Below are 57671 nucleotides of genomic sequence, written 5' to 3' on the forward strand. Positions count from 1 at the left end.
AAGGGGCCGGCACGGCAAGATCAAAAGCGGTACTCGAGCTAACGCTCATTGTGTTGAGTGGTGAGAAGCGGATGCGGACGGCTTTTGCTTTTGCTTTTGCTTTTGTGGGAGTGGGCTTGCCCACGAAGGCGGCCTCCGAGCCGACCTGGTTTTGGCGGGTGTACATATTCTTTACTGCCGCGGTGGTCAGTTCCCTCTCCCTCCGGGCGGTCCGACGTTTCGGGAGGGCTAGGGTGAGGGGCTGCGTCCTCAAGTCCGCCAAAAATACATCTGCATGTGGCTGATAGCTGCGCCGGGCCGTTAAAAAATGGCATAGCAGTTTTCCGTTGAATTGGGGCTGTCATACCAAGATATCTGCGCTTAATTTGAGTCTCATCTTCAGCTTCCCGAGACCCGCGCCATGTCCCCGCGCCTGGATTACTACAGCGCCTCGCCCAAGGCGATGAAAGCGATGATTGCCATGGAGGCTTTGACCAGCAGCCTGAGCATCGAGCCGCCGTTGCTGCAACTGATCAAGATCCGTGCCTCGCAGCTCAACGGCTGCGCCTTCTGTACCGACATGCATTCGGTGGACGCCCGGCGGGCGGGGGAGAGTGATCGGCGGTTGTATTCGATTGTGGTCTGGCGTGACAGCGGTTTTTTCAATCCGCGCGAACGGGCGGCGCTGGCGTGGGCCGAGGCGGTGACGCTGCTGGCCGAGAGTCGGGTGCCGGATGATGTCTACCAGGACGCCCGGGCGCAATTCAGCGAGGGCGAATTGGTGGACCTGACCATGGCCGTCAGCACCATCAATAGCTGGAACCGCCTGGCGGTGAGTTTTCGTCAGACCGCGAGTGAGTGATGCCCGTCAGTTTGGCGGACGCTGTGGTTTGACCGAAGTGCCGAAGGTGTTGCCCATCCGTGTGCTGGTAGCCGCAGGCGTCGCCAGGCCTACCTGATTCGGTGGCCGTTTGTTCACCGGGACGTTCAGCGCTTCCTGATTCTTTTGTGCGGCTTTCGCCCCGTCGGGGTTGTTGCCCATTTGTTGGCTGAGGCAGTCGTAATTCGGTGCCTTGTAGCCACCCACCGTGACCTCGACGCAGCCCAGTGGCTGCTCCGCATGGGCAACGCTGAGCGCACTCAGCAACAGCCCGCCAAGCACCCTTGCGCAGATTGATTTCATGTCGGCCTCCTGGCCGGCCCGAAGGGGCCGCTCTGGGTCTGAGTCTAGTGCAACCCCGAGGGCGATCCCGTGATGGTTTTTTTGCAGTTGCCGTCACACCAGATTCATAAACAGACCTCAGGATGACGGTTTTCAGGGGTGCGTCAGCCGTGCAGCGAGGCAGTGCCAGGGACGGATTTCAACGTTCAGCGCTTGTGTGCCGGGTATGCCTGGGGCTGTTGCTTGGCCTGTTTTTGCACGACGTGTCGGCTGGACCGATGCCGGCATCGACGCGCATGACGCTGCACATTCCGGCTCAGGATCTGGCCCAGGCCCTGGATCAGTACAGTCGCGCCACCGGCGTGGCGGTGCTGGTCGACAGTCAGTTGAGTCGTGGCCGGCGCTCGTTGGCGGTGGACGGTGAGTTCACCGCCGCCGATGCCTTGCGCCGGTTGCTCGGCGGCAGTGGCTTGATGGCCCGGTATGCCCGGGACGACGCATTCACCCTGCAAGTGGCGCAGGTCGAAGAGGTCGCGCTGCCGACGGAAAGGCCGGTGCCCGGCAGTGCGGTGGTCAACCGCAACTATGCGACAGCGGTTCAGGCGGCGATCGAGCGCAACTTGTGCCGTTCGCCGCTGACCCGTCCGGGCACGTTTCGCGCGGTGTTGCAGGTGTGGATCGGCCGCGACGGCGTGGTGCAGCACAACCGGCTGGTCACTTCCACCGGCGACACGCGGCGCGACGCGGCGCTGGTAGAGAGCTTTCGCACACTCAGGATCGAACGGCCGACACCCGGCGCCTTGCGCCAACCGGTCACCTTGCTGTTGTTACCCGAATCGTCAGGAAAGCGCATGGAATGCACACAAAGGGAAGGAGTTTCCGGGGGATGAAAGACGCCGGGCAAAGTTCGATGGTCCAGTTGTTCCTGACGTCCTACGAGGACTTTCGGGTACGCCTGCGGCGCCGTCTCGGCTCCGAGGACCTGGCCAACGACGTGCTGCACGAAACCTATCTGCGGGTCGACCGCATGGAAGCGCCGCCCAATATTGCGCGGCCCAATGCCTACCTGTATCGCATGGCCCTGAACATCGCTGCCGACCGCCGTCAGGCCGATGCGCGGTTGCTCACCGGCGAGGAAGTGGAGGAGCTGCTGCAAATCGGCGACGAAGCCCTGGATCCGGCGCGGGTGGTGGGCGGGCAGAAGGAAATCCAGTCGCTGCTCAGCGCCCTGTACGAGTTGCCGGCGCGGCGGCGGCGGATCTTCATCGCCGCGCGTCTGGAGGAGGCGCCGCATCTGGAAATCTCCCAGCGCTTCGGCATTTCCACACGCATGGTCGAGAAGGAAATCAAGGCTGCCCTGGGGTATTGCGCAACGCGTTTGGAAAGAAAAGTGTTTCAGCGGTTCGGTCGCGGGGCCGGAAAACCGTCTTGAGAGAAGAGTCCCGATTAATCCGTTGAGAATTTGCGCGTTTGAACATCTTCCGTCTGACACCTGCCGAGCCGACGGCCGCCGAGCGCCTGCAAAGCGAAGCCCGCGACTGGCTGATCCTGTTGACCTCCGGCCGCGCCACGGTTGCCGATGCCCGGGCGTTGCGCCAGTGGTGCGCGCAAAGTCCCGACCACGCCCGCGCCTTTGAAGACTGCAAAGCCCTGTGGCATCAGCTGCGCCCGGCCGCCGAGGCCTTGCAGGCACCGCGCGGGTATGGTCGACGGGCGTTTCTCGGCGGCGCCATCGCGGCCTCGGCGGCGTTCTTTCTGGTGCGTGGCACGGTGCCGGGCGGCTTCTCCGGGCTGGGTGCCGATTACATCACCGAGGTCGGGCAGCAACGTCGGGTCGAGCCGGCCGACGGTGTCAGCCTGGAACTCAACACCCAGACGCGAATCAACCAGCGCGCCGTGGACGACGGCCTGCAAGGTTTCGAACTGCTCAGTGGCGAAGTCGAGGTGCAGACCGCGCGCCTGCCGCTGGCGATGCAGGCCGGCAGCGGCTGGCTGCGCGCGAGTCGGGCGCGATTCAACCTGCGCAACATCGACCAGCAGGTCTGCGTGACCTGCCTCGACGGCGCGGTGGACGTCGATGTCGAGGGCCGCAGTGTGCGCCTGGAGCCGGGCCAGCAACTGACCTACGACGGCCGCCAGATTGGCGCCGTGCAAAGTGTCGATACGGCGGCGGTGATGAACTGGCGCCAACAGGTGCTGGTATTCAACGGCGCGACCCTGAGCCAGATGATCGACGAGATCAACCGCTACCGGCCGGGCATGCTGTTGCTGCTCAACCGCGACCTGGGCCAGCGCCGGGTGCAGGCGCGCTTCAGCCTTGATCAACTGGCCGGCGTGGCGCTGCTGATTCGCGATGCCTATGGGGTCAAATGCACCGAGTTGCCGGGTGGGGTTGTGGTTCTCAGTTGAGGCTTTTGCTGGTCCAGGTGACCCCCCTGTGGGAGCAACTGTCTTGTCCATGCCATTCGGCCGCCTTCGTGGGCAAGCCCACTCCCACAGAAAAGCACCGAATTCCAATGTGGGAGCGGGCTTGCCTGCGAATGCGGTGGAACAGTCGGCTGATCTATCAACGGACACTTCGCCTTTGCGGGCGAGCCGCTACCCCTCATCGGAACGTCTGACACCGTGGCCTATTGCAGTTGCAACGGCCCCATGACCTGACGGTATTTCTCCAACCCCTGCGGCGTCTGCCGAGTCAGACGCACCTCCAGCCCCATCGGATCTTCCCGCCGATTGCCACTCAACTGCCGCCACCCCTTGTCCGCCTCCCAAACCCGCACCTGCAAATCACTGACCTCATTCAATACCGCCACCCCCGCGCCTGGCGCCGGCAACGGATAACGGCTGCGCGCCGGAGCAACCGCGCGGTACAACGTATCGCCCTTGAGCCACCAGCGCACCCGCTGCAGGGCGCCGGGCTGGTCGACGGCGCTACGAATGATGTCCAGACGAAACCCCCGGCTGTCGCTGCTGCGCACGGTGAGGGCGGGCGGGGCGCTGGGGGCTTCGTCGTCACTGGCTCTTTTCGGTTCGCTGAGTTCGATGCCGGCGCGCATCTCGACATCGCGCTGCAACTGATTCAGCGCCCGCAGCAGGCTGTCGCTCTGTTCGCTGCTGGCCTGCAAATGGCTGTCGGCCCGGGTCACGCTGTCCAGCCCCTTCCAGGCAATCAGGCTGACCACCGCCATCAGCAGCATCGCCACCATCACCTCGATCAGGGTGAAACCTTCTTGTTTGTTCATTGCACGCTGATCCGGCCTGAAGCATCGCGCAGCACACTCAACCGATTCAGTCCGTCAGACAGCGTCAACTGCAGCGGCGGGTTGATCCATTCGGCGTTGAGCAACACTTTCTGCTTCGGTTCCACCCGCACTTCAACCTTCGGGCTCTGCCAGGGGCGCGGGCGCAATTGCGGGTCCTGATTGAAATGGTCGAAGCCCTTGCCGCTATCGCTGCGCCGGCTGAAACGAAACCCCTTGGCATTGCTCAGCCAGGCAATCGACCGCCCATCGACCCGCGCTTCGGCCTGTGCGACTTGCAGCAGTTGTGCGACGCGCTCGGCATCCTTGCGCAGCAGTTGCAACGGGTCGGGTTTGATACTCAGGCTGATCGCCGCACTGGCGATGCCGACAATCACCAGCACCACCATCAACTCGATCAGGGTGAAGCCTTGCTGCCTGCACGGATTCATCGGTTACGCGCTCCTTTGCGTCGTGCCCTGAACTGAAAAACCATCCTGCCCGGCGAACATGTAAGGCGTGTGAAATAAAACCGTGAGAATTGCCGGGTAGTCTGGTTATCGGGACTAAAAGGAGATTCAGCCCATGTTGCTCATCCCACGGTTTTCCCCGCCGCAAATGATCCAGGGCCTCGGCCTGCTGGCAGCGCTGGCGGGCGTCGCGGTCTGGTCGTCACTGCTGCTGACGTCCGCCGAATCCCACACCCCGGCCGCCGCACCGCAACTGCTCGCAGCACGCAGCGACAGCCCGGCGTTGCAGTGGTTTTCCAACCAGACGGCTCCGGTGCAGATCAAGGTCAGCGGTGTGATGGCGGGGAGTCGTGGGGCGGTGGCGATACTCAGCCTCAACGACGGGCCGCCGCTGAGCTTTTTGCAGGGGGAGCGGGTGAGTCCTGGGGTGAAGTTGGTGGCGGTGGAGGGGGGCGGGGTGGTGATTGAGCAGGGTGGGGAGAGGGTGCGGTTGGAGGTGGAGAGGTTGGGGGAGGGGGTGGAGATGCCTAGGTTGGTGAGACCTTGATTGGTGAGCCTTAAGGAAACAATGTTGATGTTTCAGTTGGCGAGCGCCTTCTACATTGTCGGTTCAATCAGCACGGCACATGAAGAGAACGGCAGTGTAAAGAATGTTTGTGATTGTTTTCAGAGCAAAGCGGCCGCTTCGTTTCTACCTCCCCAAATGCGGGAGGCTAATTCTAAATTTATTTTGCTGACTTCTTCCTGATCTGCTTTTGTCTGCTAGACATACTGAAGGCAAGTTTCCGCTTTTTATTCATCGGTGTGGTTGTACTACGCCAAGGAGTAGGTGGGTGACGATCATTCAGGAAATCCACGCGTGGTCTGATGCACTGCCTGCGTGGCAGCAAGATGCAATTGCTCGCCTTTACCAAGATCGTATTCTCAGTGCTGCTGATCTTGACGACCTTTATGCGTTGGCCAAGGCCGAATCTGGAATCCCGGATCCTGAGGGTCGAAATCCCAAGAAGCTTGAAGACGCATTGATAGCTCAGCCGAACGATCCAGCACGGTTAGTGCAGGTGGCTGCGATCAAGCAACTTGTGAACGTAAATGCTTTAGCCAACGGGGGAAGTGTTCCCATTTCTTTGACTGGTTTAACCGTAATTTACGGGGAGAACGGCGCGGGAAAATCGGGTTACTCGAGGGTGTTCAAACATGCATGCCGCGCCAGGGACCGGCGCGAGCCAATTCTCCCAAACGCCAATCTGCACCCAAAGACTGCTGGTGTCGCCCAGGCAATTTTTGAAACCGTAATTGATGGTGTGACAACCGATCTTTCCTGGCAATACGGGGCCGTTGCTCCCGAGCCGCTTTCGGACATTGCCATCTTCGATACTCATTGCGCTCGTGCTTACATTGATAACCATGGTGACTTTGCTTATGCGCCATACGGGCTGGATATCTTGGAAGGGATGGCCGGCGTATGTAATAAGCTGAAGGCGCGTGCTACTCAGGAGAAGGCCGCGAATGCTCCGACGGACGCATCGTATGCCACTCTTACGAAAGATCAAACGCAGGTCGCCGCCGCATTACTCGGCATCCCGAGCACTACCCTCCCTCAGCAAATAGAGACTCTTGCCGCGTTCACTCAAGTTGAGCTAGATCGATTATCGCTTTTGACTCAAACCCTCGCCGAAGCAGATCCTAAGCAAAAAGCACAAGCGCTGCGCCAAAAGGTAACGCGTTTCTCCGGTTTAAAGGATCGCTTGGTGGCAGCGATTGCATTGGTTGACGAAAGAACGGTAGGCCAGCTTAGACAGCTTATTGAAATCTCGAAAACTGCAAAAGCTGCGGCAGAGTTGGCAGCGCAAGAGTTCAAACAAACCCCAGGTCAACTTATTGGCACTGGAGGTGAAGAATGGAAGGCGCTGTTTGACGCTGCCAGAGTTTTCGCACAAGTGAGTCATCCAGGCCATGAGTTTCCGGAGATACCTCAAGATTCTGCATGCCCTCTCTGCCAGAACCAGCTTGGTATAGAAGGTGTTGCGCACTTGATTCGCTTTGATACGTTCATTAAACAGGCTGCCGAAAAGGCTGCGAAGGAGGCTCGTGATACTGCAACTACAGCCTACAGGGCAGTTCAAAGGGCGACACTGGACGTAATGTTTCGTGATGGACTTGTGGAAGAATTAACCGAGCTTGACCCCGAGCTCGCTGCTGTCTGTTCGTCGATGCAAACATGCCTGAACAGCCGGCGGGCTTCGATTCTTCAAGCCGCTGCGGGTGAGCTCAAGTGGGAAGAGGTATTGGCACTATCGACTGACCCGTGCCCCGGTTTAACCGCTGTAATTGAAGGCTTACTGAATCAGTCCAAAGTGCTGGACGCAACGGCGGACGAAAAGATTCGTTCTCAGATGACGGCGGAGAAGCGAGAGCTTGATGCACGGATACGTCTGAGCGAGATCAAGGACGCTGTTTTGGAAGCGATTGCCAAGCATGAGGCAGGTCGTAAGCTCCAATTATGCATCGATGGTTTTGATACACGAGCCATTTCCAGAAAATCCACCGAACTTTCACGGACCACCGCTAGTCAGGAACTGGCGGACGCTCTCAACGACGAACTCAAACATCTTAAAGTGCATCAGCTTCAGATCGTGATGAAGCCTGAGTCCCCAGGTGGTAAGACGCAATTCAAGCTCGTTTTGCAATTACCAGGCGGAGGTACTCCTGCAGCCATTCTCAGTGAAGGGGAGCAGCGAGCTATCGCAATTGCATCCTTCCTTGCCGAGATCAAGCTCGGCAAAGGGCGTGGAGGAATAGTTTTGGATGATCCAGTGTCTTCGCTAGATCACCGACGTCGCTGGGAAGTTGCAGAGCGCTTAGCTTTAGAAGCGCTAAACCGACAGGTGATTATCTTCACTCACGACATCTACTTTCTTTGTATTTTGGAGCAAAAAGTCGAGGAACTAGGGGCTCAATTGACCAAGAACTATATTCGTCGCACCGCGGAAGGATATGGTGTGCACTCGCATGATCTGCCATTCGACGTCGTCGGTACCAAAGATCGGCTTGCAAGGCTTCGACAGGAGTTGGTGGGGGTTCGCAACGCGCAGAAGAGCGGAGATGAAGATGAACTTCGTCGCTTGACGTCTGCTTGCTACGGTCGTTTGCGCCTAGCTTGGGAGCGATGTGTTGAAGAGGTGCTCCTGAATGGGGCAGTCCAAAGATTTGGCGAGGGAGTGTCGACACAGCGCCTGAAATCGGTTGTCGTCACCGACGATGATTATCGGGAGGTAGAAAGCGGCATGTCCAAAAGCTCCAAGTTCGAGCATGACGCGGCAACTCCCGTAGGAAGGCTTCCAATACCAGACCCTGACGAATTGGGTGCGGATATTGAGAGGTTAGCGGTATGGCGGAGTGCTCTAGATAAGCGGTCGAGGGAAATAGCCAAAGTGAGAGGTTAAAAAAAGGAACTGAGTTGAAGGAGGCACATTGACTCGTATCGCTTGTCTGGGATGGGGCTCCTTAATTTGGGAGCCAAAAGGATTTCCAATTCAGGGGCAATGGTTCATGGATGGCCCTCTGATACCAGTTGAGTTCGCTCGGCAATCGCACAATGGGCGAATTACACTGGTGTTAATTGAATCTGAAAGTTTTGTTCACTCCCTGTGGGCTCTAATGCAATCAGAGGATCTCGCCTCCGCGATAGAGGCTTTGGCCTGCCGGGAAGGAATCCTGGGGAAAAATGTGGAAAGGCATGTGTGTAGATGGTCTGTGGGCCAGCCTTCGCCAAGACTGATTCCACATCTATCCGAATGGGCCGATGCACATGACATTGACCAAGTGATATGGACCGGTCTTCCCCCCAAGTTTAATGGTAAAGAAGTCACGCCTTCAGCCGAGCAGGTTGTTGAGTATCTAGAAAGGCTCACCGGTGAGCTGCGAGAGATAGCCGAACAATATGTTCGTCTTGCTCCGCGGCAGATCGATACGCAGTATCGACGCCTCATTGAGTCGTCGCTTCACTGGTACGCTGAGAGTAGTGATTAGAGAAATAAAAGGGAGCGGAAGTATTTATATAAGGTGAAAATAGGTCCGTTCCCAATTTGGTTGGTCGTAAATAGGGTGGATGTTTTTATATATGCATTCGTTATCTTTGAATGCACGCCTATTTTAATGTGAGCAGGATTTTACCGTGGAAGAAAATTCGTGAATTTCTATGCAAATAAGTTAAACGGAAGCTTTCTCAGAAATGTGCTTCCTGGAGAGAGTGTTCAGGTTGATTGGGTACGTGCGGCCATCGCTTATGGCAGTGATGGAACTACTCTCGTCGAAAACTGCATTGAGCACGGGCGTAGACTCGATATCTGGATGCGATATGACCATACGGTTCCGGTAGATCCTCGCCTTCTCAAAATTTTACTTCGAAGCAGTGGTAAAAATATTTTTTGCATGCTAATTCCCGATGTTCTTCACGCAAAGGTAATTTGGTGGAAGAACCATGGCGTATACATTGGTTCCGCAAACCTTACCGAAAGGGCTTGGGTATCTAATATTGAGTTTGGCGTATTTATTCCGGAACAGGATCTAGAATCCAACGGAGGCATAGCTGAGATAGAGGGGTTCTTCGAGTCACTAATATCCTGTGACGCAGCCCAGCAGTTGACGGAGGAAATAATCCAGGAACAAGAGAGGATTCTTAGGTCTAGAGAAAAGGATCTGCAAAAAATTGAGAAGGTTTCAGAACATATGAGGAGCATAAAGAAGTGGGATGGCCCTGCATTTACCAGCTCAGAAAAAGCGCTTGATGTTCGCCTGGAGTCTTTCATTAAAGAATGGCGCAATGGCCTTTCTGTTTTGAGAGATATTGCTGACAAAGCGCCGGACTATCGACCGAGGTGGCTCAATCAAGATGTGCCTCCAGCTTGGCAAGCTGATCAGTTTTTGCACGCTTTTTACTATAACAAAGTGGTTGATGGTGTTCGTCATCCGTTTGATGAGCACTATCAGAAGAATCGAAAAAATCCAGCCGCAAGTATGCTCGCTGCATTGAAATGGTGGTCTGAACTGGAAGAACCTCCATCCAGTGAAGACGAGAATTGTCATGTCCGAGCCCCGGTCATACGTCGCTATCTAGCGAAGGACAAGGTGAGCGCTCTTTCTCTTGACGAGTTCGCTAAAGTTCTACAAGCCAACCATTCAACCGTAGACCATGTGCGTCGTATGAGGCTTGAGGAGTTAGGTTTGAGGGGCGCGGAAAATATTACTGAGGCGCAGCGTGTTAATGCATTTGCCTCGCTGTTGTTTAACCAGCGCAATGAAAAAGGAGAAACAGTCTTAGATATCATAGCGTTTGTGCTGGATGGCGGTTCTCCGAATGAACTACCGGCAAGACTGTTTGAGGTTGTGCATAGTTCAGCAAGAAGATTCCCGCATTTTGGAAATAATCAAATTGCAGAGCTTGCAGGGTGGGCTCGCCCTGAACTATGCCCACCACGTAATGGCAGAACCAGTAAAGGGTTGAGGGCGCTAGGCTACGATGTTCGGGTCTATTAAACGGTTTCAATGCACGGCGATATGTTGACGCCGAACAATTCGTGTCGATGCTAGGGTCTTAACGGGCAACAGCTGGAACTCAAACTAGTTCGGATTACGCGAAAGTGGCTAGGTCCGAGCGATTGTTTCTTGCCGAAGCCTCGTAATGGCGTTGAAGCGTGCCGCAAAAAAGAGCGTTCATTTGGTCGAGGTCGTCAGCAACACCTGACAACCTCGTCCATTTTATTTCCGTCTATTGAGATGTGGACACCAAAAGGACAACAAAGCGGGCTGATTAATTTCCATAAAATAAATCAGCCCCTTTGTTTGCTCCTTTGAATGCACTAGCAAGGGGGCATGTCAAAGGGCACATTTTTTGGGCGGTTCGAATTTTATTCCCGTTGATTGTTTACTTGCCAGAATGTAGTTCTCATCACCTAACGATGCTTGGCGATAGCTAGAATCAATCTTGCATTCTGTGCCGGGATACATGTCGAACTCAAATATAGAGGCTCCAATAGTTGATTCTATTTGTTGATTGTATCGATTTAGCAAGAGAAGGAATGTTGTTGGTGCGAACCCTCCCATCGCCGAATAAAAAATTATCTGAAAAATTACCGTTGCAATAATGTAGCGACTTCCTTTGCCGTTAAGCTTAATCCCGAAAAACCACTTGGTGAGTCGTGGTGCTTTTGCCGCAAAGCTCGATCCGTAAATAAGAAGTGGAGCCATTACAACGGATATAGGGATGAAGATTGTTCCTGCGGCAATAAAAAGAAATGGAATCGCAAAGATTGCTAGAAAAGACAAAGTGTGCGGAAAAATTGTAGGCGGTACATGAGTCATTCCGCCGATTATTTTTCCCGAGATGCTGAAGGCGAGATTAGAGCCAATAGCAAATGCGATGGCAATAAGCCCTTTGCCAACCGTGGTTTCATAAAGAATTGCATAGATGCGATAAACGTCATGCGCCGCAACGGCTAGGCAATATATAAAAAATAATATAGCCATCGGTGCAAATAAATTTTTTGCGTCCAGCAGGTAAAGATAACCAAGTAAGGGGAGGCATAGGGTAACATTAAGGTAAAGTTGATGGCGGCGCTCAAGGTTTTCGTACCAACTTACTATGACTCCCCACAATTCAGTGAATTCATATTTTCCTGGGTGAAGGATTTGCATCACCCTAACTCCGACCCCGGCGGCTAGAAAAAGCACACTTGTTGTAAAATATACAAATCGCCAATTGTTCGGAATGATAAAGAGTAAAAAGCAAATGGTGGCACTAATTAATGTAATTCGCTTCATGAGGTCGCGAAAATTTGTTCCTCTACTAATCGGCTGCGAATCCCCATAGGTAGTGTTGCTCGTCAGGTTTTGATTTTTCATTATTACTGTGGTCCTGAATAAAAGTATGTGCTTGCGATGATATATGGCTACTGCGTTATCGGAGTAGCATGCAGGTAATTCAAAGTTATTTCGTCAAGTCAGCATTGGTTGCCCAGCGTGTGCTGAAATAGCGTTCGTACATCCACTCCAATCAGCTTTGCTATGTGAAATAGTGAGAAAAGGGGACTTGTTTATTTCCAGAAAATAATCGGTCCCCTTTGTTTCTACACACCCTTCATTAACTCGATTCGCCGCTGTCTAGTTCTGAAGGCGCATCCGGACATTCATCGGTCCATCGGGTGACCGTCATGTCTTTGAGTTGCTCACCAATAGTATCGACGCGCAAGCAGGCGCCTTTCTTTGAATAGAACAGGATGCAGCGCGAGGTATCAAAGGAGCAGGTATCGAGTTCCTCGAAATTGTGGACGGCCAGCTCCCGCTCGACACCACTGTATTCATAGCCATCGCTGGCGTGCATCCGGGTTGGCTTCCATCCTTGTTTGATCAATTTGGATCTGGCCGACACCAACGGCTCATCGACGGCGATGCCTGCTGGCCCGTGCTTGACGTTCGTCACTTGCGAGCCGCCGGCAAACGCCAAGCTTGTACCCGTGCAATACATTGCGAGGAGCAGGAGAGTCGGGGTCTTCATTGATCGTTCCACAAAAAGGAACAGATTTCTATTCCCTTTGATTTCTGGCTTCAATCCTTTTCAGGACATTTGAAGTTCCAGGAATAAATCTTCATGTCTTTGACTTCTTCGCCGACAGTTCCTACACCTAAACAATCTCCGTTCTTGATGTAGTTGAAGCTGCAGTAACGGACGCCCTCCGTGCAAGACTCGATTTCATTGAAGCCTTTTCTTTGGATAACGCTTTCAACCCCGAACTCACCTGAGTAGGTCGGATTCGGCTTCCAGCCATTTTTGATCAAAGCTTTTCGGGCTTTCGAAAATGGCATTCCTTCTTTGATAGGAAGGTCTGCTGCGCAAGAAAATAAACTGACGCAACATAAAAGGCTGATAGCTAATATTTTTAGTTTCATTTAACAGTACCGCCAAAGCCTTTATATATTTTTTCTACTTCGTCGTACTCAGTATAAGGTTGACCAGAAGGCTTTCCATTGATTGGTCGATTTGCCAAGCCCGGCCCCATAGGCAACGCTTCCCATTTTTTTGATGCTTTTCCAACTGCCGTTTTTAAGTCGCCGCCGATCAGCGGTTCGATAGCGCTCACGTTGCGCATGAGCTCAACGGCAATCAAATCCTGGGTTCCGGGGCTGAAGTCAGATAGCCCCATTGCTTTGATGGAGAGTTCCGACCATGTGGCTTTCGTGATTTGGTACCTTCCAGAAGCTGTCGTTGAACCACCATGACCTGGTCCTGGGTGAGTAGACTCATCACTGAATGTCCACTTCCCGGATTTCCAGCCGGCTGCCCAGCCATACCCGAATTTCGCGTGATAATCGCCACCCTCGACTTTTGCCAACGTATCCAGAAAGGCCTTCACATTTTTATTCTTTAAGAACTCCGCATTCTCGGCACGCCTCTTTTGTTGCTTTGCGTCTACGGATACAGCTTTAGGGCTGGAGTCTTTGACAGGTGTGACCGTTCTGGTGGCTACAGGTGACATTTTTCGGCCGTTTTTGCTAATGACTTCAGCCATGAGGAAAACTTCCGTTATTTACTTTGACATCCATGTTCAATCCTCCAAAAACAGTTGGATCGTTTCGGCAAGGTGCGAGCTGACTACGTGCGTATACCCCATTGAGTCGCTGACACCGTGCTCAATGCTGCCGTCAGCTCGCTGAATGGCGTAATCAAGATTAGCTAGCGGTTCCCCTGACTCGTCGTCAATAAGTCTGAACTTGTCGCTGAAATGCACTGGCATCGGCATCAGGCCGCTGAAGGGTGCTGATACGACGGTGTCGCCAATAATGACCGTGCCGGAGCCGCCCACAACCACGTTGCCGTGGCCACCGGTACTGCCTTGAGTCGCGGCATTCAGCCCATTGATAAAAACCGTCGAGCTGACCGCTCCGGTGATCGGGCTACCGCACGCGGATTTATCGGTCAGCCGAGCGGCGGGAAGGCCGTCGAATTTGACATTGGGAGAGCCGCTGACAATTGGATTTGTGCCGTGCCCCGGGAGCGGGCAACTGGTGGGGTCTGTGACTCGGGCTGCAGGTTTGCCACTCACGGGAAGTTCCTTTTCAAAGATTCAGATGTCCTTGGCCTGATTGGAATAGAAATCGACATTCCGGCCACTGAGAGAGTACGTAGGGCAAGCGTTTGGGGGAGCTAGAAAGTGCGTCCTCAAGGAGGACCGCGAAAAATCTACCGCCCATGTACATTTGCGTCGCACAGAATGCCTGAGGCAAAAATTGCGCTCAACATTTCTTACAATTCTTTAATTGACTGTTGGTGAGTTGCTTCTGTCGAGTCGCGCGCAATGCCTTTGCGCCCTGACTGGGTTTACGCTTTGTGCGCTGGAAATTGCCGGCATGGTGCGGATTCACTTAAGTGGAGAGGGGCCGCAGTACGGTCTCGATAAACACCAATGTGTAAAGGACATCTCCAGACACTCTCTCAGGCTACATATCCTTGCGCCGTTGCCTACAGCTACGCCAGAATCCGCCGGCTTGTGCGTTTTTGGGGTGGATTCTACTGTGGTCCGGTCGCTGACGAATCAGTGATCGGATTTGACCGTCCGCCCAACATCAAGGCGCACCAGCGTTCTGCACGTGTTCAGGCATTGTCTGAAATCATGTCGCGGTGGCTGTGCGTGGGACACCTTCGGGTGTGCCGGATTCCTTGATGTCCGGTCGGTCAACCCGCGTACAGCTGCCACCCTGTTTGTTTGACCGCGAACGGTGGCGGCTCCAGTCATCAAGGAGCTTCACCATGATCAAACCAACACCCAACCCGCCCGAAACCGACTCGGTTTCCCCCTACGAATCCATCGATTCCAGAAAACTCCACGAAGCCGCCGACCGCGCGCTCGACCATTACCTCTGTCCGCCCGGCTTCACGCCGCCCCCACGTAAAAATCGCGGGATGTATGCCGTGACCGCGGACAACAAAAACGAAGAACTGCTGATCGATGCCAGTGAAACACTCGCTTCCGCCCAAACCATTGCCCATAACGTCGCCAGTCTGATGCCGGCTTCGCAGCGTCGGGCGTTGTTGGGGATTGCGCAGTTGATCATGCTCGGGGAGTTGGCGGTGAATCGGGCGTTGGATAATTTGCAATTGCCGGGATGAGGCAGACCTCGGGATCGCCTGCTGATTAAACGGAGTGTCGATTCTGGCGCCTTCGCGAGCAAGCTCGCTCCCACGGGGTTTTATGTTGTTCACAGATAGTGTGTAGGACGCTGAAATCTGTGGGAGCAGGGCTGGCAGAGATGGCGATGGCACATGCGCTGTTTCTGATGCCTGGTCGTGAGTGGGGAAAAGGGGACTGATTCATTTCAATCGCTGATCACACTCCGTCCCATCGCAACGGGCCATTTTGCGTTGTGCCACGACCAAGAATATGCATCAGTGCATTGATTATATATGCATTAATGCATATTCTTGTTTCCAGCCGGATTTACAGGCCGGCCAGAAACGAATCTCTTCAGTCTAATCGCAACCCGTCCTCAACACCTCAGGTTGCAACCGAGCCCCGCCAGACGCGGAGCTTTTCCCACTCAAAAGGATTTATGCCCAATGACAGAAAACACCACAAACAGTGTCGCCCAGATTGATTGCATCACGGTCGACACCCTTGCTGATCTGCGCGCCGTTAGTTCGGCCACGTACAAGAAGGTTTCAACGCTTGGTTTTTATGCTCGCGGAGATGGAGGGCATGCCGAGTACGTTTTGGACACAACAGGCACGACGACCAACGAGGCGAGTCCCATGGTCATCGTCGCGAACGATGGTGGCCGTTGGAAGTTGATGCACGATGGTAATGTCACCGCCGAGCAGTGTGGCTTCAAGCGCGATGGCTCGGTGAATACCCAAAGTGTCTTGAATCTGGCGATCGCTGCAGTGACGGCTGCAGGCGCGAGAATCGTGTGGGGTTACGGCACTTACGTCTGCGAGTACATCGGGATCATTCCGAACATGTCCTGGGTTGGTAAAGGGCAGTTCTTTACCATTCTCAAGGCCAGGAATGGCCTGAATACGGATTTCATTTCTTCGAACTTCAACGTCAACACCAACAACGTTTCTATTGTCGGTATGCAACTCGACGGCAACCGCGCCAATAACACCAGCGGGAACACGTTTGCACTCAAAGGCGCCAAGCAGAATCTGCGGCAGGTCACCATCACGCAGTCTGCTTCCCATGGTCTGATCACTGATTTCGACATCATTGATGCTGAGCGCAAGCTGGGTTTTGAAAGTACGTACGAAGACATTCTGATTGACACTACGGGGCGTCATGGCTGGTTGTATAACGGTCCGACCGATTCCTCGATGACCAACGTTACATTGCTGGACTGCGGCGTTTCAGCGGATAACTCCTGGTTTGGGCTGTATGCAAGCAGGAATTTCAGAGCGGATAACCTGCATCCCTGGAACCGTTCTTCCACCAGTAATGTTCCAGCAGCATCTGTTTATATCGAAAGCTCGGCACCCGGTTGTACGGCTGTCAACTCACACTTTGAGGGGGGCCACTGCCCACTCGTCATTCGCAGCAATCAGAATTCATTCAGCGACTGCGATTACTACGCGCCCCGTGGCAGCTATTGCATCGATAACCAAGGGACGGCGAACAAGATCAGTGGTGTACTTGGTGCGACAGCGGCAGCGGTGAACCCCAATTACGCGGGTATTCGGATGGGGGGTGTAGGTAACATGATCGACCTTACGGACGGTGGATGTGTGAACGGTGCAATCGACTTCAATGGCAGTCAGGGCGGTAATCTTGTCCGAATCTCTGGCTATCGGAATTCGGGTGTTCCTTATGTCGGAACGCCTAATTTCGCGGATGTCGTGCTTCTGGTTATTCTCGGTGCGGGAGGCGGGGTACTAAAACACTAATCGGCTTGATTCATCCGTCCGAGGTTGTCAGCTATGTCTGGCGACCTCGGCCATTCAGTCTTGAGGCCGATTCAACAACGTCTCTAGCCGCGCCAACGCCGGCCCCTCCCGGCTCCGATCAAACACCTGCACTCCAACCCGGAGCAACCGCCCATTCTCCGCCGCCCCAATCACCTGCTCACACCGCAACAACAACCGCCCCTGATCACACTCCAGCACCTTCATCCCCATCGGCAATCGCCCCTCCAGCCGCAACTCCGCCATCCGACTCTGCGCCGCAATCAACGCAATCGAACGATCACGCAAAATCCCGCTGCTCTGTGTCATCAAACCCGCCACGCGTACAGCAGCGGACAGGGCCACGGCGATGATCGCCAGTGCCACCAGCACTTCAATCAGGGTAAATCCAGCTTCTCGGGAGGGCGCGCGCATCGGGTTCTCGGGGCTCGGGCAGCCCTTGAAGCTAACGCCCGCGCTTGACCGCTTGACGACCAAAACTCCCGAGGATTTTCAACATCCCTGACATATCTTCTTGCAACACTGCGCGTCGAATTGAATCAAGCCAGGAAATGACGAGATGGATATCGTGCAGTTCAAACAGCCTGTTCAACCGCCCCGGCTGCCGCGCGCGCAGCAGGGTTTTACGCTGATCGAAATCATGGTCGTGGTGGTGATTCTCGGGATTCTCGCGGCGATGGTGGTGCCCAAGGTGCTGGATCGGCCGGATCAGGCGCGGGCCACGGCGGCGAAGCAGGACATCGGCGGTTTGATGCAGGCGCTGAAGCTGTATCGCCTCGATCACGGTACGTATCCGACCATGAACCAGGGCCTGAAAGTGCTGGTGGAGAAACCGGCCGATGCGAAGAACACTAACTGGCGTTCGTACCTGGAACGCCTGCCGAACGATCCCTGGGGTCGTCCTTATCAATACCTCAACCCCGGCGCCAACGGCGAGATCGACATCTTTTCCCTCGGCGCCGACGGCCAGCCTGACGGCGACGGCGTGAATGCCGACATCGGTTCCTGGCAGTTGTAAGGCCGCCCATGAACAGCCGATCGGAACAGCAGGGGATGGCGATCATCAGCGCCTTGCTGATTGCCGCCGTGGTCGCGGTGATCGCAGCAGGGATGCTGACTCGCCAGAGCGTGTCCACCCGTGCGCTGGAAGCCGAGCAACTGCGTGTGCAGGGCCGATGGTTGCTGCTCGGCGGGCTGGAGCTCAGCCGTCAGTTGCTGTGGGACGCCCGCCAGCGCGACCCGTTGACCCGACTCGATCAGCCGTGGGCGCAGCGTCTGCAAGCCCAGGGTTTCGACGGGCGGCTGGAGGACGAGCAGGGCAAATTCAACCTGCGCAACCTGGTGGCCAACGAGCGGGTCGACGAGGCGCAGGTCGAGGCGTTTCAGCGTCTGTGTGAGCTGATCGGTGTCAGCAGCGCGTTGACCCAGCGCATCACGACGCGGGTGATCGCCTCCTATCCTCATCTGCTGAACGCGCCCGTGGCAGACAAAAATCTGACGAGCAGCAGTTTCGACAGCGGCCGCAGCACCTCGCCGGGGGCTTCGCGTAAACCGCAGCCGCCGAGCTTGCCGATGCTGCGCACCCTCGACGATCTGCGCAGTGTCGACGGGGTCAACGATGCGGTCATCGGTAAACTGGCCACCTACGTGACGGTGATCCCGGCCACCACCTGGCTCAATGGCAACACCGCCACGGCACCGGTACTGGCGGCGTATGTGCCGGGGCTGTCGCTGGAGCGCGCGCAGGCGCTGATTAACGAGCGCGACGCCGGGCGCTGGTTCATCAACCGGGGCGACTTCGTCAACCGCTTGCGCATGCCGCAACTGGACATGATCACGGTCAAGGTCGGCATCACCAGCGAGTGGTTCCGCCTGCGTGGCGAGGCCCGTCGCGAGCAGCGCCGGGTCAATCTCGATGCGTTGCTGCATCGCGGCGAAGACCGGTTGCCGCAAGTGATCTGGTCGCGGGTGGGTGTATGAGCCAGTTGCGCGTGAGCCTGCCGCCACTGGCGCAGTTGAGCCCGGAGAGCGAATTGAGCTGCGTCTGGCTGGATCGCCAGGGCCAGGTGACGCGCGAAGAACGCCTGCGCCTGAGCCAACTGCCGAAGCAGCCGCTGGTGTGTTTTCTCCATCCCGCCGACAGCCTGCTGGCCAGCATCGAGCTGCCACCCTTGCCGGCGAGCAAAACCACCGCCGCCGTGCAATGCGCGGCCCAGGCCTTGATGCTGGGTGACAGCAGCCAGATGCACATCGCCCATGGCCCGCGAGATGCGGCGGGGCAGGTGCGGATTGCCTGGCTCGCGCTGAAGGATCAGCAACAGCTGTTTCAGTTGTTGCAGCAACAGGGTCTGAGCGTGAAAGGCCTGTACCCGGCGGCCTATGGTTTGCCGGTGATGGCCGGTGGCGTCGGTTGCCGCCATGACGATCATCTGCTGTCGCGCGACAGCCTCGATGCGGCGCAGGTGCAGCCGCTGATCGACGAGGACTGGTCGCTGGAATCCGGCCTGCCGGTGAACTGGATCGGTGCAGCGACGCCGGAGGGTGTGCAGTCGGTATTGGCCGACAACCAGCGCTGCGCCGGGCCGCCACCGGGTTGGGGGCTGCACAACGGCATGCAATCCCACGGCAGCGAACATCGCGGCTGGGGCCGGGCACTGGGTTGCTGCGCGGTGGCGCTGGCGGTGTGGGTGATTGGCCTGAACCTGTACGCCGCCCGCGAGGCCGGTCAGGGCCAGCAACTGAAAGTGCAGATGAGCCAACGGGTCAAACAGGCCTTCCCCGAGTTGCCGGTGATCCTCAATCCGCTGCAACAGGCTCGCCAGCAATTGGCGGCGCGCAAAGAGGGGGCGGCGGACGATCCCGCGCAACTGTTCAAGCGACTGGTGTTGCAGGCCGGCAGCGGCATGCCGTTCATGGCTGGCAGCGTGGAGCGGCTGGTATTCGCCGAGGGCACGTTGCAACTGACACAACTGGCCGATGCGCGGCGGGTGGGCGGCGACAAATCCTGGCAAGACACCCTGGCCCAGGCCGGCATCAGTGCCAGCGCCGACGACGGCGGCTGGACCTTGCGTCCTTCCGGGGACGTCAGCGCCGCGACCACTGACGCCGATGCCGACGACAGCAGCGGAGCAGAAGATGAATAACCCGTCGTTGGCGATGTATCGCGCCCGTTGGCAACGTTTTTACAGTCAGGCGCGCACCCGTTGGCAGGCCCTGGCGCTGCGGGAAAAACGCATGGTCGGCGGCATGGCCGTGGTTGTCGTCAGCCTGCTGGTGTGGGTCGCGTTGATCGAGCCACCGCTGAAAAAGATTGCCTACTGGCAAGCCGAAACGCCAAAGCTGCGGGCGCAGACCGAAGCGCTGGAGGTGCTGCTGCGCGAGGTCAATGTCAGACCGGACGGGCAGCACCTCGAACAAGCGCTGCAACAGACGCTGCAGGCCAGCGGTCTCAGCGGGCATTTTCAGCTCAAGCTTGCGCAGCCGGGCACTTGGGAATTGAGCTTCGACGCGGCCCCGGCCGATGCCGTGCTCGATTGGCTGCTGAGCAATCCCGCGCAATTTTCGCTGCAAGTGGTCGAGGCCCGGTTGCAACGGGCCGACGCCACCACTGATGACACCGCCGGCACTCTGTCGGGCACCGTTCGCATGGATCAGGCGCTGGGCGCTAAGGAAGCTTCATGAAGGGGTCAGGATCCAAACGCATGGCGCTGCCGATGCTGTTGATGGCACTGAGCGCGTGCAGCAACACCACCGCGCCGAATCAACCGCCGTTGCTGGTCGACAGCGAACTCGGTCGGCCGTTGGGCAACACCCAGCGCAGCGGTGACGCGGTGCTGGACCGCGAGCGCGCGCAAGCGCAGGCCCGGCCGGCGCCCAAGCAATTGCACAACATCACCGAACGGGCGCGCAGTGGCGGGGCACGCGGCAGCGCGTTGCCGGCCAATCCACTGGGCGATCAACCGGTGACGCTGAACTTCGTCGACGCCGACATTCAAGCGGTGGTGCGCGCATTGTCCCGCTCCACCGGGCAGCAGTTTCTCGTCGATCCTCGGGTCAAGGGCAACCTGACTCTCGTGTCCGAAGGGCAGGTGCCGGCGCGTCAGGCCTACGACATGCTGCTGGCGGCGCTGCGCATGCAGGGCTTCAGCGTGGTTGATGTCGGCGGCGTCGCCCAGGTGGTGCCGGAGGCGGACGCCAAGTTGCTCGGCGGGCCGATCTACAGCGCCGACAAACCGGCCGGCAACGGCATGCTCACGCGCACCTTTCGTTTGCAATACGAGAACGCGGTCAACCTGATTCCGGTGTTGCGCCCCATCGTGTCGCCGAACAATCCGATCAACGCCTATCCGGGCAACAACACGATTGTCGTCACCGACTACGCCGAAAACCTCACGCGCGTCGCGCAACTGATTCAGGGCATCGACACGCCAAGCGCCATCGACACCGACGTGGTGCAGATCCAGAACGGCATCGCCGCCGACATCGCGCCAATGGTCGCCGACCTGCTCGACGCGCCGGGCAATGATCCGACGCAGAAAATCGCCGTGATCGGCGACCCGCGCTCCAACACCATCATCATTCGCGCCGGCAGCCCCGAGCGCACGGAGCTAGCGCGCAACCTGATCTACAAACTCGACAACGCCCAGAGCAACCCGAGCAACCTGCATGTGGTGTACCTGCGCAACGCCCAGGCGGCGAAACTGGCCCAGGCCCTGCGTGGGTTGCTGACCGGCGAGAGCGACAGCGGCACCAGCGACAATGCGCGTTCGGTGCTCAGTTCAATGGGCAGCACCAGCGGTTCCGGCGGTCAAAACGGTCAGAGCGGCACGCAAACCAGCGGCACGACGTCAACCGGTTCCAACGGCAACACCGGTGGCAGCTACGGCCAGACCGGCAACTCGACCAGCAGCAGCGGCAGCGCCCAAAGCAGCGAACAGAACGTTGCCTTCAGCGCTGGCGGGGTGACGATCCAGGCCGACGTCACCACCAACACCTTGCTGATTTCCGCGCCGGAACCCCTGTATCGCAGCCTGCGCGAAGTCATCGACCTGCTCGACCAGCGCCGCGCCCAGGTGGTGATCGAAAGCCTGATCGTCGAAGTCGGCGAGGACGACGCCAGCGAGTTCGGCGTGCAATGGCAGACCGGCAACCTCGGCGGCAACGGTGTGATCGGTGGGGCGAACCTCGGCGGGTCCGGGATCAATACCAATGGCAAGACCAGCATCGACGTGCTGCCGCAAGGCTTGAACCTCGGTTACGTCAACGGCACGGTGGACATCCCCGGCATCGGCAAGATCCTCGACCTGAAAGTGCTGGCCCGCGCCTTGAAGAGCAAGGGCGGCACCAACGTGCTGTCGACGCCGAACCTGCTGACCCTGGACAACGAAGCGGCGAGCATTTTTGTCGGCCAGACCATTCCGTTTGTCAGCGGCAGCTACGTCACCGGCGGCGGAGGCACCAGCAACAACCCGTTCCAGACCGTGACCCGCGAAGAGGTCGGCCTGAAGCTCAATGTGCGGCCGCAGATTTCCGAGGGTGGCACGGTCAAGCTCGACATTTATCAGGAAGTCAGCAGCATCGACGAACGCGCTTCCGCTGCCGCCACCTCGGCGGGGATCGTCACCAGCAAACGCGCGATCGATACCAGCATCCTGCTCGACGACGGCCAGATCATGGTGCTTGGTGGCTTGCTTCAGGACGGCTACAGCCAGAGCAACGACGCGGTGCCCTGGCTGTCGACCATCCCCGGCATCGGCGCGCTGTTTCGCAACGAACGCCGTTCGATCACCAAGACCAACCTGATGGTGTTCCTGCGCCCGTACATCATTCGCGACAGCGAAGCGGGGCGCAGCATCACCCTCAATCGCTACGACTTCATGCGCCGTGCCCAGGGCGGCCTGCAACCGGAACGCAGTTGGGCGATGCCGGACATGCAGGCGCCGCAACTGCCAAGCGCCGCGCAGGGTGTACCGGCACCGAACGCCGTTTCCGGCCCGCGCGCGACGATCAAAGCGGTGCCGCTCGAGCCAGGGCCACGGTTATGAGCAGCCTGCCGTACGCCTGGGCCAAGGCCCAACGCATCCTGCTGTGCGACGGGGTGCTGACGGTGTGCCCGACGACGCCGGGCTGGTCGATCAGCGAGGTGCGCCGGCAGTTCGGCCCGACGCAGCTTGCGCGGGTGCGGGATGACGAACTCGATGGCCTGCTCGCCAGTGCCTACGCCGACACCGGCAGCGCGGCGGCGGTGGTCGGGGCGGCGGAGAACGAAGTCGACCTCGATCGCCTGATGCAGGACATGCCGGAAATCACCGACCTGCTCGACACCCAGGACGGTGCGCCGGTGATTCGCATGATCAACGCCTTGCTCACCCAGGCCGCGCGTGACGAGGCCAGCGACATTCACATCGAGCCGTTCGAAACCCATTCGGTGGTGCGCTATCGGGTCGACGGCACCCTGCGTGACGTGGTGTCGCCGCGCAAGGCGTTGCACGGCGCGCTGGTGTCGCGGATCAAGATCATGGCCCAGCTCGATATCGCCGAAAAACGCCTGCCTCAGGACGGGCGTATCGCGTTGCGGGTGGCCGGGCGACCGATCGACATTCGGGTGTCGACGGTGCCCACCGGTCATGGCGAACGGGTGGTGATGCGTCTGCTCGACAAACAGGCCGGACGCCTGCAACTGGAAACCCTGGGCATGGACGCGCAAGTGTTGGCCAAACTTGACAACCTGATCCGCCAGCCCCACGGCATCGTGCTGGTCACCGGCCCCACCGGCAGCGGCAAGACCACCAGCCTCTACGCGGCGCTGGCACGACTCGACGCCAGCACCAGCAACATCCTCACCGTGGAAGACCCGGTGGAATACGACCTGCCGGGGATCAGCCAGATTCAGGTCAACGCCAAGATCGACATGACTTTCGCCCTGGCGCTGCGGGCGATTCTGCGTCAGGACCCGGACATCATCATGATCGGCGAAATCCGTGACCTGGAAACCGCACAAATCGCGGTGCAGGCGTCGCTGACCGGTCACCTGGTGCTAGCGACGCTGCACACCAACGACGCGGTGTCGGCGGTCAACCGCTTGATCGACATGGGCGTCGAACCGTTTCTGCTGGCCTCGTCGATGCTCGGCGTGTTGGCACAACGGCTGGTGCGACGGCTGTGCAATCAATGCAAACAGGAAGATCCGGCGACGCCGGGGACGTGGCGGCCGGTCGGTTGCGCGGCGTGCAATCACACCGGCTACAGCGGTCGTACCGGCATTCATGAGTTGTTCTGCATTGACGACGACATCCGCACCTTGATTCACAACGGGGCAGGGGAGCAGGCCTTGCGCGCGGCAGCGCAGCAGGCCGGGATGTTCAGCCTGCGCGAGGACGGTGAGCGCTGGATCCGCAGCGGCGCCACGGCCCCTGAAGAAATCCTGCGCGTGACACGGGACGCCTGATGAATCGCTATCGTTTTGAAGCCGCCGACGCCAGCGGCAAGATCGAAACCGGGCATCTGGAGGCGGACAGCCAGGGCGCGGCGTTCGGTGTGTTGCGCGGCCGTGGTCTGACGGCGTTGTCGGTGCAACAGGAAAGCAGCGTCGCCCACAGCGCCGGGGGTGGATTGTTCAGCGCCAGGCTCTCGGACAACGATCTGGCCTGGGCCACCCGGCAACTGGCAAGCCTGCTCGGCGCCAGCCTGCCACTGGAAGCCGCACTGAGCGCCACGGTCGAACAGGCGGAAAAAAAGCACATCGCCAACACCCTCAGCGCGGTGCGTGCCGATGTGCGCAGCGGCATGCGCCTGGCCGAAGCACTGGCGGCGCGGCCAAGAGACTTTCCCGAAATCTACCGCGCACTGATCGCGGCGGGGGAAGAGTCCGGCGATCTGGCGCAGGTGATGGAGCGGCTGGCGGACTACATCGAGGAGCGCAACAACCTGCGCGGCAAGATTCTCACCGCGTTTATCTACCCCGGCGTGGTCGGGCTGGTGTCGATCGGCATCGTGATTTTTTTGCTCAGCTACGTGGTACCGCAGGTGGTGAGCGCGTTTTCCCAGGCGCGCCAGGATCTGCCGGGGCTGACCCTGGCGATGCTTACCGCCAGTGATTTCATCCGCGCCTGGGGCTGGTTGTGTGCCGCGCTCATGGCCGGGGCGTTCTGGAGCTGGCGTCTGTATCTGCGCAATCCGGCGGCGCGGCTGAGCTGGCATCACCGGCTGCTGCGATTGCCATTGTTCGGGCGCTTCATTCTCGGTCTGAACACCGCGCGCTTCGCCTCGACCCTGGCGATTCTCGGCGGTGCCGGGGTGCCGTTGTTGCGTGCGCTGGAGGCGGCGCGCCAGACCCTGTCCAACGACCGTCTGAGCCTGAGCGTCAGTGAGGCCACCGCCAAGGTCCGCGAAGGGGTGAACCTGGCGGCGGCGCTGCGGGTGGAGAACGTGTTTCCACCGGTGCTGATTCACTTGATCGCCAGCGGCGAGAAAACCGGCGCACTGCCGCCGATGCTCGAACGCGCGGCGCAAACCCTGTCCCGCGACATCGAGCGGCGGGCGATGGGCATGACCGCGTTGCTCGAACCCTTGATGATTGTGGTGATGGGCGGGGTGGTGCTGGTGATCGTGATGGCGGTGCTGTTGCCGATCATCGAGATCAACCAGTTGGTGCAATAGTCACCTCGAAGTGTCCCTCGTGGGAGCCGGCCCGCCCGCGAAGAGGCCGGCCCCAACAATAAATTCCGCAATTTTTTTCACCCGCCCTGGCATCACCCGAGTGCCGTCCCGGCCATCCTCGGGTTCTCCTTTCTGTCATCTGCGACGGCCCGTCAACGGCTCCAGCCCGTTTCGCCGAAAAGCCCGGTCCAGACAGGCCCGAGCGGCCCCGAAACACCCGAGAAAATCCCCTTGAAATCAGCCCTCGGCTCCCGAGGTTTTTTCCTTTATCTGTCACCGGAAACTGCGAATTTCTCAGTGCGACTCAACCACGGACCCCGCTTGCGAAGGTCAGCGGTGAGTCCTCCCAGTGTCATGCAAGAAACCTGAAACCCTCAGTCCACAACCTGTGTTGAAAAGGAGATTCTTCATGTTCAAGCGCACTCTGATCGCCGCCTCACTGACCATCGCTGCTTTGTCTTGCGCCCAGGCCATGGCCGCTAACGTAACCGGTGGTGGCGCGACTCTGCCTGCCGCTCTGTACAAAGGCTCTGCCAACAGCATCCTGCCTGCCAACTTCAGCTACCTGGGCACCGGTAGCGGCACTGGCAAGTCCGCTTTCCTGACCAACAACTCGGCACTGTTCAACACCACCGGCACCGTTCACTTCGCCGGTAGCGACTCGATCCTCAGCGCCTCTGAAATCAGCACCTACAACGGCGCCTTCGGTGCTTCGTACGGCCCGCTGATCCAACTGCCATCGGTTGCCACTTCGGTTGCCATCCCTTACAAGAAGACCGGTCAAACCGCTCTGAACCTGACCAGCGCCCAACTGTGCGACGTGTTCTCGGGCACCGTCACCAAGTGGGGTCCGCTGCTGGGCACTTCTGACAACACCGACATCCGCGTCGTGTACCGCAACGTTTCCAGCGGCACCACCGAGATCCTCAGCCGTCACCTGGCGTCGATCTGCCCAACCAAGTTCACCGTCAACTCCACCTTCACCAACGCGCGTCTGCCAGCCGGTTCCGCGCTGCCATCCAACTGGGTAGGCGTGGCTGATACCTCCGCCGTTGCCTCGACCGTGAACGCGGTTGACGGTTCGATCGGTTATGTCGGTCCGGACGGTGTCAACGCTTCGAGCAACGCTGTGGTTGCCCGCGTCAACGGTGTTCAGCCGACCACCGCCAACGTGACCGCCGCGCTGTCGACCGCTCCACTGCCAACCGCGCCAGCCAACCCGGCTCAGTGGGCACCAGTGGTTGCCAACCCTTCGACCGGCTACCCGATCTCTGCCTACACCAACTTCATCTTCGGCCAGTGCTACAAGGATGCAACCGTGGCGGCTGACGTGAAGGCCTTCCTGACCCAGCACTACAGCGTGCCAGGCAACACCGTCGCTACCGTGGCTCACGGCTTCAGCGTGGTTCCGACCAACTGGAAAAATGCTGTAACCGCCAACTTCGTCACCAACTCCACCGGCAACAAGCTGGACATCAACAACGCCAGCGTCTGCAACACCATCGGCCGTCCATAAGCGTCACGATTCACCCCGCCGTACCGATGGCAGCCCCTTTTGGGGCTGCCATTTTTTTTGCCGCGACGCGCCGTTACACCGCCATCGTGAAGTTTGTGTGACATCCGTTCGGTCGCGCGCCTCGCCAACCGCCTATGTCGTAACAGCAGGTTGTTGCCGACCTGCGGCCAACAAAAGGATCTCGTAGTGATGCTCGCTCGCCCGTCCCGTCGTCGTACCCACGTCCAGTCCTTCCCGCGTGATGCCGTGGACCCGGCGCTGTGGCTGCTCAAGCCGCTGGCGCAGGCCGTGGCGTTGTGTCTGGTGGCGGGCAGTGCGCACGCGCAAACGGCGTTCAGCTCAAGCTGGTTCGCCGCCAAGGGGGCTGCGCAACAGGCGGCCGCCGCGCGGCCGAGCGTGGGCGGGTTGCCGGGCATGACGCCGCCGCTGGCGCAGCAGCAGAAAGCCAACCAGCAGTTGCAGCGCTCGATCCAGACCCTGAACAACACCGTGGCGGCGATTGCCGCGCAACAGGCCGCGCAAGCCGCCGGGCGGGCTGCTGCCTTGGGGACGGTGCAGTTTGTCCCGGACGGTCTGGGCGAGGGTGGTCTGAAGGTCGACAACAGCCTCACGCAAGGCTGGCAGAACGCCAAAGGCCCGCAGCAGACCCAGGCGGACGGCAAGACCAACGTGCGCATCGAGCAGACCGCCGACAAGGCGATTCTCAACTGGGAAACCTTCAACGTCGGACGCAACACCACCGTCGAATTTGCCCAGCAGGCCAATTGGGCGGTACTCAACCGGGTCAATGATCCAAGTGCCCGGCCAAGCCAGATCCAGGGCCAGATCAAGGGCGACGGCACGGTGATGCTGATCAACCGCAACGGCATCGTGTTCAGCGGCAGCAGCCAGGTCAACGTGCGCAATCTGGTGGCCGCGGCGGCGAACATCACCGATATCCAGTTCCGTGATCGCGGCCTGTACTTCGACAGCACCGGCAGCCAGCCGACCTTCACCGACGCCGCCGGTCAGGTGCTGGTAGAGCGCGGTGCCTCGATTGAAACCCGAAAACCCGCGACGTCCACCGATGCCGGCGGCTATGCCTTGCTGCTCGGCAGCGAAGTACAGAACGACGGCAGCATCAGCACCGCCAAGGGGCAGACAGTGCTCGGTGCCGGTGATCGTTTCTATATCCGCAAAGGCTCGGGCACCGAGGGGAACGGCTTCTCCACGACCTTCGGCAGCGAAGTCGTTCCCGGCTTCAAGGCCGACAGCAACGCCGGCAAGGTCAGCAACAACGGCTTGATTCAGGCCGCCACCGGCGATATCACCCTGACCGGTCATGACGTCCAGCAAAACGGCGTGCTGCTGGCCAGCACCTCGGTTGCGACGCGCGGCACGATTCACCTGCTCAACCCGGCCAGCGACACCAGCGGCAGCGTCACCCTGGGCCAGGGCAGCGCCACCGCGATCATGCTCGACAGCAGTGACCTGACGGCACTCGACAGCCAGCACAAGGCCGCGCTGACTGGCGTCGACGCCAACAACCGGATTCGCGGCGACCAGTCGCGTATCGACATCCAGAGCGGCGGCAGCGTCGAGTTCCAGAACGGCTCGATCACCCTTGCCACCGGCGGCCAGGTCGCGGTGGCGGCGGGGCTGCGCAGTCTGGTGCGCGACGGCGCGATGATCGATGTGTCCGGCGCCATCGGCGTGAAAGTCGCGATGGAATCCAACAACATCAAGATCAACGTGCAGGGCAACGAGCAGCGCGATGCGTCGGTCAACCGCGAAGGCGCGGCGCTCAACAGCAATGACGTGTGGGTCGATGTGCGCGAACTGGTGTATGTGCCGGCGGGCACCAACGGCTATGCGACTGATCGTTGGTACACCGCCGGTGGCTTGCTCGAAGTGGGCGGTTACCTCGGCACCCAAGGCCACAGCGTCGGTGAATGGATGGCCCAGGGCGGCACGGTCAGTTTCGCCGGCAACGATGTGGTCAGCGAGAAAGGCTCGCTGATCAACCTGTCGGGCGGCACCCTCGATGTGCAGAGCGGCGAGATTCGCCAGAGCTGGTTGCGTGGCGCCGACGGGCGTCTGTACGAAGTGTCGAAGGCCCCGGGGGACATTCTCTACAGCGGTTTGTACAAGGGTTATGAGGACACCAGCCAGCGCTGGGGCCAGACCGAGTATTACTACAGCCCGCTGATTGCCCCGACCAAACGCCAGGAAGCGGGTTACACCGTGGGCCGCGATGCCGGGCAATTGGTAATTGCGACCGGCAACGCGGTACTCGACGGCCAGTTGCTGGGCGAGGTGTATCAGGGTGAGCGCCAGACCCGCACGCCGCGCGCCGGACTGGATGGTTATGAGCAAAGCCAGACCGCGCTGGCGCGGCGTGGGCAACTGATCGTCGGCCGTTACGACCCGGCTTACGTCGCCTCTGCCGGTGGCTTGCTGTACAGCCTCAATCCGTTGCTCGATCGCGTGCAGATTGGCGGCGAGCGTCCGCTTGCCGAGGACGATCTGCAACTGACCGGCGCAGTGTCCGACGCGCGCAAGGGCAAGCTGTTTCTCGACACCGATCAACTCAATGGTTTCCGCCTCGGCGCGCTGAAGGTCGCGGCCAAAGACCGGATCGAAGTCAACGAGGCCGTCAGCGTGGACACTGGCGGCGACATCACCCTGTACGGGCCGGATGTGCAGGTCGATGCCAACCTGACGGCACGCGGCGGCAGTCTGCACTTGGGTAACGTGCTCAATCAGTTGCTGACCAGCACCCGCACCGACACCCAGATCACCGCGCAACCCGGCAAACCGACGCAGGTGGCGGTGGGCGAGGGTGTGCAGCTCGATACCCGTGGTGTCTGGAGCAATCTGGGCACCGATCCGGACGACGGCGCCAGCCTGGCTTATCTGAACGGTGGGTTGATCTCGATCCGCAGCAGCGCTGACATCGACATCGGGGCGGGCAGCCTGCTGGATGTTTCATCCGGCGGCGCGGTGCTGGCCAACGGCAAGACGCGCGGTGGCAAGGGCGGTGACGTGACGCTGGAGTCCAGCGCCAACACGGTCGCCGGCACTGCGAAACTGAAGTTTGACGGCGACGTGCGCGGTTACGGCGTAACGGGTGGTGGCACCCTGACGGTTCAGGCCGGCAAGGTGCTGATCGGCCAGACCGACGAGGCACTGACCGACGCCACTCTGCAATTGGCGCCGAGCCTGTTCGACAAGGGGTTCTCCGCCTATAACCTGATCGGCCTGAACGGCTTGACCGTCAGCGACAACACCCGAATCGATGTGAGCATGCCGGTCTATCGCTTCGGCGAATCGGCAGCGGGCCAGGCCAGTGGGGTGGACCCACGCTCCGCTCTGGAACTGTGGACGCCGGCGCTGTATCAGGAAGATCCGCTCAAGGGCGTGCTGACCCGCCGGGGTGGCGCGAGTCTCTCGTTGCAGGCCGGGGCGAGCCGGATTGATCTGGTCGATGCCGCCAACAGCACGCTGACCATCGGTCGCCAGACGCGGATCAGCGTCGATCCGGGGCAGCGCATCAACCTGCGCGGCGGCGGCCAGATCACCGTCGACGGCGAACTCAATGCCTGGGGCGGGACCATCGATATCCGCCAGCAGCAGTTCGGTGCGGTCGATCCGGCGACGTTCGCACAGAACTTCGATCCCAAGGCCCATGACCGTTCGATCTGGATTGGCGAGCAGGCCGTGCTGGATGTCGCCGGACGCGCGGCAACCGCCACCGATGCCCTGGGGCGCACCTACGGACAGGTCGACAAGGGTGGCAGCATCGTCATCGGCGGCGAGATCAATTCGAAGCTGGCCACGGCGACGGCGGCCGACGCTTACGTCATCGTCCGCCCCGGCGCGCGGCTGGAAGCCAGCGGCACCGAAGCGATGCTGGATATCGCCGGCCAAGGTCCGACCCGTATCGCCACGGATGGCGGGCGGATCAGTTTGAGTGCCTACAATGGCCTGTTCATCGACGGCCATTTGCACGCAGCAGCGGGTGGCGCCGGAGCGGCTGGCGGGCAGTTGGACATCGCCCTGGAAACACCGCTGTATCGCCTGCCTGAAGCACTCAACGAGGTGCGCCTGCCCAGGGAAATCATCATCGGGCAGCAGGCCGAACAATCGCTGCTGCCGACGGATCTGCAACCGGGGGAGTCCAGCCCGGAACTGCAATACGGGCGCGCGCGCCTGAGCGCCGATCGCTTGATGTCCGGCGGTTTCGACAACCTGAGTCTGTTGAGCAACGGATTGCTGTCGTTCGACGGCGATGTCGATCTGCACATGAACCAGAACCTCAACCTGTACGCCGGGGCGATTTCGCTGGCGGAAGGTTCGGCGGACACCGCGCGGATCAACTTGTCGGCGCCTTACATCCGGCTGTCCGGGGTGGGCAATTACTTTGCGATTCCCGGCTCGTTGCGCCCACGGGTAATTAACAGCCCGACCACGCGCCTGTCGTCTGCGCAGCTCACTGCCACGGCTGATCTGCTGGATGTGGTCAACAGTCTGTCGTTCGGCGCCAAAGGCAGCATTGCCCAGTTGAATGCGCCGGACTCGCAGGTCAGTCGGCGTGGATTCGATCTGGTGTCGCTCGACAGTCGCGGCGACCTGCGCTTTCTGGCGCCGACCGACAAGCAGGTGAAATCCCAGTTGTGGGCCGCCGGTGACCTGAACCTCACCGCCGCGCAGATTTATCCGGCCAGCGATACCGCTGCCGAAGTACGCGTCGGCTATCAGGGCGGCACCGACGACCCGGTGCATACGCTGCGCGTCGGTCGGCACGGGTCGGCGCCTGCCGCGTTGCCGTACTCAGTGTTCGGCAGCCTGTCGCTGATCGCCGGCAATATCGAGCAGGGCGGGGTGATTCGGGCGCCGTTGGGTGCCATCAGCCTGGGCGATGAAATCTTCACCAAGACCCGTGAGCTGAGCTTGCTGCCGGGCAGCGTCACCTCGGTCAGCGCTGCCGGGCTGGTCATGCCGTATGGCGGCACCACGGACGGTATCGACTACCGCTATAACGGTGAGTCGGTGGTGCTGCACGGCATTGCCGGCGGCCCGGCAGGCGTCACCCTCAAGTCGCAATACGTCGACGTGCAAAGCGGCGCGCTGATCGATTTGTCCGGCGGCGGCGACTTGCGCGGTGCGGGCTTCGTGTCCGGGCGCGGCGGTTCGACCGATGCCCGTTTCAACCCGTTGGTGCGCAATGCCAGCGACGGCACTTTCAGCCTGCCGGGGCTGGCCAGTAACCCGGTCTATGCCATCGTTCCCGGCAATCAGAGCGCCTATGCACCGATGCTCGGCGAGAGCGGTGCCGTGGACCCGCGTATTGGCCAGCAGATCACCATTGGCGCCGGCGTGCCGGGGCTGGCGGCGGGGACCTACACACTGCTGCCGTCGACATTCGCCTTGCTCCCCGGCGCGTTCCGCGTGGAGATCAATGGGCAGACCCCGCAAAGCCTGGCCGGCAATGCGTTGCAGATGCGCAATGGTTCGTGGAGCAGCGCCGGGCTGTTGTCGGTCGCCAATACCGGTCTGCGGGACAGCGTCGCCAATCAGCTGATCGTGACGCCGGCCGATGTCTTGCGCCGTTATTCGCAATACAACGAAACCAGCTTCACCCAGTTCATCAAGAGCGATGCGACTCGCCGTGGCGTGCCGAGGGCGCTGGCGCCGATGGACGGGAAAACCCTGAACCTGGAATTGCTCCAGGGCGGAGAACATGACGTTGCCGTGAATTTCAACGGTCAGGTTCTGTTCAACCCGACCGAGGGCGGCGTGAAGGGCGGGGCGGTGGTTCGCGGCGGGGCTTTCAGCTTCGAGATTCTTGGCGGCGGGCATACCCGCACGCCAGGTTTCAGCGGTGTTTCGTTGTATGCCGATACGCTCAACAACCTCGGCGCCGGCCGTCTGACCATCGGCGCCCGGCCAACGGTAGACTACGCGTCGGCCGGCAATATCATTTCGTTTCTCGGCAGCACCTCCGACATCACGTTGCGCGAAGGCGCGGTACTGTCGGCGCCGGAAGTGCTGTTGCGCACCAACACGGCGGAAGGCGGCATCACCGTGGAAGCCGGCGCCGGGATCAACACTCTTGGGCGCGGCGCGGTGCCGTACGATTCCTCGACCGGTTACATCTACCAGACCGGCGCCGCCAGCCTGCTGTTGCTGTCCAACGGCTGGACCAATGTCCTGGCCCCGGAAGCCAGCAGCGGAAGTTCGGCCTCCGGCAGTCTCACCATCGGTACGTGCCAGGCGACGGCCTGCGATCAGCCGACGGTGCTGTATTCCGCCGGCAGCATCACCGCCGCTACGGACAAACAATTCGATCTGGATGACGCGGTGCGTTTCGGCACGCGGCATCTGACCCTGGCCGTGGGCGCGGTCAATGCCGGCAGCGCCGAGGCGCTGGCAGCGGCGGCGGGTCGTGTGCCGTCGGGTCTGACCCTCAGCCAGAACGTGCTCGATCGCCTGCTTCAGGGCGATACCCAGTTCGGTGCCCCGGCGCTGGAAACCCTGAGCCTGACTGCGCGGGATTCGTTCAACTTCTTCGGCAACATCACCCTCGATACGCTGGACCGACAGACCGGCCAGAGCCTGTTGCAGAATCTGGTGCTGACGACCCCGGCGATTTACGGGCAGGGCGAAGCCGACGACGTGGCGACCATCCGCACTGCCAACCTGATCTGGAACGGCGCCACGCAGAAACCTGCCAGCGTCATCAGCGGCGGCGCCGGCAGCGGTCGCGGCACCCTGGACATCCAGGCCCGCCGCATCGAGTTCGGCTACGGCCCGAACCCGCAGGCGAGCGGGCTGGATCAGAACGATCGTCTGGCGTTGGGTTTCAGCAACGTCAACCTCACGGCCAGCGAACGCATCACGGCCAACCACAAGGGCAGCCTCGCGGTGTATCAGGAGCAGGGCGTCTATGACCCGGTCAAGGGCTACGTCTACAGCGGCGGCAACCTCAATCTGCACACGCCGTTGCTGACCGGTGAAGCGGCGTCGGTCAACACCCTCAAGGCCGGCAACAGCCTGACCCTGAGCGGTGCCGGGACGGCCCCGGTGGCCAATGCGCTGGGCGCGGAACTCAATCTTGAGGCCCGCGATGTCGTGCTCGACAGCCGCATCGCCCTGGCCAGCGGCAAACTGCAGGTCAAGGCTGAGGATGACCTGACTCTGAGCGGCAACGCGCAACTGGATCTGGCCGGGCGCACCTTGCCGTTCAACGACGTGAACAAGTACAGCTGGGGTGGCGACGTCGCGCTATACAGCCACAACGGCAATATCCGTCAGGCCAGCGGGTCGCGGATCGATCTGTCGGCGCAGAACAATCAGGCCGGCAATCTGAGTGCGGTGGCGCTGGCGACGGATGCCGGCACGGTCGATCTGCAAGGTGCAATCCTCGGCGCCAGCAGCGGCTATTACGACGCCGGTGGCACGCTGGTGCCGTACAAGGCCGGTGGCGTGGAGATTCGTGCCCAACGCCTGGGCGGCGATCTGAACGAGCAATTTGCTGCGCTCAACCAGCGCCTGAACGCGGGCCAGGTGTTCGGCAGCCGCCGCTTCCAGCTCAAGCAGGGCGATCTGCTGATCGGCGACGGCCTCAAGGCCGGTGAGATCAATGTGTCGGTGGACAATGGCAGCCTCACGGTCGGTGGGTTGATCGATGCTAGTGGCGAGCGGGTCGGCAGCATTCGCCTCTCGGGGAAAAACGCTCTGACCCTTACCGGCAACGCCGTACTCGATGCCCATGGCCGCGTGCTGCGGGTCGACAGCTACGGCAAGATCATCGATGCGCCGAACCGCGCCGTGGTCGAACTCAATGCCGCTGACGGCCCGCTGACTCTGGCCTCCGGCGCCCGCATCGACCTGCGCCACGGCACCGATGCAGCCCTCGGTAAACTGCCGGGGCAGAACGACGGCACCGCACGTGGCACGCTGGAACTGAACGCACCGCGTCTGGGCACCGATGACATCGCCATCGATGCCAGCGGCGCGCTGAGCATTCAGGGTGCGCGCTCCATCGGCCTCAACGGCGTACGTCGCTACACCGATGCCCGCGATGGCGTTGATCCGGCGGCCAGTGGCCGGCCGTATCAGGTGATCGATCAGGCACTGTTCGACCGGATTGACGCAGACAACGGCGCATTCATCGATGCGGCGCTGAATAACAGCGATCTGCTGCAACGCAAACTCGCCGGCCTCAATAACGCCACCTACGCCGATGCGTTCCATCTGCGTCCGGGCGTGGAGATTGCCAGCCAGACGGCTGACGGCGATCTGGTGGTGGAGGGCGATATCGATCTGTCCCGTTACCGCTACGCCAGCCTCAACCCGCATACGCAGAAGACCGCGATTTATGGCTCCGGCGAGTCCGCCAGCCTGGTGATGCGTGCCGGCGGCAACCTCGACATCTACGGCAGCCTCAACGACGGTTTCGCGCCGCCGCCGGAGACTGTCGATGATGCCGGCTGGAAACTGTTGCCGGGCGTGCAGCCATTCGGTGGCGACCTGATCGTGCCGGGCACGGGCGTGACCCTCGCCGAGGGTACGCAGTTTCCGGCGGGCACCACGTTGAACTATGACTTGCCGATTCAGGCGACGACCTTCGCCAGCGGCACCTTGCTGCCGACGGAGGGCGTGCTGGCCGGCGACTACACGCTGGCGGCCGGCACTGTGTTGTCCGGCGCCGTCCACGATGCGGCGGGCGATCTGTTGTACGCCGCCGGGACCTTGCTCCAGGACAGCGTGACCCTGCCGGCCGGCAGTCGCCTGGGCGCCGGTATCCGCTTGAACAACGCCACCGCCCTGCAAGCCATGCTCTGGCCCAAAGGCGTGCCGCTGCCGGGTGCGGTGGGTGCGGACAACAAGGTCGGCGGGGTCAAGTTGAGCGGTGCGCTGGCGTTGCTGCGCGGCTCGCTGATTCCGTCCCTGACCGACGTGGTACTGGCCGATGGCACGCAGTTCATCGAACTGCGCGGCTACACCAACACCACCCAGCAAGGTCGCAACTGGGCCATCGCGAGCATGCTGCCGGCGGGCAGCTCTTCGTGGTCACTGCGTCTGGTGGGCGGCGCCGATCTCGAGGCCGCCGACAGTCGTGCCCTGAAGCCGCTGACGGCCGACGGCAACCTGCGCCTGGCGGACACCCATTACGGCTTGAAAGTGGTGGAGAAAAAACTCGACACCGTCTGGGCCGAAGGCAATCCGCTCGGCTATCCGGCGGGCGAAGTGGTGAAAGACGAGGACATGTTCTATTGCGACGTCCTGCCCGGTGCCTGCATCGCGCCCGCCAAATTCCTTTGGGCCGAGGGCAACATCCTGGGCATGACGCCGGGCACGCCGATCATCGACGACGACCTGTTCTGGTGCGATATCGACCCGAACTCCTGCACGCCGAACAAGGGCGGGATCACCGTCACCACCCACTCGCAAATGTTCAGCGTGCTGCGTACCGGCACCGGCGATCTGGATCTGCTGGCCGCCGGCAACCTGAGCATGGACTCGCCGTTTGGCGTGTACACCGCCGGGACTCAGTCCCGCGATGTCGATCCGCAATACAACCTGCCACGGGGGCGGCTGTCGGACGACGGTTCGGTGCTGGGCAGTCAGGGTGGCGATTACGAAAAATGGGTCAACGGTGGCAGCGACAGTCTCTACCAAGCCTGGTATCCGGAGTTGGGCGGCAACCTGACGATCAATGCCGGCGGCTCGGTGTCCGGGGATCTCGTGGGACGTCGGGGCGTCAACTCACAAGCCGCGTTGCGCGAGCAGGTGGCCAGCGTGTCGGTGGGCAACTGGCTCTGGCGTCAGGGCAGCGGCAACGCGGATGTGCCCACCGCCTGGTGGATCAACTTCGGCAGCTACGCGACCCAGCCGTTGCCGGATCAAAGCGTCGACACCGGGCCGTATCTGGTCGGCTTCACCGGGTTCGGCGCCCTCGGTGGCGGCAACGTCAGCCTGCGCGCGGGGGGCGATGGCGGGATGCTCAGGCCGTTGGGCGACAGCGGTGTGAATCCGCGCAGTCAGGGGCTGATCGTCGCGGTGGGCAGCACCGGTCGGGTGGGCAGCGACGGCAGTCTGCAATTGACCGGCGGTGGCGATCTGGATGTGCGCATCGGCGGCACCTTGAATCCGTCGCTCGAAGCGCGCTCGGGTAAAACCGGCGTAGCCGCGCCGCGTCATGATCTGCAAGGCGCCCTGATCAACCTGCGGGGCGCGGCGCAATTGACGGGGGGCGCGCTCGGCGCGATCAACCTGCAATACGGCGCCTATTCCGCTTATCAGGACCCGCGCGAAGTGCGCGCCTTCGACCCGTTCACTGCGACCATCGGCAATGCCGGCGGTGGGCTGGTGCTGATTCCCGGGGATTCGGGCATGCGCCTGAGTACCCGGGGGGATCTGGTGCTGGGAGGGACGGCGGATCCGGGACGGGTACGTTTGCAGAACTCCACGCCGTTCACCGACGCGGACGGCGTCGAGCACACGGGTGGCGGCGTGAGCAGCTTCTCGCTGTGGACCGATCACACGGCCATCGACCTGTTTTCCGCTGGCGGCAATCTCACGCCGAGTACGCAGATGGCCGAGGTTACCGAGGGCGGCACCCTGACCACCGGGACCAACACGTCACCGACCGACGGCCGCTTCGTGTATCCGTCGATCCTGCGCGCGGTCGCGGCGCAAGGCTCGATCTATGCCGGGCCGTCCGCCGCCTACAACATCTCCAGCGTCTATCCGCTCCTGAGTTATTCGCTGTTGCTGGCTCCTTCGCATGCCGGGCAACTGGAGTTGCTGGCGGACAATTCGATCTATGCCGGCGGCTACGGGATCAACCAGTCCGGCGCGAGCCTGTCGGCCATTGCCACGCCGTTTGCTCCGGCCTTCGACGGCTACGCCAGCAGCAGCGCCAACCAGCCGCTCGTGAGCAATTACGGCAGTGATGGCAATCGGGCAAACCGCAACATTCGTTACCCGTTGTTCGCCTTCGGTGCCGACAGCTATTCCGGGTCGAGCGGTGTGCAGGCACCGGCGCGTTTCTATGCCTTGAGCGGCGACCTGATCGGTATCCGCAGCGGCGAGACGTTGAGTTTCGATCCGTCGAAACGCACCTGGTACGAAGCCGCAGGCCCGGTGTGGATGCTCGCCGGACGTGACATCGTGGCGTCCGGCAGCTACCTGGGCCAGACCGTTGCCGGGGCGAGCGACATGGGCGACGGCGTCGACAGCGTCACCTCCACAGGCAACCTGTTCATCCACAACGACCCGCGTGATGTGTCGCGGGTTTCGGCGGGGCGCGACATTCTCTACAGCAGCTTCGACATCGCCGGCCCCGGCGTGCTGGACATCAACGCCGGGCGCAACATCCTGATGGAAGATCGCGCCAGCATCATCAGCCTCGGGCCTCTGGTGGCGGGGGACAAAACTCCGGGTGCGAGCATCGTGCTGCAGGCCGGCGCAGGCTCCCAAGGGCCGGATTATTCGCGGTTCATCGCGCGCTATCTGAACCCGCAAAACCTCGCCAGTCCGGACACCGCCCTCAGCGGTCAGCCGGGCAAAGTGGTCAAGACCTACCTTGGCGAATTGCAGAGCTGGCTGACCCTCGGCTACGGCTTCAGCGGCAACGAAGAACAGGCCAAAGCCTTCTTCGCCGAGTTGCCGGGCGCCGAGCAGGCGGTCTTCGCGCGGCAGGTGTACTTCGCCGAACTGCGTGCCGGCGGCCTCGAATACACCGACGCCGACGGCCCGCGCAAAGGCAGTTACCTGCGAGGCCGCAACGCCATTGCGGCGTTGTTCCCGAGCGTCGATGTGGCCGGCAACCCGATCCGCTACGACGGCGACATCACCCTCTATGGCGGTGCCGGGGTCAAGACCCTGTTCGGCGGCGACATCCAGATGCTCACGCCGGGCGGCGGCCAGGTGTTCGGCATCGAAGGCGCGGCGCCGCCGTCCACGGCGGGGATCATCACCCAGGGTTCGGGCAACATTCAGCTCTATTCCCAGGGCAGCATCCTGCTGGGCCAGAGCCGGATCATGACCACCTTCGGCGGCTCGATTCTCGGCTGGTCCGCCGAGGGCGACATCAACGCCGGTCGCGGCTCGAAAACCACCGTGGTCTACACCCCGCCCAAGCGCGTGTACGACACCTGGGGCAACGTGACCCTGTCGCCCTCGGTGCCGAGCACCGGTGCCGGTATCGCCACTCTGAACCCGATTGCCGAAGTGGCGCCGGGCGACATCGACCTGATCGCGCCGCTGGGGACCATCGACGCAGGCGAGGCGGGGATTCGTGTCTCCGGCAACGTCAACATCGCTGCGCTGACGGTGGTCAACGCCGCCAACATTGCGGTGCAAGGCAAGGCCACCGGCGTTCCGGTGGTAGCAGCGGTCAACACCGGCGCCATTACCTCGGCCAGCTCCGCCGCATCCACCGCCACGCAAGCGGCAGAAGACGTCGCGCGTCAGCAACAGGCCGCCTCACGACAAAACCAGGCCTCGGTCTTCACCGTGCAAGTCATCAGCTTCGGCAACGAACAGCTGGCCCCCAACCGCGACGGCGCCAGCCGCGCACCCGCGCCGGGTTACAACCCGAACAGCCCGGTGCAGGTGCTGGGAGCAGGGGCGCTGGATGACCAGGCCAAACAGCAGCTGACGGAGGAGGAGCGCGGACAGCTGACGTTGTAAGGACTCTCGTGGCAGTACGCTTCGGGCGGCCGGTTGGCCGCCCTTTTTTTCGTGTTTTCTGTGGGGGGAGACACAAACTTCGGGGTACGAGCCCCGAAGTGGCACTGGTACTTTCTGGCTAATAGGTGGCTTGTCAGATATCCCGAAGCTCGACTGACTGAGCGCTTAGCGCAGCGAGCATTCTGTTATGGCGCACCTCGAAGCTTTCACGATGAGGGATCACGTCGATTTTATCCAGCCTCAGCTTTTCACGCTGCTCCGGGTGCTGTTGGGCAAGTGCCCTGCGCAAACTATCGAACAGGGTCATGTCGTATTCTTCGTAGAAGTGCTGCTCAGTGATGAATGTAGAGTCGTGAAGGAAAACCTCCCGTTTCTGGCTGGACATTTCGGCGAGTACCGAAGGGGTCATGAACCACTCGTTGCTACTGACCATGAGGGATTCGACCAGATCGATGGCCGCGTAGTCGCAGGAAAAATTTTCCATCAGCCTGTCCAGCAGACTCTGCTGCATTGCCTTTGGAACGACGCCCATTACAAGCGTGGCGTGTTGGTAAGGGATGACAGCGAAGTAGAAGTCGTGTCGAGCTCCGTTTGCTACACACGGAATAATGCAGTTGATAGCTACGGGTATTCTGAAGCCCAAGCGCCTGAAGGGAATGTAGTGGCTCAGTTGTTCGGTGGTAAATACGCTGTGGCCTTCCAGCGACAGATCTTCGTTGAGCGCCAGTTTTTTCAGCAGCTGACCTGGAAGCTCCATCAACTGGGTCGATCGTCGAAGATCTGCATCAGCAATTTTTGCGTGTTCGGCAATGAAAAGCGCACGGCCGTCTTCAGATTGCAGCCATGGGTGCTCGTCGGTATCAATCTCCGCCAGAATGCTGTCGACATCCGTTGCCTTGAAGTCCGAATGGCTAAGAGCAGCGATCCTGGACTCATCGGCACACTCGGAAATCACGGTTCTATAGGTTTGCAGGAGCAAACCTCGTGCATCCGATATCTCGTTGTTGTCCAGCGTCGAGAACAAAGCATCATGTTCTTCGCAGAAACCATTGAAAGCCGTAGCATCGTGGATACCGATTCTGCCGAACTGTAATGTCTTGATATCCTTCTTCCGGCGCGACTCGATGGTCGACAGGTGTCCCTCTTCGGCGATTGTTGCGAGAGAGATAGACTCCGAAATGGCATGAGAGAAAATGCTTTTTTTCGTGCAACCGGGGTACAGACAGTCCCACTTTCCGTTGCGTCTCAGAATCGCCTTCACTTCTCGCTCATGACGATTGTCACGGTCTATCCGCGTCTTTGAATGATCGCTTTCATTTGTCATGGTCATCCTGCATGCCCTCCTTTCGGCAGGGGGGCACGTTACCGGCTTTTGCTCATCTTTTAAAAGTGACGGAATACGGTGACATGTAGTTGTGTAATCCGAGCCCGGTGGTCCGTTAGGTTGTTAAGGACTTGCCTATGGCCTGTCAGAGGATCACATCAATCGGCTGGCTATGTCGGCACTACATGGTCATGGCCCAGGTCTTTATCCACCCCATTCATCCTCTCAATCACCAACCCAATAAACGCCGACACCGCCAGCGGCAACTGGCGTCGGCTCGGGTACAGCACATTCAGACCAAACCCCTTCGGCTGGTATTGCGCCAGCACCGGCACGAGGGTGCCGGCGTTTATCTGATGGTTGGCCATCACCGGTGGCAGCAGGGCGATGCCCAGGCCGGCGACGGCGGCTTTGCGCAGGGCCTGGGCGGTGTTGCCGCTGAAGCGGCCGGCGACTTGCACTTCTTCCTCGCCATTGGGGCCGACCAGGTGCCAGGTGGCGTGGCCGCCGGGCTGGGCGGAGATTAGGCAGTCGTGGTTCGCCAGGTCTTGTAGCGTTTGCGGGGCGCCGCGTCTTGCGATGTAGGCGGGGCTGGCGACCAGTCCGACGCTGCGGGGATCGAAGATCTTGCGGCCGATATAGCCGGAGTCGCGCAAGGGGCCGCCGCGAAAGGCGACGTCGATCTGCTCGGCGATCAGGTCGGCCTTGGCGTCGCTGAGCACGAAATCGAGGCGCACCCGTGGATGCGCCGCGAGAAATTCGGCTACCCATTCCATCTGAAAGAAATCGAAAAAATCGGCGGGGGCCGCCACTCGCACCCGTCCGCTGGGCTCGTCGCTGCCGGTCACCAGGGCCTGCCCGGCTTCAAGCAGACCATCCACAGCTCCCACGCAACGATCATGAAAGGCCTGGCCGGCGCTGGTGAGCGTGAGCTTGCGGGTCGAGCGTTGCAGCAGGCGTGTTTGCAGGTGCGCTTCGAGCTGCTGGATGCGCCGGCTCACGGTATTGGGCGGCATGCCCAGCCGCCGTGCGGCTTCGGCAAAGCTGCCGCAGCGCACGACCTGGACAAACATGGCGATGTCATTGAGATCGAGCATGGTGATTCCTGACGCTGATGGATGAGTGCAATCCAATTGTATCGGCTAATCAAGTAATCGGCCTGGCTCTATTGTTCGAGCCATTCATCCATTCTTGCGAGCAACCACCATGACTTTGCACCCGCAATCCCGTTCCGAGCGTGACCCCGAGACTCACCGCGCAATCAGCTACCGCACGACCGGCAGCGGACATGGCGCGATCGTCCGGTTGATGAGTCCTTCCGACCTGGGGCATCTGATCAAGCCGTTTGTGTTCCTCGATCTGTTCGAAGGCGAGAGTTCGTTCATCAAAGGCATGCCCATGCACCCCCATTCCGGGATTGCCACGGTCACCGTGATCACTGAGGGCAATCTGCGTTTCGAGGATGCGGACTCGGGCACGGGCATGATCGATTACGGCGGCGTCGAGTGGATGCGCGCGGGTGGCGGGGTGTGGCACGGCAAGGAAATGTCGCCTGGTACGTCGAAGCGCATCCAGGGCTTTCAACTGTGGATTGCGCTGCCGCCTGCGCTGGAAAACGCCAGTGTCGACAGCCAATACCTGGAGTCGGGCGCGATGCCTGAAGCGGGGCCGGCGCGGGTGATTCTCGGTGCCTATCAAGGTGTGCAAAGCCCGGTTCGCGCGCCGGACGGCATGAACTATCTACTGGTCACGCTACGAGCCGGTGAGTCCTGGACCTATGTGCCGCCCAAAGACCATGAGTCGCTGTGGCTGAGCGTCAGCCGTGGAACCTTGGCCGCTCCCGGTCTTGTCGACGCCGGAGAAATGGCCATCTTCGAACCGGGCAACGACGCCGTGACCCTGACAGCCCTGCAACAGGACGCGGTCTTCGTCATCGGCTCGGCCACTCCGCATCCCTATGAGTTGGCGTTGGGCAACTACTCGGTTCACACCAACCCGCAAGCCCTGCGTGCCGGCGAGGAAAAAATCGCCGAGATCGGTGTCCGGTTGCGCGAGTACCTGCGACAGCCCAACGACTCGGCCAGCGTGCCGGTTTTCAGATAAGCCGGGCGTCAGGCCCAACCGGTCATTCAGGAGTTGAAATGGTAGAGCATCGAATCAAGGCCGATCTCGGCGGTGGCGACTTTGGCTGGCTCAAGGCCCGGCATCACTTCAAGGTCACCCCGGACGGCAATCCCGCGCACCGTCCGTTCGGCGCGCCGGTGGTCTGGAATGACGACGAGATCGCCCCCGGCATCGGGTTCCCGATGCACGGGTATCAAAACATGCAGATCGTCAGTTACGTGCTGGCCAGCGGCATGCCCGGCGATGAAAGCGCCTTGCCCATTCGCGCCGATGCCCGTGTGCCGGGGGCGACACTCAAGGGCGGTCAGCGCTTGAGCAGCGATTGTTCGGGCACGCGTCACGCCGATCTGGTGCCGACCCTTGGTACAGTGAATGTCAACGACGAACGGGTTGAGGCCGGGGACGGTATCGCCATGACCACAGAAGCCTTGCAGGTGGTTGAAGCGCTCGACGACACCGAAGTGGTCATGGTCGAGGTATTTTGAGCATGAACACGATCATCATGACCGGCGGGACGTTTGGTCTGGGCGAAGCGGCTGCGCAGCGTCTGGGCGCAGCCTCTGGCACTCGCCTCATCGTGGGCGGACGGGAAACCGCCGTGCCACTGGATCTGGCGAGCCAGAGCAGCGTCCGGCAGTTCGCCGGGCAAGTACTCGACACCTTGGGCAAGACCAGGATCAACGCGCTGGTCCTCAACGCCGGACTCAGTTTCCCGACCACGGCGCGCACCGTGGACGGTCATGAAACGACTTTCGCGGTCAATCACCTGGGGCACTACCTGTTGTTGCGGTTGCTGGCGCCATCACTGGCGCGCAATGCCATTGTGCTGCTGACCACCAGCAACACCCACGATCCACGGTTCAGCCCGGTTGCGCCGTTTGCGTTTGTCGATGCGCACCAACTGGCGCAGCAGGACCTTGGGCGGGGTGCGGGTGGCGAGGTCGAGTTCGAAGCTGGATTTCGCGCCTACGCCACTTCCAAACTGTGCAATCTGCTGACGGCCCGAGCCTTCGCGGCGTCGCCCGTGGTCAGGTCCCGGCGCTTGCGGGTGATCGCCTACAACCCGGGTTATACCCCCGGCACTGGCTTGGGACGCAATTTGCCGAACGGAACGCTTCCGGGGCCGGCCATGGCGTTGAGTCCTTATTTCGCTGAAAGCATGCGCGTGCAGGCCGGCGAGGTGCTGGCCGATCTTGCATCGGGGCGCGTCGCGCCGCCGAGGGGGCGTCTGTATGCGTCGTTGGTCAGAGGTGAGCTGACATGGCCGCAGCCCTCCGACCTCGCGCGCCGTGACGACGTTGCACAGCAATTGTGGCGTGACAGCGCGGTGCTGACGGCGATGGCGTGAGCGGTGTCCGATGGGCTATCGGTGGCGGCGTCAGGGCAGGGCGGGAGAGCCGGATCGATCGACTCTCGCGTTGACTCGGGATCAGCTTTCGGTGGCGGTGACGGCCTCATCGCTGGCTTCGGCTGCCAGCTTCAAGCGATCCGCCTTGCAGATGTACTTGGGCTTTTTCGGCGCCAGTTTGGCGCTGGCCTTTTTGGCCTTGGCCTTGAACAGCTGCTGTAATTTTTTCTGACGATTCATGCGGGTTTACTCGACTTGCAGGTTCTTGAATGGCGCCAGCTTAATCCATTGCGCGAGCGCCTCGCCAGGCAATGGCGCCGAGAAGAAGTTGCCTTGGCCGATCTCGTAGCCCTGGGCCTTGAGAATGTCACGCTGATGCGCCGATTCAATCCCCTCGGCCACCACCTGCAAGGAAAGCCCCTTGCCGATACCGATCACTGATTCGCTCAAGGCGCGGCATGAGTTGTCATGTTTCAGGTCGTCGACGAAACTCTTGTCCAGCTTCAACTCGCTGATGGGCAGACGCCGCAGATAGCCGAGGCTGGAGTAACCGGTGCCAAAGTCATCGATGGCCAATCGCACGCCCAGGATGTGCAGGTCGCGAATGGTTTTTTCGGTGGCCAGACTGTTGGAAAGCAATACGCCTTCGGTCACTTCCACGCACAAGTCGGCGGGTTGCAAAGCGCAGCGTTGCAATTGTTGATCGATCAGCCCCGCCAGATTCAGATTGTGAAAGTTGATCGGCGACAGATTGATCGACATCGACGGCACGCTCAAACCTTGTCGACGCCACTCGGCGAGCTGCTCGCAGGCCTCGCGCAACACCCATTGGCTCAGGTCGTTGATGAGCCCGCATTCTTCGGCAAGCGGAATGAATTGCAGTGGGGAAATAGCGCCCAGCGTCGCGTGCGACCATCGGGCCAACGCCTCGACACCGACCAGCCGCCCACTCGCCAGATGGATCTGCGGCTGATAATGGAGTTTCAGGTCATTGCCGGTGAGGGCTTCACGCAGCGCCGTTTCCAGCATCAATCGTCCTTGCGCGATCCTGTTCATCTCTTCGAGAAAGAAAGAAAAACTGCCACGCTCGGTGCGCTTGGCCTGGTACATGGCGATGTCGGCCCGGTGCAACAGGCTTTCCATGTCTTGACCATCACCCGGAAACAGACTGATCCCGATGCTCGCCGAAACCACGACCGAGGTGCCCGCGATCGTCGTCGGGCTGCTCAGGATGCTCCGCAGACGCTCCAGAAAAACCGTGACATGTGTCGCGTTCATCCGTGGCAGGACCAGCACGAATTCATCACCGGACAACCGCCCGACAAAGTCAGACTCACGCAGCACGCTGCGCAAGCGTTGCGCCATGACCCGCAGCAACTCGTCCCCCGATGCGTGACCGAGGGCATCGTTGACTTGCTTGAAGCGGTCGAGATCGACAAACAGCACGGCGAGTTCGGCGTTCTCCCGTGCCATTTCGAGAATGCAGCGCTGTGCCTGGGACATCAGGAAGTTGCGATTGGGCAGGCCGGTCAAGGCATCGTAGAAAGCCATTCTGCGAATCGATTGCCGGGCTTCTTCCCGTTCCAGCGCCAACATGCACAAGTGCGTGCCCGCCGCCACCAGATGGGTGTGCAGCGGATCGGGGCCGCGACATTCCCGGAAGTACAGCGCGAACGTCGCCACGATCCGTCCGGAGCCGTTGCGCACGGGGATCGACCAGCAGGCGCGCAGGCCCGACTCTTTCGCCAGCGCCTTGTAATCGGCCCATAGCGGGTCGTTGTTGATGTCCGTCACCAGCACCGGTTCGCCCCGGTAGGCGGCGGTTCCGCACGACCCGGCGACGGGGCCGATCGATAAGCCCTCGATGGCCCTGGAGTAATGCGACGGCAGACTCGGACTGGCCAACGGGTGCAGAACGCCTTCCATGTCCACGCCCAGGATCGACACGATCACCTCGGGAGCGATGCGCTCGATTTCCTGGCACATCAGCGTCAGCACGCTCTCCAGCGACTCTTCTTTGAGCAGCGCGCTGATGACCTTTTCCTGCAGCACCTCATGCAGCTTTGACTGGGTGATGTCGGTCAACACGATCACGATGTTGTCGATCTGCCCCTGGGCGTCGAACACCGGCGTCGAGGACACGTGGACCCATAGTCGCTGACCGTTGCGCTTGCTGATCAGCGCGCTGTCTTCGTGGGGCTGACCGCAGAGAATCTTTTCCAGCCTCGGCTCCGCAGGTGCCTGGGCGTGGATATCCGAGACGAAGAACATCAGCGGTGATTGCCCGATCACGTCCTCGCGGGAATAACCGAGCAACCGGATGAGCCCGTCATTGACATAGATCAGCCGTGCATGGGCATCGACGATGCAGGTGGCGGAACTGGTGACATTGACCGACATGGACAGCAAGCGGTGTTCGATGTCTTTGAGGCGCAGTTGCGTGACGTCCTTGAGGAAGGCCGCGTACAGGATTCGCTCGCCGAGGGCGATTTTCGAGATGGACATCGTGCCCCAGCGTTCTTCGCCGTTCTTGCGCACGATCTGGATGTCGCGGCTGACCCCGACAATCTTGTTGATCCCGGTCTCGCGGTTGGCGCGGACATAGTCATCGTGATGGGGGCGCAAGGGATACGGAACCAGGGTGCTGACGTTGCTGCCCAACACTTCCAGACGCGGGCAGCCCCAAAACCGTTCGGCAGCGGTATTGAAGAACACCACACGGTTTTGATCATCGATGATCACCACGGCGTCGATGGCCTGTTCCAGGGTCTGTACGAAGAAGTCTTCGGCCTCGTCGCCGCTCGTCAGTCCGACTTTTGCATTCATTGCTGCCAGTTTCCATGCAACCACCGCGCTTTATCCGTAAAGGCCTGTGGGACACCCTGAAACCCTCTAGACCGGAGGGGGAACGCGTACATTTGACGTTGAAAAAACGCGAGTTCAATTGCCCGATTCAAAAGCTGAGAATAGCCGTGTTGTGGCGAACTTACGAAAAACGCGGCGCAGGTCGCGACTTACTCTCCGCATTACCTCCATGATAATCATTGCGATGAATAATCATCCTTCCCGCGGCAGGCTCTTTGGTATGCCATAAACAGCAACTTGAATCGGAATGACTGATTGTCAGACACGTTTTTGTAAGCATCTAAGAGGAAAGGAATTTAGTTGGCTTTTCTGACCGTTTGACCAATAACGACTGCAAAAAAAACAGGTCGATGCGCAGATTTAACCATTTCAATCCAACATGGCTTTCTTATAGAATTCGCCGCCTTGATGGCTCCTCGCCATTAGCGTCTTCCGAAACGACAACTCTGCCATACCGCGCGGTGACTTTCTATCCGGTACAGCCCTGCGCATTAAAACCCTCTAGTACGAGCCTGGACCGCTGGCCAGAAACTTTCGGCCGGGCTGATTCTTTTACAAAATTTCCCTGGCTGTCCAAGACAGAGGAGGATTATTTGCTTCGCAAGCTCGCAGTGCCTCGTGGTTTGAGGACGGTCCTGGCTACCGCTCTGGTATTTCAATGTGCAACTTTAATCCTTAGTTTCTGGCTGGTGACCAGCAACCAATCGAGTATCGGAACCCTGTCCAATGTCGCCGTCGACCAAGTCGATGCGGTGGCGGAAACCGTTCAACACTTGATGGAGGCGCGGCTGTCCCTGTCGCGTGCCAACACCCGTATCGTACTGTTCAATTCCGTTCCACAGGAGATGGTGCAGCACGCGCGTATGGAGTTGACCCTGGCGAATGAATCGTTCGACCGTTTTCTCACTCGCACCCGAGTTGATGAAGAAAACCATATTCGCGTCCAGGCACTAAAAGATGTCTATTCGCGTTATGTGAATGTACTGAATCAATTGCTCAAATACACCGGGGCTGGCGATGTGCAATGGGCACTTGCGCAACCGGTACAGGATATTCAAGAGGAATTTTTACTGGAGCAAAAGAACTTCATAAAGTATGGCAATAGCGTCAGCAAGACTTCACTTCAGTCGATGGGTGACCGATTTGAAATATATATGGCTGCCGCCGCGATGATTCTTTTTCTGGTGTTGGCGACGACCTTTTTCTTTTTGTACATCATCAAGAAAGTAGAAAAGAGCCGGCTGCTTAAAATTGCAGTTAATAGAACCGATAGCGCCATTGTCGTAACCAACTCGAGTGGCATCATTACGTATGTCAACGAAGGTTTTGTGCGCATGTTGGGTTATGAGGCATCCGATCTGGTAGGGAAGAAACCGGACGAGGTATTTTATGGTCGGCATACGGATCAGGATGCGATCTTTTCCTTTAGAAACAGCATCCAGAGCGGCGTCAGTCACACCACTGAGTTGCTGGTCTACAACAAGTCAAAGAATCCTTTATGGGTGCGTGTGGTTGCCAACCCGGTGTTGGACCCTGAGGGCGTTCAACAGGACGTCGTGGCGATCGTGACAGACATCACCGAAGCCAAGATGAACGACGAGTTGCAGTTCAAGGTGCTGAGCGCCATGGCCCGAGAAGAGTCGCTTCCCGATGTCATGAAGCTGATTTGTCTGGAAATCGGCCGTATCGCCCCCGAAATCGGTGTTTCGATCAGGCAGTTCGATGAGCGTGGCTGCCTTCCGCTGGTCGCGGAGTTCAACTTGCCGGAAGGGTTGATTCAGTCATTGGAAAACCTTGCCGAGCGCTCCATCCTGAAAAAAATGGATGCGCAACAAAGCATCATGTTGAACTTCACTGATCCCGCATCGTACACGGGCGATTGTGTCGATCATGAACTCTCGCAATCACTCGGTTTTACCGCTGGCTGGATCAATACCATTCGCTCCAACAACGGACGCATCCTGGGCACGTTGACCCTTTATTATCGCGAGAGTCACCTTCCGGCAGCCCAACAGTACCGGTTGCTGGAAACCAGCCTGAAACTGTGTGCGCTCGCCCTGGAGCGCGATAGTTTCATCAACGATATTGAACGGCTGGCCTATTACGACAGCCTGACGATGTTGCCCAATCGGCGCATGCTGATGATGAAAGCCAATGCGATGATTGCCAATGCTCAACGCGCGCAATCTTCCATGGCGGTGTTGTTCATCGACATTAATAAATTCAAGCAGATCAATGACTCGCTCGGGCATGCCGCCGGGGATTTGCTGCTGTCGGAAATCGCCAGGAGACTTCAGGGGTCGGTACGGGGCAATGATTTTGTCAGCCGTCTTTCCGGGGACGAGTTCGTGATTATTCTTTCGCCTTCCAATGCTGAACAGTCGATTGCCTTTTCAGAAAGAATGATGAGCAAGTTGGCGGAACCGATGATGTTGAACGATGTAAAAGTCGTGCCTTCCGCCAGTATCGGCATCGGTATTTATCCCGACCACGGCAGCGACATTCAGTCGTTGCTGTTGCATGCCGACCAGGCGATGTACAAGGCCAAGTCGGCCGGTCGTCAGGTCATTGAAGTCTTCGATCCGGTGGTTACTCCTCCGGTCGAGGACGAGCTGACGTTGAGCCTGGCAGTCAAGGATGTGCTGGCGTCGGATCAACTGGCGATGCATTACCAGCCCCAGATCATGCTCGACGACTACCGGTTGTTTGGCGTCGAGGCGTTGGTGCGCTGGTGTCATCCGCAACTTGGAGACATTCCGCCGAGCCGCTTCATACCCTTGATGCGCGATGAAGGCATGATGCCCGAGCTTAATCGCTGGGTACTCACCGAAGCCTGTCGGCAGATGGTCCAATGGCGCGACGCCGGGCTTGTGGTCCCGCACATGTCGGTCAATATCTTTCCGGTGGCCTTTCGCGACAGAGCCATTGTCGAGTTCATCCAGACGTTACTGGCCAGACATGAATTATCGCCTTCCTGTCTGACGCTGGAGGTCACCGAAGACTTCATCCTGGACGCGACCGACACGGTGATATCGGTCATCACCGAGGTCCGGCAACTGGGTGTCAGTCTGTCCATTGACGATTTCGGCACCGGTTACTCCAGCCTGAGCTACCTGCTGCGCCTGCCCGTCAACGCGATCAAGCTGGACAAGAGTTTCATCGACGATATCGAAAAAAGTGCGAGCGCCCGCACGCTCGTTCAGTCGATTGCCGGGATCTGTCATAGCCTGCAATTGAACATCGTTGCCGAAGGGGTCGAAACCGAGGGGCAACTGGAGATCCTTCGAAACCTGGGCTATCACGTCGCGCAGGGTTATTGCTTCTCTCGTCCGCTGGAGCCGGAGGATCTTGCGCTGTGGGTGCATGAGCGTTCGCATTCATACCTCTCCCGGCAATAGTCTTTGTCCAGCCGGCCGATTTTTCCCCTGTCGGCTGATCCCTAACATCGTCTCCAGGCCGCCAGCAATCACGCTCCAGCGGCCTTCAACGAGACGGTGAACATCATGACCTTGAAGAAAACGGCGCTGCTTTTGATCCTCGGCACCTTCGGCGCACATGCTTATGCAGCGGACAGCGCAGAAGCCAACGCCACCCCGATCGAAACCTATGATTACGCGACCAGACTGGATATCGAACACGTCATCTCCATCACCGAACCCGCCAACGAATGCGCGCCGGTTCCGGTACAGATGACCTACGAAGACTCCTACGGCGAACGCCACGTTCTGCAGTATCAAGTGATGGGCACCGGCTGCTCCAGTTGAGTCCGGTGCAGACGATGGAGGGTCGACACTCCATGTCTGCGGCACTCAGTTTTTAGCGCTGACGATGGCCTGATTCGCCGCAAGCATTTGCGGAATCGATTGCTTGAGAAACTCCACCCACGTCTTGATTTTCGCATCGACGAACCTGCGCGACGGATAGATCGCGAACAGGTTCAACTCCTCCAGCCGATACTCCGGCAATATCCGCACCAGCGTTCCCGCCCGTAATCCCTCCACGGCCGATGCTATCGGCTGGATACCGATTCCTATGCCTTTCCTGATCGCAATGCTCATGCCGTCGGCGGTGTTGATGTGCAGGGGCGACACGGGAATAGTGATGGTTTCCATGCCGTCGGGTCCTTCGAACGTCCAGTTCTCCACGGGCATGACCGTGTTGACGATCCGCAGGCACTCGTGTTCGCACAGCGCGGCGGGGGAGTCGGGTGTGCCGTGTTTTTCCAGATAGGCCGGCGCCGCGCAGAGGATGCTGTAGGTGATGCCGAGCCGTTGCGCGACGAAGCCGGAATCCGGCAGGTCGCGGGCCAGCACGATGGACATGTCGTAGCCTTCCTCGAGCAGATCCGGGACGCGATTGGTCAGGGTCAGGTCGAACATCACCGTAGGGTGAATCTCGCGGTAGCGCGCGATGGCGTCGATCACGTAATGGTTGCCGATGGCGGACATGGTGTGGATCTTCAGCCGGCCAACGGGCAGGGTCTGGGCGGCCCCGGCTTCTTCATCGGCCTCGCGCACGTCATCAAGGATTTTTTCGCAGCGTTGCAGGTAGCGCACACCGGCTTCGGTGAGGGCCAGGCGGCGGGTCGTGCGGTTGATCAGGCGGGTGTGCAAGCGGGCTTCGAGGCTGGAGACAGTTTTGGAGACGTTGGTTGTGGTGGTGTCGAGCAGTTCGGCGGCGGCGGTGAAACTGCCGGTCTGGGCGACTGCACTGAAGAACCGCATGCTCTGGAAGACGTCCATGGTTTTGGCCTTGTTGGGGTGCAGGGATTATAGGTGCGCGGCCCGGAAAAACAGCCCTCTCCCGGAGAGAGAAGGCTGCGACCTGAATCACGCGCAAAACTTCAAGCCGAACGCGCTGGAATAAACCCCGGAACCCCAGTCTCCACTACCGAATTGAAGCGAATCCGCGTCGTGATCTCGTCCTTGATCTCATGCATGGCCCGATGCGGCAGGGTGCTGATGTCGACGTTTTCCTGAATATGGCTCGGCGTCGCCGAGGTCGTCAGAAACGCCGTGCCGCGCTGCACCGCCCAGGCCAGCAACACCTGCGCCGGCGTTTTCTGCACGCGTTGGGCGATGCCGGTAATCACCGGCTCCTGCAGCACATTCGGCACCATGCCATGCCCCAACGGAGCAAACGCAAGAACGATAATCCCGTGCTCTTTGCAGAACGCCAGCAGTTCCCATTCCGGCAGGTACGGGTGCGACTCGATTTGCACCACCGCCGGTTTGATCCGCGCGGCGGCAACGATTGCCTTGAGGGCGTCGAGGGTGATGTCCGATAGACCGATGGATTTGCAACGGCCTTCATCGACCAGGCTTTCCATGGCGCGCCACGTCTCCAGCAGCGTCACGCCGCCGTCGTAGATGACGTGCCCGTAAATGTCCCGTGGGTCCTGATCGTCCCCGGCCTGGAAGGCGAACGGGGTGTGGATCAGGTAGCAATCGATGTAGTCGACCTGCAGCCGCTGACAGCTCGCTTCGAACGCCGCTCTGACCCGCTCGGGACGGTGGTTGGTGTTCCACAGTTTGGTGGTGATGAACACCTCTTCGCGGCGGATGCGGCCTGCGTCGAAGACTTGCTGGAAGGCCACGCCAATCTGCTCTTCGTTGCGGTAGCGCTCGGCACAATCGAAGTGGCGAAAACCGGCCTCCAGCGCACATTTGACCGCCTCGGTGGTGGTACTCAGATCGCGGAACAACGTGCCGAAACCCACCGCCGGCATCGCGCCCGCACCATTGTTCAGCGGCAATCGTGTGTCGCGCAGTTCATCGCGAATGACTTCGTAGCTCATGACGTTTCTCCGTCGTTAAAGCGGTTGTTGATCGGTGGATGTCGAGGCCTCGCGGGCGGCCATTTTCTGCTCGAAGGCGCCGACAGAATTGCCGCCCAGCGCCACGAACAGGCGCACAGTGTCGAGGTAGCGCGCCGTCTTGACCTGGATCTGCCCGAGCAGCGCCTGCTCATAGGCGCGCTCGGCTTCCAGCACCTGAAGGATGCTGTTCTCGCCTTGGGCATAGGCCTGCTGGTTCAAGCGCAAGCTGGTTTCAGCGGCACGCAGGGCGTCGTCCTGGGCGAGGTTCTGCTCGGCGCCGTGGTTGATCGCCTGCAAGGTGTCCGCGACCTGCCCGAACGACTGAATCAGCGTTTGCTGGTAGCGGGCGAGGGAGGCGTTGTAGCCATCGACCGCCGCCTGGCGTTCAGCCTTGAGCGTGCCGCCGTTGAAGATCGGTGCGGTCAGCCCGGCAGCGAATCCCCAGAGCGCGGCGCCGCCATTGCCGGACGCGGCTTGCGCCAGCGAAGCGGACAGCTCGACATGCGGGTACAGATTGGCGGTCGCGACGCCGACCGCGGCGCTGGCGATGTGCAGTTCCGATTCGGCTTGCAGCACGTCCGGGCGGGTGTGGGCCATCTCCGAGGGCAGGCTGACCGCGATGTTCGACGGCAGGTTGAACTCGTCGAGGCTGAAGTCCGGTGCGATCCAGTCAGCCGGGCCTTTGCCGGCCAGGATCGACAGCGCATGCCGGGCCGCATCCCGCTGCTGGGCGAGGGGCGGCAGCAGCGTGCGATCCTGGGCGAGGCGGGTTTCGGCCAATGACACATCGATCTGGGTAGTCGTGCCGTGCTGCCGGGCCATCCGCACCAGGTCGAGGTTCTTCGTGTCGTTCGCCAGCAAGGTTTCCACGGCCTTGATCTGCGCGTTGGCAGAGGCGAGCAGCAAGGCCTGACTGGCAACGTCGCCGGTCAGCGTCAGGTACGCGGCCTCGTAGCGATGGGTTTGCAGTTCGGTCAGTGCCTGTTGCTCTTCGACCAGGCGTTTGTTGCCGCCGAACACGTCCAGGTCGAACGCGACCCTTGGGCCAATGGCGTAGAAGTTGTTGGCGGTTGGCTGCGGCCCGTTATGCGTGCGCTGGCGCCCGGCCTGCGCGCCGAAATCCACCTGCGGGTACAACGCACCTTCCGCCGCTGCGACGGAGGAGGCGGCCTGGCGGATGGTCGCGTCGGCGGCCACCAGTTCGAGGTTGCCGTCGATGGCGCGGCGCACCACCTGATCGAGTTTCGGCGAACGGAACGCTGACCACCAGTCACCGTTCAGCCGTTTGCCGAGGTCGATGTGCTGATTGCCGGGCGTGGTTTCGGTCGCGAGTTGCTGCTCGGCCTGCCGGTCGTAATGCTGCGACTTGCTGGCGATATCGGGGCGCTGGAAATCGGGGCCGACGGTGCAGGCGGACAACAACACCAGTGCCGCCAACAGGGTGATTTTCGTCGGCAACGCTGACCGACTGATAAAGCGCGTAGAAGATTTCATGTTCCGGACTCCACGAAAATTAGTTGGTCGCAACGGGTTTGCGCAGCAACAGCACCAGCGGGCTCACCACGAGCATCGCCACCAGCAAAATCTTGAACTGGCCCATCACCGCGATGAACGCCGCCTGGTGGGTGACCAGATGGTTGAGCCCCTCAAGCGCCGACAGCGAGGTTGGCAGCGCCTGGTGATAGGGCGTCAGGTTGCTGACCAGCGCCGAGTGCATCGCCTGGGTGTTGTTGAAGAAAAAGATCTGCACCACCGCCACGCCGAGCGTGCTGCCGTAGACGCGGATCAGGTTGAAAATGCCGGTGGCTTCGGGCCGCAGCTTCGGATCGAGCGTGCTGAACGCGACCTTGCTCAGGGCCGGCATCAAGATGCCCAGGCCAACCCCCTGAATGAATCCGGTGACCGCCACCGGCGTCCAGTCCATCAGCGGCGAGTAACCGAGCATCAACCAGTTGGCGTACGCCACCAGCGCCACGCCGAGGGCCACGAACAGCCGTGGATCGATCCACGCCGGTGCCCGACCCATCAGCAGGAACGCGCCCACCAGACCGACGCCGCGCGGAGCGGTCATGAAGCCGGTGGTGTCCGGCGGATAACCGAGGATTTCATCGAGCATCGGTGAGGTCAGGGCCATGGTCGACAGCAGCACGAAACCGAAGGCAAAGAAGATCGCGGTCGAGCACAGGAAGTTGCGGTCGGCGAACAACCCCTTGTTGATGAAGTGTGCCTTGCGGGTCAGCACATGGACGCTGAACAGGTACAACCCCAGTCCGCAGGCCAGCGCTTCGATCCAGATTTCCGGCGAGTCGAACCAGTCCATGCGCGCGCCCCGGTCGAGGAGCATTTGCAGGCCGATCATGCCCAGGGTGAAGCTGCCGAAACCGAAGAAGTCGAACGACGGGCGCGGATCGGCTTTTTTCTCGGCGAGCAGCAGGCTGACCACCATGAAGATGTACGCGGTCAGCGGCAGGCTGAGGTAGAACATCGGCCGCCAGTCGAAATACTCGCAGATCCAGCCGCCGAGACTCGGGCCGCTGACGATGCCCAACAGCACCAGCGCGGTCCATTTCGGGCCGAAGGCCGGGCGACGCTCGGCGGGCAGCGTTTCCATGGCAATCGCCATCGACAGCGGCGCCAGAATGCCGGCCGCCAGGCCTTGCAGGACACGCGCACCGATAAACTCCAGCGGCGTCGCGGCCAGGGTGCCGAGCCACAGACCGAGGGCGAACAGGGCGAGCGCGCTCTGGTAGACACGCTTCAGGCCAAAGCGTCCGGCCAACCATTGCGCCACCGGCGTGGTGATCGCGCTGGCAGCCAGGTAGGCGGTGAAAATCCACCCGGCCTGGTCGTCGGTCATCGACAGGCTGCCTTGAATCAGGCGCAACGCAGCGTTCGGCAACGGCAGATTGGCCGACTGCATGTATGTGGCGAGCAGGGCGACCAGGCGCAACGAGCGCGCATCGGCCGCCGTGGCGGTGTGGGTGTTCATCACGAGTCACCGGCGGTCAGCAACGACTTGAGCGGATGCCACCAGGGCGTGCGATGCCCGGTGTCGATGGTGACCGTGGCGCTGGTGCCGGAGAACAACTGCACCGTTGGATCGAGTTCGTCCAGCTCGAGCCGCACCGGAACCCGCTGCACCACTTTTACCCAGTTGCCGGTGGCGTTTTCCGGCGGCAGCAGGGCGAAGTCGGAACCGGCGCCGGGGCTCATGCTGGTCACGTGCGCCTTGAACCGGCGATCCGGGTAGGTGTCGATGGCGATGGTCGCGGTCTGTCCGGGGCGCATGTGGGTGAGTTGGGTTTCGCGGAAGTTGGCTTCGACCCAGATGTCCCGCTCGGAGATCAGCGCAAAGGCGGGCGCGCCGTTGTTGACGTAGTTGCCAACCTGCAAATCATCGACTTTGGCGACGATGCCGTCGTCCGGCGCCCTGACCGTCGCGTAGGACAGGTAGAGCCTGGCTTCGTCGAGCTGCGCCCTGGCCTCGCGCACGGTTGGATGATTGTCGATCGCGATGTCCGGATCGCCATTCAACGCAACGACGGTGCTGGCGATCTGTTGTTCGATCGCGGCAATGTGCTGCCGCGAGACTTTGAGGTCGGTTTCCGCACGCTCGTAAATCGCCTTCGAAACGAACTCGGTGGCGACCAGCGCTTTCTTGCGCGCGAACTCTTTCTGGTCGTAATCCGCCGACGCTTTCGCCGATTGCAGCTCGGCCTGTTGCTGGCGGTAGCTGGCCTTGAGGCCATCGATTCGCAAGCGGGCATTGCCCAGTTGCGCTTCGGCGCGGTCGACGGCGATCTGCAACGGGGCAGGGTCGATGCGGAACAGGATCTGACCCTTGCGCACCGGCTGGTTGTCCTCGACGGCGATCTCGACCACTTGTCCGGAAATCCGCGCGTTGATAGAGGCCTTGGCCACCCGGGCGTAGGCGTTGTCGGTGGAAACGAACGGCTCGTTGGCCAGGTAATGGCTGTAGCCGACGGCGGCAAAAATCGCCGGGACGCCGGCCATCAGCAGCGGTCGCAGTTTCTGCCTGAGGGGCTTTTTCGGTGGGGCGTCGGCCAGGGTCGGGCCTGGGTGTGGGTTGGCTTTTGTCGCTGAGAGATCGAAGGGCTGGGTCATGATCGAATCCACCTGTAACCGGGAAATCGGGCCGACCTGTGCAAGCGGCCCGGACGTCATTCATTGCGGTGAAAAAACAAGCCGAGTGCGGTGGTGGAGGATTGCTCCGCTGCCGCTGTTTCGTCGTCGCCAGACCCGGTTCGAGCTCCGCTACAACAAACCTGCCTATCAAGGAATTTTTGGTTCCTTAATTTTGTGCGATGGTGTAAGAATATGAGCGACCCCACGTTCCTGCAAGGATTAAATGCGAGATGGCACAAAATAAACCGACAGAAGGAAAAGGCCGCGGCCGCCCGCGTGCCTACGATCCGCAGACCGCGTTGCAACAGGCGCTCGGGGTGTTCTGGAATACCGGCTACTCCGCCGCTTCGCTGGACAGCATCGCCAGCGCGGCCGGGATGAACCGTCC

At 60.3% G+C, this 57671-nt stretch carries 44 protein-coding genes (1 of these 44 running past the window's edge); 26 read left to right on the forward strand and 18 right to left on the reverse strand.

Translation table 11 applies throughout. The features are described from left to right. Nucleotides 1–400: 400 nt before the first annotated feature. A complete protein-coding gene (locus N8H74_RS25905) occupies nt 401–841 on the forward strand; it encodes a carboxymuconolactone decarboxylase family protein (protein ID WP_217834817.1) in 441 nt (146 codons plus the stop codon). 6 nt (nt 842–847) lie between these two features. On the opposite strand, the gene N8H74_RS25910 is transcribed toward N8H74_RS25905, so the two are convergent. After that, complete coding sequence (locus N8H74_RS25910) at nt 848–1162, reverse strand: hypothetical protein (protein WP_262151350.1); 315 nt, start codon at nt 1160–1162, stop codon at nt 848–850. 149 nt (nt 1163–1311) lie between these two features. On the opposite strand from N8H74_RS25910, the gene N8H74_RS25915 reads away from it, so the two are divergent. From N8H74_RS25915 to N8H74_RS25925, 3 genes are read left to right on the forward strand one after another with little or no spacing between them, the layout of a single operon-like run. After that, complete coding sequence (locus tag N8H74_RS25915) at nt 1312–2031, forward strand: secretin and TonB N-terminal domain-containing protein (protein ID WP_347710407.1); 720 nt, start codon at nt 1312–1314, stop codon at nt 2029–2031. Further along, nucleotides 2028–2573, forward strand: a complete 546-nt coding sequence (locus N8H74_RS25920; protein WP_217834814.1) for an RNA polymerase sigma factor — start codon at nt 2028–2030, stop codon at nt 2571–2573. Before N8H74_RS25915 ends, N8H74_RS25920 begins: the two co-directional genes overlap by 4 nt. Before the next feature lie 38 nt (nt 2574–2611). Then, entirely contained in the window at nt 2612–3550 is a 939-nt protein-coding gene (locus tag N8H74_RS25925) for a DUF4880 domain-containing protein (protein WP_262151354.1), read from the forward strand. A 221-nt stretch (nt 3551–3771) separates the two neighbouring features. Here the strand turns inward: N8H74_RS25925 and N8H74_RS25930 are convergent, their stop codons facing one another. Beyond that, nucleotides 3772–4383 carry a prepilin-type N-terminal cleavage/methylation domain-containing protein gene (locus tag N8H74_RS25930; protein ID WP_262151356.1) on the reverse strand — a complete coding sequence of 204 codons (612 nt, stop codon included), beginning with the start codon at nt 4381–4383 and terminating at the stop codon, nt 3772–3774. Then, entirely contained in the window at nt 4380–4832 is a 453-nt protein-coding gene (gspH, locus tag N8H74_RS25935) for a type II secretion system minor pseudopilin GspH (RefSeq protein WP_262151358.1), read from the reverse strand. Before gspH ends, N8H74_RS25930 begins: the two co-directional genes overlap by 4 nt. A 133-nt stretch (nt 4833–4965) precedes the next feature. Between gspH and N8H74_RS25940 the strand changes: the two genes are divergently transcribed. The 4 genes from N8H74_RS25940 (at nt 4966) to N8H74_RS25955 (ending at nt 10388) form a co-directional block, all read left to right on the forward strand. Then, nucleotides 4966–5397 (forward strand): general secretion pathway protein GspC, encoded by a 432-nt coding sequence (locus N8H74_RS25940; RefSeq protein ID WP_262151360.1) that lies wholly within the window; start codon nt 4966–4968, stop codon nt 5395–5397. Nucleotides 5398–5683: 286 nt separating this feature from the next. Then, nucleotides 5684–8296: an AAA family ATPase gene (locus N8H74_RS25945; RefSeq protein ID WP_262151362.1), complete on the forward strand. Its 2613-nt coding sequence runs from the start codon at nt 5684–5686 to the stop codon at nt 8294–8296. Nucleotides 8297–8324: 28 nt separating this feature from the next. After that, nucleotides 8325–8882: a hypothetical protein gene (locus tag N8H74_RS25950; protein WP_262151364.1), complete on the forward strand. Its 558-nt coding sequence runs from the start codon at nt 8325–8327 to the stop codon at nt 8880–8882. 159 nt (nt 8883–9041) lie between these two features. Next, the gene (locus tag N8H74_RS25955; RefSeq protein ID WP_262151366.1) at nt 9042–10388 is read left to right on the forward strand and encodes a phospholipase D family protein; all 1347 of its coding nucleotides are present in this window, start codon (nt 9042–9044) and stop codon (nt 10386–10388) included. A 339-nt stretch (nt 10389–10727) separates the two neighbouring features. Here N8H74_RS25955 and N8H74_RS25960 read toward each other — a convergent pair whose 3' ends face one another. The 5 genes from N8H74_RS25960 to N8H74_RS25980 all read right to left on the reverse strand — a co-directional run bounded on the left by N8H74_RS25960 (nt 10728) and on the right by N8H74_RS25980 (nt 13951). Further along, complete coding sequence (locus N8H74_RS25960) at nt 10728–11753, reverse strand: hypothetical protein (protein ID WP_262151368.1); 1026 nt, start codon at nt 11751–11753, stop codon at nt 10728–10730. A 238-nt stretch (nt 11754–11991) separates the two neighbouring features. Further along, nucleotides 11992–12405, reverse strand: coding sequence for a hypothetical protein (locus N8H74_RS25965; RefSeq protein WP_262151370.1), 414 nt, complete (start codon nt 12403–12405; stop codon nt 11992–11994). 50 nt (nt 12406–12455) lie between these two features. Continuing rightward, nucleotides 12456–12797 (reverse strand): hypothetical protein, encoded by a 342-nt coding sequence (locus tag N8H74_RS25970; RefSeq protein WP_262151372.1) that lies wholly within the window; start codon nt 12795–12797, stop codon nt 12456–12458. Continuing rightward, nucleotides 12794–13417: a hypothetical protein gene (locus N8H74_RS25975; protein WP_262151374.1), complete on the reverse strand. Its 624-nt coding sequence runs from the start codon at nt 13415–13417 to the stop codon at nt 12794–12796. The genes N8H74_RS25970 and N8H74_RS25975 overlap by 4 nt, the downstream gene beginning before the upstream one ends. 36 nt (nt 13418–13453) lie before the next feature. Beyond that, a complete protein-coding gene (locus N8H74_RS25980) occupies nt 13454–13951 on the reverse strand; it encodes a PAAR domain-containing protein (protein WP_262151376.1) in 498 nt (165 codons plus the stop codon). A gap of 704 nt (nt 13952–14655) precedes the next feature. Between N8H74_RS25980 and N8H74_RS25985 the strand changes: the two genes are divergently transcribed. Next, entirely contained in the window at nt 14656–15015 is a 360-nt protein-coding gene (locus N8H74_RS25985; protein ID WP_262151379.1) for a hypothetical protein, read from the forward strand. 447 nt (nt 15016–15462) lie between these two features. Then, nucleotides 15463–16782 carry a hypothetical protein gene (locus N8H74_RS25990; RefSeq protein ID WP_262151380.1) on the forward strand — a complete coding sequence of 440 codons (1320 nt, stop codon included), beginning with the start codon at nt 15463–15465 and terminating at the stop codon, nt 16780–16782. A 54-nt stretch (nt 16783–16836) separates the two neighbouring features. Here N8H74_RS25990 and gspI read toward each other — a convergent pair whose 3' ends face one another. Beyond that, nucleotides 16837–17214 carry a type II secretion system minor pseudopilin GspI gene (gspI, locus tag N8H74_RS25995; RefSeq protein WP_262151382.1) on the reverse strand — a complete coding sequence of 126 codons (378 nt, stop codon included), beginning with the start codon at nt 17212–17214 and terminating at the stop codon, nt 16837–16839. Between the two features lie 145 nt (nt 17215–17359). Between gspI and gspG the strand changes: the two genes are divergently transcribed. The 9 genes from gspG (at nt 17360) to N8H74_RS26040 (ending at nt 39658) form a co-directional block, all read left to right on the forward strand. Next, the gene (gene gspG / locus N8H74_RS26000) at nt 17360–17818 is read left to right on the forward strand and encodes a type II secretion system major pseudopilin GspG (RefSeq protein WP_217833474.1); all 459 of its coding nucleotides are present in this window, start codon (nt 17360–17362) and stop codon (nt 17816–17818) included. Between the two features lie 8 nt (nt 17819–17826). Continuing rightward, nucleotides 17827–18780, forward strand: coding sequence for a type II secretion system minor pseudopilin GspK (gspK, locus tag N8H74_RS26005; RefSeq protein WP_262151386.1), 954 nt, complete (start codon nt 17827–17829; stop codon nt 18778–18780). Next, a complete protein-coding gene (gene gspL / locus N8H74_RS26010) occupies nt 18777–19943 on the forward strand; it encodes a type II secretion system protein GspL (protein ID WP_262151388.1) in 1167 nt (388 codons plus the stop codon). Before gspK ends, gspL begins: the two co-directional genes overlap by 4 nt. Then, nucleotides 19936–20481 carry a type II secretion system protein M gene (locus N8H74_RS26015; protein ID WP_262151389.1) on the forward strand — a complete coding sequence of 182 codons (546 nt, stop codon included), beginning with the start codon at nt 19936–19938 and terminating at the stop codon, nt 20479–20481. Before gspL ends, N8H74_RS26015 begins: the two co-directional genes overlap by 8 nt. Next, on the forward strand, nt 20478–22844 hold the full coding sequence (gspD, locus tag N8H74_RS26020) for a type II secretion system secretin GspD (protein WP_262151391.1): 2367 nt from the start codon (nt 20478–20480) through the stop codon (nt 22842–22844). Before N8H74_RS26015 ends, gspD begins: the two co-directional genes overlap by 4 nt. Next, on the forward strand, nt 22841–24247 hold the full coding sequence (gspE, locus tag N8H74_RS26025; RefSeq protein ID WP_262151393.1) for a type II secretion system ATPase GspE: 1407 nt from the start codon (nt 22841–22843) through the stop codon (nt 24245–24247). Before gspD ends, gspE begins: the two co-directional genes overlap by 4 nt. Further along, nucleotides 24247–25458, forward strand: a complete 1212-nt coding sequence (gspF, locus tag N8H74_RS26030; protein ID WP_262151395.1) for a type II secretion system inner membrane protein GspF — start codon at nt 24247–24249, stop codon at nt 25456–25458. The genes gspE and gspF overlap by 1 nt, the downstream gene beginning before the upstream one ends. Before the next feature lie 409 nt (nt 25459–25867). Further along, nucleotides 25868–26974, forward strand: a complete 1107-nt coding sequence (locus N8H74_RS26035) for a substrate-binding domain-containing protein (protein WP_262151397.1) — start codon at nt 25868–25870, stop codon at nt 26972–26974. A gap of 189 nt (nt 26975–27163) precedes the next feature. Beyond that, the gene (locus N8H74_RS26040) at nt 27164–39658 is read left to right on the forward strand and encodes a filamentous hemagglutinin family protein (RefSeq protein WP_262151399.1); all 12495 of its coding nucleotides are present in this window, start codon (nt 27164–27166) and stop codon (nt 39656–39658) included. 133 nt (nt 39659–39791) lie between these two features. On the opposite strand, the gene N8H74_RS26045 is transcribed toward N8H74_RS26040, so the two are convergent. Beyond that, nucleotides 39792–40988 (reverse strand): hypothetical protein, encoded by a 1197-nt coding sequence (locus tag N8H74_RS26045; RefSeq protein WP_262151400.1) that lies wholly within the window; start codon nt 40986–40988, stop codon nt 39792–39794. 164 nt (nt 40989–41152) lie between these two features. Continuing rightward, nucleotides 41153–42079, reverse strand: coding sequence for a LysR family transcriptional regulator (locus tag N8H74_RS26050; protein ID WP_262151402.1), 927 nt, complete (start codon nt 42077–42079; stop codon nt 41153–41155). A gap of 109 nt (nt 42080–42188) precedes the next feature. On the opposite strand from N8H74_RS26050, the gene N8H74_RS26055 reads away from it, so the two are divergent. The 3 genes from N8H74_RS26055 to N8H74_RS26065 are packed head-to-tail and all read left to right on the forward strand — an operon-like array spanning nt 42189 to nt 44454. Next, complete coding sequence (locus N8H74_RS26055; RefSeq protein ID WP_262151404.1) at nt 42189–43085, forward strand: pirin family protein; 897 nt, start codon at nt 42189–42191, stop codon at nt 43083–43085. A gap of 38 nt (nt 43086–43123) precedes the next feature. Further along, nucleotides 43124–43591, forward strand: coding sequence for a hypothetical protein (locus N8H74_RS26060; RefSeq protein ID WP_262151406.1), 468 nt, complete (start codon nt 43124–43126; stop codon nt 43589–43591). 2 nt (nt 43592–43593) lie between these two features. Beyond that, nucleotides 43594–44454: an SDR family NAD(P)-dependent oxidoreductase gene (locus N8H74_RS26065; protein WP_262151408.1), complete on the forward strand. Its 861-nt coding sequence runs from the start codon at nt 43594–43596 to the stop codon at nt 44452–44454. Between the two features lie 81 nt (nt 44455–44535). Here the strand turns inward: N8H74_RS26065 and N8H74_RS26070 are convergent, their stop codons facing one another. Further along, nucleotides 44536–44694: a DUF2986 domain-containing protein gene (locus tag N8H74_RS26070; protein ID WP_217833496.1), complete on the reverse strand. Its 159-nt coding sequence runs from the start codon at nt 44692–44694 to the stop codon at nt 44536–44538. Between the two features lie 6 nt (nt 44695–44700). Further along, nucleotides 44701–47280 (reverse strand): EAL domain-containing protein, encoded by a 2580-nt coding sequence (locus tag N8H74_RS26075; RefSeq protein WP_262151410.1) that lies wholly within the window; start codon nt 47278–47280, stop codon nt 44701–44703. Nucleotides 47281–47669: 389 nt separating this feature from the next. On the opposite strand from N8H74_RS26075, the gene N8H74_RS26080 reads away from it, so the two are divergent. Both N8H74_RS26080 and N8H74_RS26085 read left to right on the forward strand, forming a co-directional pair. Then, nucleotides 47670–50717: an EAL domain-containing protein gene (locus N8H74_RS26080; RefSeq protein ID WP_262151412.1), complete on the forward strand. Its 3048-nt coding sequence runs from the start codon at nt 47670–47672 to the stop codon at nt 50715–50717. Between the two features lie 105 nt (nt 50718–50822). After that, nucleotides 50823–51083, forward strand: coding sequence for a DUF2790 domain-containing protein (locus N8H74_RS26085; protein WP_217833498.1), 261 nt, complete (start codon nt 50823–50825; stop codon nt 51081–51083). A gap of 45 nt (nt 51084–51128) precedes the next feature. On the opposite strand, the gene N8H74_RS26090 is transcribed toward N8H74_RS26085, so the two are convergent. The 5 genes from N8H74_RS26090 to N8H74_RS26110 form a co-directional block, all read right to left on the reverse strand. Then, entirely contained in the window at nt 51129–52061 is a 933-nt protein-coding gene (locus tag N8H74_RS26090) for a LysR family transcriptional regulator (protein ID WP_217833499.1), read from the reverse strand. 101 nt (nt 52062–52162) lie between these two features. Beyond that, nucleotides 52163–53116, reverse strand: a complete 954-nt coding sequence (locus N8H74_RS26095) for an aldo/keto reductase (protein ID WP_262151414.1) — start codon at nt 53114–53116, stop codon at nt 52163–52165. A 15-nt stretch (nt 53117–53131) separates the two neighbouring features. Further along, complete coding sequence (locus N8H74_RS26100; RefSeq protein ID WP_262151416.1) at nt 53132–54631, reverse strand: efflux transporter outer membrane subunit; 1500 nt, start codon at nt 54629–54631, stop codon at nt 53132–53134. 19 nt (nt 54632–54650) lie between these two features. Next, entirely contained in the window at nt 54651–56126 is a 1476-nt protein-coding gene (locus N8H74_RS26105) for a DHA2 family efflux MFS transporter permease subunit (RefSeq protein ID WP_262151418.1), read from the reverse strand. Further along, the gene (locus N8H74_RS26110) at nt 56126–57262 is read right to left on the reverse strand and encodes an HlyD family secretion protein (protein WP_262151420.1); all 1137 of its coding nucleotides are present in this window, start codon (nt 57260–57262) and stop codon (nt 56126–56128) included. The genes N8H74_RS26105 and N8H74_RS26110 overlap by 1 nt, the downstream gene beginning before the upstream one ends. On the opposite strand from N8H74_RS26110, the gene N8H74_RS26115 reads away from it, so the two are divergent. Both N8H74_RS26115 and N8H74_RS26120 read left to right on the forward strand, forming a co-directional pair. Beyond that, on the forward strand, nt 57261–57479 hold the full coding sequence (locus N8H74_RS26115) for a hypothetical protein (RefSeq protein ID WP_262151422.1): 219 nt from the start codon (nt 57261–57263) through the stop codon (nt 57477–57479). The two genes, N8H74_RS26110 and N8H74_RS26115, sit on opposite strands and share 2 nt — an antisense overlap. 34 nt (nt 57480–57513) lie before the next feature. Continuing rightward, a protein-coding gene (locus N8H74_RS26120; RefSeq protein WP_262151424.1) for a TetR/AcrR family transcriptional regulator crosses the window boundary here: on the forward strand, nt 57514–57671 show its beginning. Its footprint extends 466 nt past the window's final position; 158 of the gene's 624 nt are visible here — the first part of the coding sequence; the start codon lies at nt 57514–57516; its stop codon lies beyond the right edge, outside the window.

This window comes from Pseudomonas sp. B2M1-30, assembly GCF_025447575.1.
GTDB classification, from domain to species: Bacteria; Pseudomonadota; Gammaproteobacteria; order Pseudomonadales; family Pseudomonadaceae; genus Aquipseudomonas; species Aquipseudomonas botevensis.

What these genes read in the sequence shown, in the direction of transcription:
- N8H74_RS26015 (WP_262151389.1), top strand. Translation starts at nt 19,936, where the DNA reads ATGAATAACCCGTCGTTGGCGATGTATCGCGCCCGTTGGCAACGTTTT.
- N8H74_RS26090 (WP_217833499.1), bottom strand. Translation starts at nt 52,061, where the DNA reads ATGGACGTCTTCCAGAGCATGCGGTTCTTCAGTGCAGTCGCCCAGACC.
- N8H74_RS26105 (WP_262151418.1), bottom strand. Translation starts at nt 56,126, where the DNA reads ATGAACACCCACACCGCCACGGCGGCCGATGCGCGCTCGTTGCGCCTG.
- N8H74_RS26055 (WP_262151404.1), top strand. Translation starts at nt 42,189, where the DNA reads ATGACTTTGCACCCGCAATCCCGTTCCGAGCGTGACCCCGAGACTCAC.
- gspE (WP_262151393.1), top strand. Translation starts at nt 22,841, where the DNA reads ATGAGCAGCCTGCCGTACGCCTGGGCCAAGGCCCAACGCATCCTGCTG.
- N8H74_RS26070 (WP_217833496.1), bottom strand. Translation starts at nt 44,694, where the DNA reads ATGAATCGTCAGAAAAAATTACAGCAGCTGTTCAAGGCCAAGGCCAAA.
- N8H74_RS26035 (WP_262151397.1), top strand. Translation starts at nt 25,868, where the DNA reads ATGTTCAAGCGCACTCTGATCGCCGCCTCACTGACCATCGCTGCTTTG.
- N8H74_RS26045 (WP_262151400.1), bottom strand. Translation starts at nt 40,988, where the DNA reads ATGACCATGACAAATGAAAGCGATCATTCAAAGACGCGGATAGACCGT.
- N8H74_RS25905 (WP_217834817.1), top strand. Translation starts at nt 401, where the DNA reads ATGTCCCCGCGCCTGGATTACTACAGCGCCTCGCCCAAGGCGATGAAA.
- N8H74_RS26115 (WP_262151422.1), top strand. Translation starts at nt 57,261, where the DNA reads ATGATCGAATCCACCTGTAACCGGGAAATCGGGCCGACCTGTGCAAGC.
- gspH (WP_262151358.1), bottom strand. Translation starts at nt 4,832, where the DNA reads ATGAATCCGTGCAGGCAGCAAGGCTTCACCCTGATCGAGTTGATGGTG.
- N8H74_RS25930 (WP_262151356.1), bottom strand. Translation starts at nt 4,383, where the DNA reads ATGAACAAACAAGAAGGTTTCACCCTGATCGAGGTGATGGTGGCGATG.
- N8H74_RS26065 (WP_262151408.1), top strand. Translation starts at nt 43,594, where the DNA reads ATGAACACGATCATCATGACCGGCGGGACGTTTGGTCTGGGCGAAGCG.
- N8H74_RS26060 (WP_262151406.1), top strand. Translation starts at nt 43,124, where the DNA reads ATGGTAGAGCATCGAATCAAGGCCGATCTCGGCGGTGGCGACTTTGGC.
- N8H74_RS25910 (WP_262151350.1), bottom strand. Translation starts at nt 1,162, where the DNA reads ATGAAATCAATCTGCGCAAGGGTGCTTGGCGGGCTGTTGCTGAGTGCG.
- N8H74_RS26085 (WP_217833498.1), top strand. Translation starts at nt 50,823, where the DNA reads ATGACCTTGAAGAAAACGGCGCTGCTTTTGATCCTCGGCACCTTCGGC.
- N8H74_RS26100 (WP_262151416.1), bottom strand. Translation starts at nt 54,631, where the DNA reads ATGAAATCTTCTACGCGCTTTATCAGTCGGTCAGCGTTGCCGACGAAA.
- N8H74_RS25965 (WP_262151370.1), bottom strand. Translation starts at nt 12,405, where the DNA reads ATGAAGACCCCGACTCTCCTGCTCCTCGCAATGTATTGCACGGGTACA.
- N8H74_RS25975 (WP_262151374.1), bottom strand. Translation starts at nt 13,417, where the DNA reads ATGGCTGAAGTCATTAGCAAAAACGGCCGAAAAATGTCACCTGTAGCC.
- N8H74_RS26080 (WP_262151412.1), top strand. Translation starts at nt 47,670, where the DNA reads ATGCGCAGATTTAACCATTTCAATCCAACATGGCTTTCTTATAGAATT.
- N8H74_RS25990 (WP_262151380.1), top strand. Translation starts at nt 15,463, where the DNA reads ATGACAGAAAACACCACAAACAGTGTCGCCCAGATTGATTGCATCACG.
- gspK (WP_262151386.1), top strand. Translation starts at nt 17,827, where the DNA reads ATGAACAGCCGATCGGAACAGCAGGGGATGGCGATCATCAGCGCCTTG.
- N8H74_RS26110 (WP_262151420.1), bottom strand. Translation starts at nt 57,262, where the DNA reads ATGACCCAGCCCTTCGATCTCTCAGCGACAAAAGCCAACCCACACCCA.
- N8H74_RS25970 (WP_262151372.1), bottom strand. Translation starts at nt 12,797, where the DNA reads ATGAAACTAAAAATATTAGCTATCAGCCTTTTATGTTGCGTCAGTTTA.
- gspI (WP_262151382.1), bottom strand. Translation starts at nt 17,214, where the DNA reads ATGCGCGCGCCCTCCCGAGAAGCTGGATTTACCCTGATTGAAGTGCTG.
- N8H74_RS25920 (WP_217834814.1), top strand. Translation starts at nt 2,028, where the DNA reads ATGAAAGACGCCGGGCAAAGTTCGATGGTCCAGTTGTTCCTGACGTCC.
- N8H74_RS26075 (WP_262151410.1), bottom strand. Translation starts at nt 47,280, where the DNA reads ATGAATGCAAAAGTCGGACTGACGAGCGGCGACGAGGCCGAAGACTTC.
- gspF (WP_262151395.1), top strand. Translation starts at nt 24,247, where the DNA reads ATGAATCGCTATCGTTTTGAAGCCGCCGACGCCAGCGGCAAGATCGAA.
- N8H74_RS25960 (WP_262151368.1), bottom strand. Translation starts at nt 11,753, where the DNA reads ATGAAAAATCAAAACCTGACGAGCAACACTACCTATGGGGATTCGCAG.
- N8H74_RS26050 (WP_262151402.1), bottom strand. Translation starts at nt 42,079, where the DNA reads ATGCTCGATCTCAATGACATCGCCATGTTTGTCCAGGTCGTGCGCTGC.
- gspG (WP_217833474.1), top strand. Translation starts at nt 17,360, where the DNA reads ATGGATATCGTGCAGTTCAAACAGCCTGTTCAACCGCCCCGGCTGCCG.
- gspD (WP_262151391.1), top strand. Translation starts at nt 20,478, where the DNA reads ATGAAGGGGTCAGGATCCAAACGCATGGCGCTGCCGATGCTGTTGATG.
- N8H74_RS26095 (WP_262151414.1), bottom strand. Translation starts at nt 53,116, where the DNA reads ATGAGCTACGAAGTCATTCGCGATGAACTGCGCGACACACGATTGCCG.
- gspL (WP_262151388.1), top strand. Translation starts at nt 18,777, where the DNA reads ATGAGCCAGTTGCGCGTGAGCCTGCCGCCACTGGCGCAGTTGAGCCCG.
- N8H74_RS26040 (WP_262151399.1), top strand. Translation starts at nt 27,164, where the DNA reads ATGCTCGCTCGCCCGTCCCGTCGTCGTACCCACGTCCAGTCCTTCCCG.
- N8H74_RS25985 (WP_262151379.1), top strand. Translation starts at nt 14,656, where the DNA reads ATGATCAAACCAACACCCAACCCGCCCGAAACCGACTCGGTTTCCCCC.
- N8H74_RS25940 (WP_262151360.1), top strand. Translation starts at nt 4,966, where the DNA reads ATGTTGCTCATCCCACGGTTTTCCCCGCCGCAAATGATCCAGGGCCTC.